The organism is Acidovorax sp. GW821-FHT10A04 (assembly GCF_059415825.1).
This window is the reverse complement of sequence record NZ_JBWKNZ010000003.1, coordinates 1-54,942: the sequence shown is the minus strand read 5'-3', so window position 1 is coordinate 54,942 and position 54,942 is coordinate 1. Positions and strand designations below refer to the sequence as shown.

The following is a 54,942-nucleotide window of genomic DNA, read 5'->3' as shown; positions in this document are numbered from 1 at the left end:
AATACCACTACCAGCAGGAACTGGCGTTTGAGGAAGTAGGTCGGCTGCTTGGCGTGTCTCGAAGCCGAATCTCCCAGTTGCATCGACAAGGCTTGTCCAAGCTGCGCATATCGCTTGGCCAAGGCCCTCCCGTCGATGTGTCCTGGTAGCGCAGAAACTGTCAGGACCGGTACTTTTTAGCCCGAGATTCCGAACTCCTTTGTTCTTTCCAATCATCTAGACCGTAGCTATGACCAATACTGAAATCCCGTTGTCTCCGCTGATTCAGCAGGCGATGGTCGCCAGCCAAAATGGGGACAGCGCTCGCGCTTTGCAACTGCTCGGCCAAGCCTCGCAGGACGAACCGGGCACGAGCTTGCCCCATTTCCTGATGGGGTCCGAGTATGCATCTCTTGGACAGATTGAGCAGGCAGAGCTTTCATTCTCCAATGCGGTGATTTTGACCCCCAGCATGCCGATTGCCCGCTATCAACTGGGATTGCTTCAATACAGCACCGGCCGGCCAGCGAATGCACTTGTGACCTGGCAACCTTTACTGGGCTTGGGCGAGCAAAGTCCGCTTATGCACTGGGTCCAGGGGTTTGCTGCTCTTACTCAAAATCAGCTGGAGGCTGCACGGATCCACTTCGTATCCGGTATTGAGCGGAACACAGATAATCCGCCGATGTCAGCTGATATCCGAAGAGTCCTTGCAGAAATCGACGCTGCGCAAGTGGCAGCACATGCACCGCTGGGTCAAGACGCGGTGCAAGGGGCGGAGGAGCTTGAAGCCTCTTCTCACTTCTTGTTATCCAACTATGGACGGCAAGGTCCCGCACATTAGGCCATCCACATGCTTCAGAGCTTTCACCACTTCCTGTTGCGATGACAAGCATCGATGCAGCTTCGGCGCTGAGAGCGCTGCTGAAATCCCAGACAGATCTGGGTGGCCGCGCAGGTGCGACTGCAACTGGCTCAGGGGCGACGGCACAAAAAGGGGCGGAGCGTGGTGTCTCGCCAAAAGGTATTGGAGTTGGCACACAGCAACTGGATTTGAAGCTAGCCCAAAGGATCCGGGGCATTTCCGAGGACGATCCTCAGCGACGTCGCAAGGTTTTTAGGTTGTTTCTCGAGTCCGTTTTGCTGAAAGAGCTTGGTCTTTCCCTGCAGGAAGATCCAGAATTTGCGCGTCTTGTAGATCGGGTCTTACTGCAGATGGAAGGGGATGCGGAGTTGCGACACAGCAGCTTCGTGGCCGCGGAAGTTCTGATCGCGCAGTGCAATAAAGAAATGTAAGCCGATACGGGCTCTCGCCTATCTGTGTTGAATTCCACAATCGACAACATGTTTAGCAGCCTCTACAATATATAGTGAAGCGCTGCCAGGCCCACCCAGAAATGGGCGCCCCAGTGTACAGAGTGTGAAGGCCTCCGCAAGGAGGCTTTCCGCTTTCTGCGGTTCGCCAATTGACTGCACGCCACCGGCGTTTCGGCACTAAGAAGCCTACGATCGTGATCAACATGGGGAAAGTTCCCACCATCCCTCGGGAGCGCTGGGAGAGCCTTGGCAAGGCGGCGCGAAACCCTGCCCTGAAGCTGCGCAGCGTGGCTACTTTATCCGATGACTGAGCAGCGCGATGGAGCGGCTATTAAATTGATACGCAGCCCCGAGAGCGCTTCTTGAACAGTCAAAGAGCTCGTAGTCGCCGCGCCAAATCATCGGCAGCTTGGGCACTCAAACCAGTCTTGCCATCGACCAGAAACAGTGAGCGATTGAAGGGCTTGTACAGCCAGGACCTGTCATCCACAGCAAGCCACGGATCGGCAACTCGTCCATTGGCACGAAGCCATGCATTGCATTCAGCCTCTCGCTCGAAGGCCACCAGCGTGTCTGGAATATCGTCGAGTGCAGAGAAATTCGGGGTCACGCCAATGATCCGCGACGACACATCCGTGGAGAACCTCCGCTTAAGCTCCTCGAGCCGATGATGAAAACGCCAAGTACTCGTTATGACGATCTCAACATCGGGAGCGCGCCGCATAGCCTCTTCGAAGTATGGCAGGCAACACAAGTGCTTGGACTCGTGACAGAACTCCGGGTGCAGCACCCCATCGAAGTCAAGGAACAGGGTTCGCATACTGCTAGATTACGGCGCGCTGGTTCGCACGCCGACGACGTTGAGCGTTGAAAGTCTGCCACTAAAGCGCGTCTAAAGGTCGATGCGAATCCCCATCGCCGCATGGACACTCGTGGTTCGTCACGGCGGTCGTTCCCTCTACCCAGGGTGGGTTGCCGAAAATATCCCAGTCCGGCACGGCGTGATTGGCAAACGCGCGCTCATAGGCGCCTCGCTCTCTTCCAAAGCGCTCAATCTCTTCAGCGGCGATCGGATGCAAGGCTCCGTTTCCAATGGGATAGATGATGGAATTCAAGGTAGTGCGAAGCAACTGCCGAAGTTCCGACAGCCGCTCCTCAAGTATTGGCGCAGCGGCCTCGATTAGTTTGTCCACCGTCCACAACATAGCAACTGCAGCCCACCGCAGTGCGCTCAGATTCCCGGCCAGTTCTGCGCGGCGCATAGCGCAGGCCAGCGCTCCCAGCGTCCAGGGGTTGATCTTTTCAGTTAATTCATAGAGGCAGTTTCTGGGCACCACACTCAACCGCATCTCTGCGGGCATGTTCAAGTTGTCCGACTCGACAAGAGCTGTTTGCATCTGGTCCGGGAGCAGTAGAACGCTGTCCCATAGCTCTGCGGCAGTGCACAGCCTCGACTGAAGCACAAACCAGAAAGGCGTTACATACCATGCCCGCGTTTCTGGAAAAACGGCCGCGGCCCAGTCCACCCACGGACCGCTGCTCCCGGGGCGATTGCTTGCGCTGGGATTGCGTGAGCCTTTTGCGTACATCTTGAGCTGGGGGTACTCATAAACATCGAGATTGAGTTGGTAGGCAATGTCACGGCCTATCTCTTCTATCTTTACTGAGTCATCCGCGGCCATGGACGAGCCTTCTCTTTTTTTGGAGCTATGCGCAGCCATGAGCGAGCTTGCCCAAACACGGGTTCTGTGGCGGTCCCAATCGTCTCGAAGTTTTCTTGTCAAGAGCGTCTTTCTTTTAAACGCGTCGTTGCGATTTTCGCGGAATGCCGGAAGATGGCGAAGAAGCACAAATCGAAGCATCTCACCGTGAACTCCCAATCTACGCCTACCAACCAATCCCTTTCGCGGAACTCGTTCGTGCAAGAAGGCACAACGGTCGCGACGTGGGCGCGAGAGCGCGGCTTTAGTGTGAGACTCGTCTACCAGGTTCTCACTGGCCAGCGCAAGTGCTTGAGAGGCGAGAGCTTCCGGATAGCGAAAGCTCTCCAACTAAAGTAACACCCGCCCCCAAACCACAAGTTGTCGAAGCAAGCCGTATGCACAAACCGGACCTTGGAGCTCTGCCCTTGCGCATGAATGTAAAGCCGCGGCCTACCGTCGATCAAGCTTCAGTTTGTGGAGTTTTGTGCACACGTTGGCTCAACCCACAACGTAGACGGCACGAGTTGAGTAGGCTGGGCTGGAGCCAGTTGGGTCCAGACTGAAAAGGTCTGCCCGCACGGGAAATCATCAATCAGACGAAGGAGTACAACCCCAGAAAACGAAAACCGACCACCCTTTCGAATGATCGGCGTCGCCGGCAGCAGAAGTAAGCCGCCTAAGGATTGAGTCCCCTTAGCGTGAATTTACTCCTGTGGCCACGACGACGTCAAGCCGCGCCCGCAAATCTCTGGTTGCGGGTGTGGCTGAGCTCAGCCTACAGGAGTATCTATGCCAAGAAAAGCCAGCACAACGCCCAGCACCGAGCCGGGTGCAAGCCCACCCGCGCGAAAGGTCGTGACGCGCTCACCCGCGCACACAGTTCGCGCGATCAACCTACCCCACCTGCAGAAAACCGCTATCGAGGCCGATAGTTCGCTCGAGCGTGACTTCGTCTATGTCTGCCTCGGGTTCCCCTATGTGCGCTCCATCGTGCACCAGCCATTCACGCTCGAACTCGCCGCTGGCCGGTACACACCAGACTTTCTGGTTGGATTCGCGGACGGTTCCAAGGCCGTGGTGGAGGTGAAGCCTGCTTCGAAGATCAAGCGATACAAAGAAAAATTCGCTCAGGCAGAAAGCAAGTTGGCATCGCAGTCCATGCCCTTCGTGGTGGCCCACGACCTCCTATTGAAAATAGGTGATCTGCATGAGCGTGCCAAGCTGATCCGCAGGTACGCCAAGGGTGTCTATCCGCCCTCCGAGAAAGCGCTTGTGATGTCTGCCTTGCAGCAGGTTCCGAATTGCCTGACTTTCAAAGACCTTATCGAACGAGGAATTCGGAAGGTCACTGTCCTTCACATGGTGGCTCACCAGCAGCTGCAAATTGGCGCTGATCTGGACATCGGCGACGCCGCCATCGTCAGTCTTCCCAATCAACATAGCCAGGAGGGTAGCCATGCGATTCGCTTTGCAAGCTGGCTTGGCGCTTAGGAAAGGCCAGCGAACTCTGGAGGTCGTGCGGGAACTCGAAGGTAATAGTTACCTGCTTGAGGATGTCATCACTCGCCGAACCATTGAATACTCAAGGCAGCGCTTGATCGAAGACATCCAAGCCAAAAGGCTTGAGATCATTACAGGAGAAGAGTCGCGTACTGATAGCAAGAACTCGGTGCGGCCTCCGGCCGTAGTGGATCTCTCGACGCTCACAAAAAAGGAGCATGCAGACCTTACATTCCGCCTCCTATACATCAAGGCCTTGCAGAAAAAGAAGGTTAGCCGTGGCCAACGAGCGAAGGTGGCATCTGTTATTGCCGAAACTGCGGCAAAAAACGGCCATACGCGTCCACCATCTGCATCTGCCGTCATGTTGTGGGCCCGCAAGTATCAAACTGCCAGCATGAATGTGCTCGCGCTCGTTGATCGGCACAGGCGACGCCGTTCTCCTCGCAGGCTCAACGAGACGGTGGAAAAAACAATTTGGAAAGTACTCAAGCGCTCTTACTTCACCACCGCCCGCCACACTCTTCAGTTCGCACATGAGGATCTCAAGCGCGAACTCAAAATGCTTCGCAAAAGCGGAGAGGTCCCGGCTGAGGAAGCTGACGTGCCTTACTCGACGCTGCAGCGTCGGGTCAAAACGGTAGACCTCTATCAGCGCGTAGCGAGCCGGGAAGGTGTCGCTCGTGCTCGACATGTGTGCCGAACGGCATTTCCTGAGGGGTTCGCCTCCTATGCGATGCAATCTGTTCAGATTGACCACACACCGCTCAATTGGGTGGTGATCTGTGACCGCACTGGTCTCCCACTCGGACGACCACTTCTTACCATAGCGATCTGCGCATACAGCGGCTACATACTGGGCTTCTACCTCAGCTTCTACGGCCCAGGGATGACCTCCGTTTCGGGTGTCTTGAGGAATGCGATCCAGGTCAAGGACGATTTTGTCTCAAATGCAGGTTTGAAGAATGCATGGCTTGCAGGAGGATTGCCTGACGAGCTGGTGGTCGACAACGGCTTGGAGTTTCACTCGTTCAGTTTCAAGACCATGGCCATGACATTGGGCGTGGATCTCACCTACTGCCGAGTCCGCACGCCTTGGTTGAAGCCACAAGTTGAACGCTTCTTTTCGACGCTCAACACCCTGACGCTCTTGAAGGGAAGGGTCACCAAAACTGTTGCGAATGTCTTGCGCATTGATCCATACAAGGACGCGGCTATCACATTCAAAGACCTGGTGAAAGGACTGCTGATGTTTGTTGTGGATGTGCATGCGCAGCAGCCCAACTGGCACAAGATGGCCACTCCCCGCGAGCTGTTTGAAGAGAGCCTGGCTCAGGTTCCTCCCGTGCAGTATCCGTCGAATCTGGATGAACTCAGGCTGGCCACCGGCATGAGCAAACATCTGACGCTAGGCAAAGGCGGAATTGGAATGCTGGGGTTGCCCTTCGGCAGCGTGGATTTCCGAGACATCATCAACAAGCATGGCTCTGGACTCAAGCTGTTGTGCAAATGGGATCCGGATGACATCTCCAAGCTCTATGTTTTGAATCCCGACGGCTTTACTTGGCACACCGCCGAGTGTCGCTGGAGGCACTACGCATCGGGCCTGAGTTTTAACCAACATCGTCTGATCCGAGAATTTCAACGCAAGGTGTTGACGAGCCCAGAGCGTGAGGAAAGCCTGCTCGAATCCAAACTGGCGCTTCACAACCATTGGATGGACGCGACGACTAACCGCGGGCGCGCGGATTCATTGCAAGCGGGTCGGTACCAGAACATGACTTCCGCAAAAGTTCTTGCGGGCGACGCTCTCGAGCCTTCCATCCCCGCTCCTTCCCTGCTGGAACTTCCACTGGAGGCGCTGCCTGCGGACGCCCCCATCCCCACTTTTGATTCCTTTTCCTACGCAAACCCATGAATGCCAAGTCTTCCTCCAATTTCTCGGATTCCATGGCTCTGGATGCTCTGGATCCAGCCGAGTCCGAGATGCATGCACGTCGTCTGACGATGTACTCAGTGAATGCATTGCGCGTGGCTGCAGGGATTGAAAAGATCTACGTCAACCACACAGCCTTCGCCGCGGGTCTACGCTCGCTAGACCGGCTATTTCAACTTGGGACGGAGCTGTCAACGCCCAATGGAATTCGGCTCATCGGCCCGCCGGGGAGTGGGAAAACCGTGTTGTTTCAGTTCTTCCGTGATTCACTGCCGCGGTCCTCCCTGTTCGCGAACAGCATGGGTGCTATCGGACTTCGTGTTCCTAAGCGACCCTCATCCGGCCTGTTTGTTCGTGAGCTGCTGCGGCAGCTGCGGTATCCGTTTGCTGGTGGCTCCTACAGGCAGCTCTACGAGCGCAGGCATTTGGTTTTCGAGGCACTTCGTTCCAATGGCACGCGCCTGGTTTGGTTGGATGAAGCGCATCACTTGCTGAACAAACATAGCACCAAGGTCCTGGAGCTCGAGGAGCACGAGTCGATTGAGTTCTTTCGCGAGCTGATGGATGAGTGCCGAGTCAGTTTGGTGCTCGCGGGGTCAAGCGAATTGGACAACCTGAAATCGGTTGCGCCTCATTTCTGCTCTCGGGTTGCAGGCCGCGAGACGCTGGATCCGTTTGCCGCGGATGTCAACTGGTTGGGATTCTTGCGAGCCTTCGCCGGCCAGTCGGTGGTTTTCAATGTAGGGCTGATTGCTGACAATGCCTTTGGCACCTTGCTGCACATGGCCACCAACGGAAATTTGCGCACCTTCAAACAGTTAATCGTCGAAGCGGTACTGGTTGCGCACGACAAGGCGGATCTTGCGCTCAAACGTGAATCGTTCCAGCAGGCGTTCGGGCTTGTGTTTGGTCAAGGTAGTCTGCGGAGCAATCCTTTTGCCTAGTCATAGTGACCGGCTACCCATAGCGGTGACCCCGTACCCGACCGAGTCTGGTATTGGGTTCATGTTGCGGGTGGCGTCCGCCAACGCTATGAGCCTGGCGAAGCTGCGGCAGTTGGTGGGCATGGGAGAGAACGAAACCTTCAATGCCCACCACGAAGTCGCGCTCATGGGGCTGGTGGGACTGACGGCGGAACTTCGGTCCAATCTCTTGCCTCATGGTGCGCGACATGGTGTCGGCAATGTCGCGTGCTATGGACATCATTTCAGAATCAGGGCCATGCTGCGGACTCGACGTCCGCAGGTGTGCTTGGCATGCGTGAGAGATGCCGCGTACTGTGAGGCCCATTGGGACCTTTCATTGTCGGTTCTCTGTCTGCGCCATCGATTCCTGCTGCAGGACAAGTGTCCATCCTGTGGCACGTCACTTCGGTGGGCCCGACCTTCGGTCGAATGGAGCCATTGCAAGCATTACCTTGGGCGCGATGCTGGCGTGCAGGAGATCCCTGCACAGATCACCATTGCGCAGCAGATTACCCATGATCTGTTTTACGAAAAAGAGCCGGACTTCAGTCTTCTGGGGATGGCTTGCCCTGGAATCTCACTCGATGCCTGGTTTAGCCTGCTATGGGCCCTGGGAGCGATGGACGCTGCATTCGTGTCGCCGCGGCGTGGCACCTTGATCGCGGCGCCAAGTGCTGCCGATGCGCGCGGGATGGTACTCCGTGCCGTGACCCGAATTCAACGTTGCCAGGAATACGGGAAAGGCCTGGATGACCTTCGGAACGAGGTCGTAGAGGCGCCTTTGCTGGGGACCATTCTCAATCCTGTCGGACGGAGCGATCGGGCGCTGGCAATGGGATGGTACGCAGCGATATTTGGCGAGCGCGAAGCCGAGGCCCTCTCGCTACGACATCGGGAAATTTCTCAGATGAGTCTCTTTTGAACAACCCATGAAGCTACTGGATGTCCCTGATCATCAGGAAATGGAGAGTCCCTCGTCGTGGTTGATGCGGGTGGCGTTTCGCCAAGTGGTCGCACCAAGAGAGCTGGCTCGATACCTGGGAGTGGGGATCGGCGTGGACTGCGAAATGGCGTTCGCCAAAGTGTCGTTTCAGTCGCTTGCAAATGCCCACACCAGTGCTGTAGGAACTTTCAGGCATGTGGATCTGCTAATGGAGCGACTGAAGAAAGTAGATCCTTATGGCGAGCGGTTTCTTTTGAGGCACAACTCAGTCGCTTACCACCGGTTCTGCGCTGCTTGCCTTGCGACGGACAGGATCAAGTACTTTCGCCTTGAGTGGCGCTTCAAGTGTTGGCGATGGTGCCCAGAACATTCGTGTCTGCTCTTGGAGTGTTGTCCGCACTGCGGCAAGCGAGCCAGTCTGCCGCTAGATATGTGCGATGCGGGCCCAGATGGTCTGGGGGTAGCAACCCTAGATCGGTGCATGCATTGCGCAGAGCTTCTCACCACGAACTGGCAGGTGTCGGTGGACACTTTGGCCCAAGAGTTGACTACGCCGTGGGAGCAGGCGCTGCTCAACAACGGTCGCGCGGCGCTGGCCGCGCTGGTCCTTGGAAAAGTGCAGGTCCAGGGGGAAGCAAAGCCCCATGGATTGAGGCGCTTAAAGACGATCGAACGGCAAGGGTTCTTGCCGCACGCCTCACAGTTTCGGCTTACACACGACGAGATGATGCGTCGTCACGAGCAGAGCTTGCTGACGATGCTTGAGTCCGCAAGTAGCCATCCGCTGCAAACCACAGCACACTCTCAGAATTGAGTTTGCTCTTCACTGGGGAGTTTCCATGGCAACCAAAAATTCAAAGCTCGAATCCGATTCCTCGGTCCGTAGCCAATTGAAGCGGGAAGGCCTCAGACGAACCGTCCAGGCACTCGAGGCCGCAGTTCAGGAAGAGCGACTCGTTGTCCTGCGCCCTGCTACGCCAAGCGGCAGACGCCCGGGTGAGGTTCGCATTTCCAGGCGATCTACTCCGAGGGCGTAGGGGACCGGTTGGCCAGCTGGGCCGGTCTCAGGCAGAAGTGCGGGCGGCACGAGTGCTCAGCCCCATGAATTTGCCTTTCGACAAGTACAACACTTAATGAATAAGGCTCGGAAAAATACAACACTGAGTGAATAAGCAGTACAAACGTTGCCCTTGGGCGTCCCTGTAACCTGTTGATTTGATTGAGACGGGAGTACAAGACTCAAGAGGAATCGACACCAGGGTTCCTTCCACCGGGCTTTGTCCAGCCAGGCCGGCCGAAAATCGCTTGTCCCCAGTCTAGGGAGGTTGCCTGGGCCCGGCTGTAGGAGCCCGGCCCAGGTCCGTGTCGTGATCGGCGACGGATGCGGGACCGGAGGCGGGTATCGCTACCATCGGCGGCCTCAGAACCGGACAAGTCCATGGATTCCACACCCGCCGCAGATACCCCTCCCGCCGCCGCCCCCTGGATCGCCCGCATCCCCCTGTCGCCCGAGCGCAACCGCCAGGCCCTGGTGATCGTGCATGCCGACAGGGCCACGCGCCCGGCCGAGGGGCTGCAGACGCTGCTGGGCTTTCATGCCGATGGGCAGGGCGGTTGGATATCCGCCGCTCAGGCGGATGATGGGCGCTGGGGCCTCATCGATGCCGAGGGCCGCTGGCGGGTGCCGCCCACCTTGGAGAAGGCGCGCGGCTATTCCGTCGATGGCCTGGCGCGTTTCCAGCAGGGCGGGCTGTGGGGCTTTGTGGACCTGGCGGGGGCGGTGGCGATGGCGCCGCGCTTTCTGGACGTGCGGCCGTTCCGGCACGGCCTGTCGGCGGCGCGGGTGGGCGAGGACGAATGGCGCATCCTCGACCGCGAAGGGCGCTTCACCTCGGAGGCGCGTTTCCACCACCTTAGCGAGTTCGGCGCCAACGGCCTGGCCTGCGCGACCCCGTGGGACCCGCAGAACGGTGAGCGTCTGCACGGCTTTGTGGACCGGAAGGGCCGCTGGGTCATCGCGCCGCGCTTCCAGGCGGCCGAGCCCTTCGACGAGCTGGAAGTGACCCCCGCCTCGGTCGATGGTGACCTCTGGGGCCTGATCGACGCGCATGGCGAGTGGGTGCTCACACCCAACTATGCGCTCATCGACGCCTTCAACGGCGACGGCCTGGCGTACTGCGAAGGGCCCGACGATGGGGGTAGGGACGATTGCGCCTACCTGGATGCCCAGGGCCGGGTCGTCGTGCAGGGCGACGCCCACCTGGCACGGTACATGGCCTGCGGCCGGGTGGCCGGCAATGCCGAGGGCAGCCGCTTCCTGTGCGCCGACGGCACGCCGCTGGCCACCCCGGCCCTGGCCTGGGGCACCCATTTCCGGCCCGCCTGCGGCTTTGCGGTGGTGCGCACCCGCAGCAGTGGCGATGGCGGCGAGGCAGTCCCCGCGGCCTGGGGCCTGTTGCACACCGATGGCCGGGTGCTGCCGGTGGATGCTGCGCTGCGGGAGCCGCTGACCGACGCCGAGGGCTGGATACCCGCCGAGGAGCGCGGCACGCCGCTGGTGCCGTTTATCACGCGCGATGGCCAGGTGGCCTGGATCGACGGGGCGGGCGCCGTGGTCTGGCGTGCCGTGGCCGAGGGGGCGCAGGTGGTGCTGCAGGCCGCCGATGGCCGCCCGCTGTGGCGCAGCGCTGCGCAGGAGGGGCCCGTCGGGCCGCTGCAGCCGTTCTTCCACCCCCAGCCCGCCGCGCACCAGGATGCTGTGGCCCTGGCCCGTGGCCTGCTGGCCGATGCCGAGGCCGGCCTGCACGGCCTGGCGGCGGGCGCGGCGCTGGAGGGCGGGCCCGCCTATGACGAGGAGGAAGAAGCGGACGAGGACGCCGCCCCGGTGCGCCATGCCGTGCGCACGCGGCGGCTGGCGCGCACCTACCTGGGCGAAGAACACAGCGGGCACTACGAGTTCCTGGGCCCGCTGCTGGCCGGTGCCGTGGACCAGGCCCACGCGGCGGTGCTGCAGGCTCTGACCGGGGACCACGGCCCGCCCGTGCGGGACCCCGAGCACAAGGTCCCCTGGTGGTTCCCCGCCGGCCACCTGCCGCCCGCCTGGGCCGTGCCGATGGACCGTGCCCTGCCGGGAGACAGCGGTGTGCTGCGCGAGTCGCGCGAGCAATGGCTGTCGCTGTACAAGGTGGATGGCACGGGCGACGGCGACGCCTGGTGGGAGCTGTGGCTGATGGCGGCGCCGAGCGTGGACGCGCTGCAGACAGCGCAGCGCGCACGCCAGCAGGCCTTGCCGGCCGGGGAGGGCGGTGGGGGCATGCCTGGCGCGGGCGTTGACGGCCAGGCCGATGCGTCCCGCGAGCCGCAGACGCGCGAGGAATGGTTGCAGACCGTGGCCAGCAGTGGCCGCTCCATCGGCCGGGTGCCGGCCCAGTGGCTGGACGACGCCATGGTGGACGCGGCCGTTGCCGACTGGACCGCGGCGTTGGAAGACGTGCCCGCCCGGTTCCAGACGCCCGAGCGCCTGGCGGCCCTGGTGCGCCAGGGGGTGGACAAGGCCACGCAGATCCCGCCCCGCTGCATGACGGCCGAAGGCCTGGCCCTGGCGCGCGCGCTGTACGCGGGCCAGCCCGACTGGGACGGGCGCGACCAGGAGCACAGCCGCGTGCCCCGGCAGTGGAACCACAACAGCCTGTACGGTGTGTGGGCTGGCCTGCTCACGCCGGCGATGGCGCTTGCGGCCGTGCGCGCGCATGCGCCCCTGCGCAGCGTGGCGCACTGGCTGCGCACCGATGCGGTGGAAGAGGCTGCCCTCAGCACCAGCCTGGACAACATCCGCGACCTCGACCCCGCCAAGATCACGCCCGCCCTGGCCGAGGCCGCCGTGCGCTACAGCGGTGACCGGATCAGTGCCATCCCGGCCCACCTGCTGACCCCTCAACTGTGCCTGATGGCGGTGCGCAACAACGGCCAGTCGCTGGCCCTGATTCCCGAGGCCCTGCGCAGCGTGGAGGTCTGTGTTGCGGCGCTCAAGGAGTCCTGGAACCAGTTCATGGAAGTGCCCGCGGCCTTGCGGGTGGAGGTGACCACGCAGCTCATCGACGAGGAGCTGGCGAAAACCGCGCGCAGGAAGAAGAAACCCGGCACGCCAGACGAGCGCAGCGAGTGGCATGCCAACCGCGCCTGGGCCAAGCTCTGGGCAGGGGACTGGCTGGGCGCCATTGCCGATGCGCAGCGCGGGGCGGGAAGGTCGGTGGACATGCACTACGTGCAGGCCAGCGCCTGGCGCGCGCTGGGCCGCCGCGACGAGGCCGCGCAAGAGGCCGCGAACGTGCTCGCGCGCGAGTCGCCCTACATCGCGATGTGGAACCGCGCCGAGGACACGCGCTGGCTGAAGGCCCTGGCGCAGGAGCACACCGCCAGGGCGCTGGCGGTCGACGATGCGGCCCTGGTGGAACTGCTGCGCGCACAGCCCGACATGCTGGGCGAGATTCCGCGCGAGCGCATCACCCACGCCATGGTGGATGCCGCGCTGCAGGCCGATGAGCGCACCGTGCGCTTCGTGCCGCGCCGCCTCCTGACGCCCGAGCGCTATGCCATCGCACTGGAGCGCAAGGCCAAGCAGTTCGGGCAGATCCCTGTCAGCATGCTCACCGAGGCGGCCTGCATCGCGCATGTGCGCAACGCGGGCTGGAACCTGGGCGCGGTGCCCCAGGCCCTGCGCACGCTCACCGTCTGCGCCTACGCGGTGCGCCACAGCGCCCGCGCCATCGAGGAGGTGCCCGAGGCCCTGCGCGAGCGGGTGCCGGCCGCGGTCCGCAAGCTGCCGAAGGACCGGTGAGCGCCGGGGCGGCCCGGCGGCGGGCGGCCCTGGCGTTACTGGTTCTTCAGGCTGAGGACGTTGCCCTCGGCATCGACCGTGGCGACCGCGGTGTTGGTGACGATGGCATTGAAGGCGTTGGTGCCACGGTATTTCGTGAACACGGTCATTCCGCCATCCGTCACCCGGTAGCGGGTTTCGACATGCTCGTAGCTCTTGGGGTTGCGCATGGCGGACTTGACCGCCGTCTCCACGTTGCGGTGCGCGCCGTTCCATGGGCTGAACTGGGACTCGTACTTGGCCTTCACGGCGGCGGAGCGCGCCACCTCTTCCTGGAACTTCTTTTCCGCTGCCTGCTGCGTCTCTATCGTCTCGAGCTTGCCCTGGTAGAGCAGGCGGCTGCCGGGCTCTTCCTTGATCAGCGTGCGGTAGATATGCACCAGCCGGTCGTTGGAGAGGGTGTTCGCATTCTCCAGCTCCAGCTTCATCATCTGCACCTCGGCGCGCGACTGCAGGCGCCCCAGGTCGGGGTCGCGCGTCACCCCCATGAACTTGGTGATGGTGGCGTGGGCTTCTCGCGCCTGGCCCGCTGCGAGCTGGCGTTCCACCTCGGCGATGATCTTCGTCTTGTTGGCGGCGTACTCGGCCTCGCGCTCTTTCTTCACCGCTGCAGTGCGCGCAGTGGCCTCCTGCTGCTTCGTGGCCTCGTCCTGCTTGCGCTTTTCCTCGGTGGCGCTGCCGAAGCTGCTCACCTGCAGGAACATCAGCACCAGCACGATGCCCACGCTCCAGCCGGGGGAGGGGAAGAGAGGGGTGCGCGCCAGGATCCGTTGGCGGATCGGTGGCAGCAACAAGACGAGCATGGGGATGAGCAGCAGCCCTGCGGCATAGCCGCCGGATGTGCCCACGCCCCCCAGGGTGCTCAAGCTCGCGAGAATGGCCATGGCATACAGCCCGGCCGCTACCAGAATCGGCTTCGACAACATCGGAAACAGTCCTCCTTGAATCATTTTGTTGCGCGCGATCATGGTGTGCTATCCCGCAAATAGGTGATAGCCATGAAGCCGATGGATTTCGCGCCACGGCAATGCGCAAACCGCCCCTGGGTAGGGCGTCCGCTAGCGGCTGTTCGGCAGCAGCCGCTCCACCAGCGGGTGCAGCACTTTCTTGTGCGCGGCGATGGCAAAGAAGTACTCCTCCACGCCCGCGCAGGCACCCACCCGCTTGACCCCGTAGTGGGCCGTCAGCTCGTCGTGCACCAGGCCCGCCATCGGGAACACGCCCATGCCCGCCGCGCCGAAGGTCTTGAGCAGGGCACTGTCCTCGAACTCACCGGCGAGGTTCGGCCGGATCGCCATGCGTTCGAACCACTGGTCGAGCCGGGTGCGCACGGCGGCATGGGTGGTGGGCAACAGCACCGGCACTTTGGCCAGGGACTGCGGAAAACCGCGCCGGGCCGCTGCGTACAGCGCAGGTGGCGCGTACCAGGCCAGGGCCGACGAGGTGAGCGGGTGGCTGTAGACCTTGAGGCTGGGGTTGGGCGGTGCGGGGCGGTCGGCCAGCACCACGTCGAGCCGGTGCAGCGCCAGGTCGCCGAGCAGGTCCTCGAATTCGTCCACCAGGCACAGCAGCTTGAGGTGTGGTGCCTGCATCACCGGCTGCATCAGGCTGCGCACCGCCAGCTTGGGCAACTGGTCGGAGATGCCCACCACCAGGCGCACCGTGGGGGCGCCGGCCGCATCGCGCACGGCGGCCGGCAGCTGCTCGCCCAGCTGGAAGATCTGCTCGGCCTGGCGCATGGCGGCCAGCCCCGCGTCGGTGAGCACCACCCCGCGCCCCGAGGGCTTGAGCAGGGCGTAGCCGAGCGCGCGCTCGAGCTCGCGCACCTGCGTGCTCACGGTCTGCACCGCCATGCCCAGGCGCTCGGCAGCGCGCGCGACACCGCCCTCCTTGGCGACGACCCAGAAGTAGTAGAGGTGCCGGTAGCTGAAGTCGGGGCCCATGCACTGTCCGGTTTTTCAGAACTGTCGCTTCCCAATTCGCTGCTTTCACAAAGCTGCCACCTGGCTATCGTGGTGCCAGGCACGCAGACCACAGGGTGGCCGTGGGGCGGGCCACCACACCGACCCGTCGGAAGGAGACAGCCATGTTGAGAGTCCTTGTTCCATCGGATGGTTCCGCCAATTCGCTGCATGGCCTGCGCCATGTGATGGGCGAGTTTGCGAAGAACCGGGATCTGGCGATCCATGTCCTCAACGTGCAGCCGCCGTTCTCCCAGCATGTCTGCGATTTCAGCAGCAAGAGCGACCGCACGGAGTTCCACCAGGAGCAGGCCGAGCGCGCTCTGGCGCCGGTGCGCCAGGCGCTGGACGGCGCCGGCATCCCCTACACCGTGCACATGGAGGTCGGCGACAAGGCCGACTGCATTGTGGCGGCCGCGCGCCGGCTCGGCTGCGATTGCATCGTCATGAGCACGGCGCGCAAGAGCTCGCTGGTGCGCATGGTCGAGAACTCGGTCACCAACCAGGTGATCGAGCGCACGAGCGTGCCCGTGGAGGTGATCGCCGGCGAGCGCGCATCGAAGCTGGAGCGCTTCGGCATCCCCGCGGGCGTGGGCGCGGGCATCCTGGTGCTGTGGATGGCCGCCAGCTGAGCGGGCGCAGGGCCTGGCGATGACCGGCAGCATCGACACCCTGGCCACCGGCCCGATGTGGGCCGGCTTCATCGCCTTCGTGCTGGCCATGCTGGCGCTGGACCTGTTCGTGCTGGGCGGCAACAAGGCGCACCGCGTTGCTGCGCGCGAGGCCGCGGGCTGGGCGTTGGCCTGGGTGGTCCTGGCCTGCGGCTTCGGGGCGCTGCTGTGGTGGTACCTGGACGGCGTGGCCGGGCGCGAGGTCGCCAACCGGAAGGCGCTGGAGTTCTTCACCGGCTACCTCATCGAGCAGGCCCTGTCGGTGGACAACATGTTCGTGTTCGTGATGGTCTTCGGCTACTTCGCGGTGCCGCCGCAGCTGCAGCGCCGCGTGCTGCTGTACGGCGTGCTGGGCGCGATCACCATGCGCGCCGCGATGGTGCTGGGCGGCGTGTGGCTGGTGTCGGAGTTCGCCTGGGTGCTCTACGTCTTCGGCCTGTTCCTCGTGGTCACCGGGATCAAGATGCTGGTGTTGGCCGAGCGCAAGCCCGACCTGGACCACAACCCCCTGCTGCGCTGGCTGCGCGGCCACCTGCGCATCACGCCGGGCTTCCACGGCCAGGCCTTCTTCGTGCGCATCGGCGGCGTGCGCCATGCGACACCGATGCTGCTGGTGCTGCTGATGATCGAGGCCAGCGACCTGGTCTTCGCGGTGGACAGCATCCCCGCCATCTTTGCGGTGACCACCGACCCGTTCATCGTGTTCACCTCCAACATCTTCGCCGTGATGGGCCTCAGGGCCCTGTACTTCCTGCTGGCCGACATGGCCGAGCGTTTTCGCCTGCTCAAGTACGGCCTGGCGCTGGTGCTGGTCTGCATCGGCACCAAGATGCTGGCCGCGCCCTGGTTCCACCTGCCCACGCATTGGTCGCTGGCGATCGTGGGCGCCATTATTTTGGTGTCCATGGTGCTGAGTCTGAAGCTCCCCGGCACCAAGCCGTCCACGCGCGCGGGGTGAGCGCCGGGATCGGGATGCACTTGTCCGATCCGAGCCTGGAACTGGCCAGCGCGATCATTCTCACGGCCCGCCCTGCGGGCGATAGTGGCAGCCCTCCCATCCACTGTCCCCCCGCGAGAACCTACCGTGCGCCTCATCAGAAACTGGCTTCCCCTTCTTCTTGTTGTTGTGTCGACCGCCCTGTGCTGCACCGCGCAGGCGCAGCAAACCTACCCAACGCGGCCCATCACCCTGCTGGTGCCGTTTCCAGCCGGCGGGCAGGCCGACGCACTGGCCCGGGCCACGGCACCGGCGCTGCAAAAGGAGCTGGGCCAGCCAGTCATCGTGGAGAACACGGCGGGCGTGGGCGGTGCGCTGGGCGCGCAGCGCGTGCTCAACGCGCCGCCCGACGGCTACACGCTGATGTTCGGCACGCCCATTGAGCTGATCCAGACGCCCATGGCCGTGGCCGGTGCCAGGTACCAGCCCGACGCCTTTCGCATGGTGGCGCCCGTGCTGTCCACCTACCTGATGATGGTGGTGCGCTCCGAGCTGCCGGTGAACAACGTGGCCGAGTTCGTGGCGCTGGCCAGGTCGCGCGCCGCCAACGAACTCAATTACGGCAGCGTGGGCCGCGGCTCGGCCTACCACCTGGTGGCCGAGCGCTTTGCCCAGGACACGGGCGTGAAGATGGTGCACGTGCCCTACCGGGGCGCGCAGCAGATGATCACCGACCTGGCGGGCGGCCAGATCGACATGGGTTTCCTCGCGATGGGTGGGCCGGTGCCCGGGCTGCTGCAGACGGGCAAGTTCAAGGCCATCGGCTACACCGGCACCACGCGCCACCCGGCCTTCCCGAACGTGGCGACCCTCAACGAGAGCAAACTCGTCAAGGACTTCAACTTCGACCTGTGGGGCGCCGTCATGGCCCACCGCAACGTGCCCGAGGCCGTGGTCGCCAAGGTGCATGCGGCCGTGAACACGGCGCTGCGCCAGCCGCAGTTCCGCAAGAACCTGGAGGCCACGGGCGTCATACCCGCCGAACCCACGAGCCTGGCCAGGGCGGCCGCCTTCTACGCGTCGGAAACCGTGCGCTACCAGCGGGTGGGCAAGTCGATCGACCTGCAGCCCGAGTAGGGCCCCCGGGGGGGCCGGGCGTCGCTAAGGGACTTTCCGGGTAGCCGCAGAGGCGCCCACAGGGCACCATCGCGGCATGTACTCCGACATTGCAGAGGGCACGCTGCGCGCGGACCCGGCCCGGGCTGCCATGGCGGCGGTCCAACTCCCCTGGAGCCAGGCGTCCTCGGCCGCGGCGGGCGAAAAGCGCTTCGCCCCCTCCAAGCTCTCGGTGCTGGTCGAGGTGGCCCAGGAGCTGGGCTGGCCCGTGGATGCCGTGCTGGCCGGCACGGGGCTCGACGCGGCGGCCATCCGCGACCCCTTCACGCTGACTTCGCCGTCCCAGTTCCTGCATGCCGCGCGCAATGCCGTGCGGCTGCCCTGCGGCTACGAGGCCGGCGTGCGCGTGGGTGCCCGGCTGCACGCCTCCTGCTACGGCATGTACGGCTATGCGCTGCTGTGCTCCGAGTCCATGCGGCAGATGTTCGACACCGGCGTCCGGTTCCATCAGCTGGCCAATGGCATGCTGCAGATCAAGTGGGTCGAGCAGCAGGGCCTGGCCACCTGGCTGCTGCCCTCGCACGACACCCTGCTCGTGCGCGACGTGGACGAAGCGCTGTACCGCCTGCTCATCGACCTGCAGTTCGCCGTGCACGTCACCCTGTTCAAGGACACCATGGGCCCCTGGTGCGTGCCCCAGGGCGCCAGCTTCACCTGCCCAGAGCCACCCCACGCGGCACTGCTGGCGCAGCTGCTGGAGTGTCCGCTGGCCTTCGGCCGGGCGCAGAACACGCTGAGCTACCCGGCCGCCTGGCTGGACCGCGCGCCGCAGCTGGCCAACCCCATCACGGCGGCCCATGTCTCCAGCCAGTGCCTGCGGCTGCTGGAGGATTTCCGCTGGCATGCGGGCATTACCCGGCGCGTGTACCAGGAGCTCACGCGCACGCCGGGCCAGTTCCCGGACATCGAGGTCGTCGCCGAGGCGCTGAGCATGACCTCGCGCACCCTGCGGCGCAAGCTGGAGGCGGAGGGCACCTCGTTCACCGACCTGATGGCCAGCGTGCGCAAGGCCCTGGCGATCGACTACCTGAGCACCACGCGCCTGGGCGCCGACGACATCGCCGCGGCCATCGGCTTCAGCGACGCGGTGAGCTTTCGCCACGCCTTCAAGCGCTGGACCGGCAAGTCCCCCAGCGAGTACCGCCGGGCGGCGGGCTTCCTGCAGGGCTGACCGATCGATCCGGCAGGGTGTCCGCAGCGGACACCCATTGGCCGATGGCGTCATTCCGGCGCGCGCCGGGCCCTTCGATACTGGGGTGGGCATCTTGCGATGCACTCATAACCAAGAAGGAGACAACGAGATGATGGCGATGAAACGCAATGCACTGTGGTGCGCGATGGCGGCCGCATCGGCCGGGCTGATGTCGGGCTGTGGCGGTGGTGACGACGGGCCGCAGCGCGGCGCGCTGCTGGAGGCACCCGCCAGCGTGGCCACGCTCTCGGCCGCGCAGATCGACGCGGCCATGGCGGCCGGCGGCCTGCAGGCGCTGACCGGCAAGGCGCGCTGCGACGTGAAGATCGTCGCGCTGAACTACCGCACGGTGGACCCGAAGAACGCCGACGCCAATGTATCGGGTGCCATGCTGGTGCCCACGGGCGCCGCCTGCAGCGGGCCGGCGCCGCTGGTGGCCTACGCGCGCGGCACCGACGTGGCCCAGGGGCGCACCATGGCCAGCGCCACCGATGCCGAGACCGGCATGGCCATGGGCTTCCTGGCCGCGCAGGGCTATGCCGTGGTGCTGACGGACTACCTGGGCTACGCCAAATCGACCTTCCCCTACCACCCCTACCTGCATGCCGATTCGGAGGCCGCGTCGGTGATCGACTCGATCCGCGCGGCGCGCAATGCGGCGGCGGGCGTGGGCGCCAACCTGTCGGGCAAGGTCATGCTGGCCGGCTACTCGCAGGGCGGGCATGCGGCCTCGGCCGCGCAGCGCAACGGCGAGCGCGACAACGCGGCCGAGCTCAACATCGTCGGCGCCGCGCTCATGGGGGCACCGTTCAACGTGTCGGACTCGGCCCGCCAGCCCATCGCCGGGGTGCAGGTCTTCGTGCCCCTGGCCATCACGGCCTGGCAAAAGACCTACGGCAACATCTACACGGATGTGAACACGGTCTTTCGCAAGCCGTATGCGGACACCATCGAGAACCTCATCCCCTCGCGCACGCTGAACGTCGCCACCATGGTCGCCAGCGGTGCGCTGCCCGGTGCCAACGGCGAATCGCCCGAGCAGGCGCGCGCCGCCATCCTGCAGCCGGCCTTCCTGGCCGACTATGTATCCAACAACCAGAACCCGGTCTACCTAGCGGCCAAACGCAACGACCTGATGGACTGGACACCGCGCGCCCGCACCCTGCTGTGCCAGGGCTCGGGCGACCCGACCATCCCCTACGCGCTCAACCAGAAGGCCTTCAAGGCCCTGCTCGACGCACGCGGCGCCACCCACGTGACGGCGGTGGACGTGGACGCCCAGGTGCAGGCCACCTTCGGCACCAACGGCGCGGCGCCCACCGACCCGGCCAACCCGGCCTTCGCCAAGTACTACGGCGGCTACCACGGCAGCTACGCGCCGCCGTTCTGCTTCGCGCAGGCGCGTGCGCTGTTCGATACGGTGAAGTAAACAGACCGCCCCCCAAGGCCATCCCGCCCCGGGTCCGGTGACCTGGTGGTGTCAGGTCGTGCGGAACTGCCTGCGGTAGGCCAGCGGCGAGACCTTGAGCGCCGCCGCGAAATGCTGGCGCATCGAGGCCGGGGTGCCGAAGCCGGCCTTGTCGGCCACCGCGTCGATGGATTCCTCGGTGGTCTCCAGCAGGCGCTGGGCCAGGGCCAGGCGCTGGTGCAGCAGCCACTGGCCCACGGTGGTGCCCATGGCCTCGCGGAAGTTGCGCGTAAAGCTGCGGCGGCTCATCAGCGCCTTGCCGGCCAGGGCATCGAGGTCGTGCGGCTGCTGCAGGTTGTGCAGCATCCAGGCGACCACAGGGCCCAGGCGGTCGCGCTCGGGCGCGGCGCGCACGGGGGTCTCGATGTACTGCGCCTGGCCGCCCTGGCGGTGCGGGGCCACCACCATGCGGCGCGCCGCGCGGTTGGCCGCATCGGCCCCGTGGCGCACGCGCAGCAGGTGCAGGCAGCAGTCGATGCCGGCGGCCGTGCCGGCCGAGGTGAGCACGTCGCCATGGTCCACGTACAGCACCTCGGGCTGCAGCAGCACCTGGGGATAGCGCTCGGAAAAGCGCTCGGCCAGGTACCAGTGGGTGGTGGCCGTGCGGCCGTCCAGCAGGCCCGCCTCGGCCAGCACGAAGGCCCCCAGGCACAGGCCGACGATGGTGGCGCCGCGGTGGTGCGCGCGGCGCAGCGCGTCCAGCAGTTCCGGTGGTGCCGCGCGCGTGTCGTCGAACCACGAGGGCACGACGATGATCTGCGCCTTGCGCAGTATCTCGAGGCCGTGCGCGACATGGATCGCAAAGCCCGCATTGGTGCGCAGCCCGCCGGGCACTACGGCGCAGACCGAGAGCGCGAAGCGGTGGCTGCGGTCCTCGTCGCGGTCCTCTCCGAAGACCAGGCACGGCACCGACAGGTGGAAGGGGCTGATGCCGTCGAAGGCGACCACGGCGACGGTCTCGGGCCGGGCGGGGGGCGGTAGGGTCAGCATGGCCCGATTCTATCGATGATTGGCATTCGGGCCGCTATCGGCCAAGAGCGGTGATGCCTAAGATTCACTCCATCGCAACCCCAATGGAAACACCGACCATGTCCACCGCACCTCGCCGCGCCCTGATCGTCATCGATGTCCAGAACGAATACTTCGACGGCGGCCTGCTGCCCATCGAATACCCGCCCGTGCAGCAAAGCCTGCCCCGGATCCTGCAGGCCATGGATGGCGCGCACGCCGCCGGCGTGAAGGTGGTGGTGGTGCAGCACCATGCGCCCAAGGGCGCGCCGGTGTTCCAGGCCGATGCCCACAACGGCCAGCTGCACCCCGAGGTGGCACGCCGCCACCGCGACCACCTGATCACCAAGGCCACGCCCAGCGCGTTCACGGGCACCGACCTGGCGCAGTGGATTGCCGAGAACGGCATCGACACGCTCAGCGTCATCGGCTACATGACGCACAACTGCGATGCCTCCACGGTCTTAGAGGCCATGCACCGCGGGCTGGCGGTGGAGTTCCTGGCCGATGCCACGGGCGCACTGCCCTACGAGAACGCGGCGGGCTATGCCAGCGCCGAGGAAATCCACCGCGTGTTCAGCGTGGTGTTCCAGAGCAACTTCGCCGCGGTGGCCAGCACCGAGGGCTGGCTGGCAGCGGTGCGCGATGGCCAGCCCCTGGCCAAGGACAACGTGGTGGTGTCCAACCAGCGCGGCCGCGCACGCGCAGCCCGCGCCTGAGTTCGCCTGGCCACCGCCACCATCAACCGGCCAGGTCGCGCAGCGCCCCGGCCAGGGTCGGGTGCTCGAAGCGGTAGCCGGCCTGCTGCGCGGCCCGGGGCTCCAGGTTCTGCCCGTCGAGCAGCAGGGTGGCCATCTCGCCCAGCAACCAGCGCAGCGGCGCCCCCGGCATGCGCAGCCAGACCCGGCGGCCGAAGGACTGCGCCAGCGCGCGGCTGAAGCCCGCCTGCGACGGGGTGTCCGGTGCCACGGCGTTGACCGCGCCCTCCAGCGCCGGGTGTGCCAGGCCAAAGCGGATCATCCCCAGCGCATCGGCCAAGTGGATCCAGGGCGCCGGCTGCCGGCCCGAGCCGAGCACCGCGCCCAGCCCCAAGCGGGCGCTCCATGCGAGCATGGGGTAGGCGCCATCGCCCTGGCCCAGCACCACGCCCAGGCGCAGCCGCACCACACGCACGCCCAGGGCCTCGGCGCGCCGGGCCTCGTGTTCTATGGCCACACACAGGTCGGACTGGAACTCGCCTGGCCGGGGCGGGCCGTCCTCGGCCAGGGCCGCGCCATCGAAGTTGTTGGCCGCACCGTAGTAGCCCACGGCCGATGCGCTGACCAGCACCTGCGGCACCTGCTGCAGCCGGCGCATCAGTTGCACCAGGGCCATGGCCACCTGCGTGCGGCTTTGGACCAGCTCCCGCCGGCGCGCGGCCGTCCAGGGCCGGCCCAGCACCCGGGCGCCTGCCAGGTGCACCACGGCGCCGATGTGGGTTTCGCTAGGGATCTGGTCCAGCTGCTCCACCACCCACACGCCGGGGCCGAACATGCCCTGCGCCTGACGCGCATCGCGCGACAGGGCGATGACGCGCCGGCCCTCGGCTTGCAACTGCCGCACCAGGGCGCTGCCCACGAAGCCGGTGGCGCCGGTGACCAGCACCGCCGGCCCAGATGGCCCAGGTGGCGGCGTGTGCGCCCCAGGGGCGGGCGTCGATGCCTGCTGCGCGGCCGCGCGCCCGAGTCGGCGCACGGCGCGCACATTGCGCACGCTCCACGCCAGCACGCCCACGCCGTACAGCGTGAACAGCCAGGAGACCCAGCCGTGGGGATGGAAGTGCAGTGCGGTGTTCATCGAAGCCCAATCTTGCAGCACCGGCACCATCAGCGCCACAAAGCCCCCATAGCTGATGGTGAGCACGGTGTGCAGCAGGCGCTCGAAGGGCGGCAGCCGGCGCGTGCGGTCCTCTTCCAGAAAGTCGGCCAGGGTGATCAGCACCTCGGCCGCCAGAATCAGCGCCAGCACGCCGGCCATGGCGCCGCGCCATTCGAACCAGGCCAGGCCCAGGAAGACCAGCCCGTACAGGGCCTCGCGCGCGGCATGCAGAGCGAGTTCGCGGCGCGCCGATACGCGCTGCGGCAGGCGCGCCTCCCACTCGTGGTGCCAGAGGTTGTCGAAGGCACCGAGCACGGACTGGAAGGACAGGAGCAGAAAGACGGTATTCATGGTGGACTCACTCACTTATTCATTCATTCAATTTGCAGGGGGTCGGTGAAGACACCCGACTGGTAAAAGGTCTCGCCCCACAGCGGGTGCGCCATGGACAGCGTGAAGCGGAAGTCGCCGCCACCCAGGTCGGTATGGGTCACGCGGCACTGGCCGGGCGACAGCCATTGCGGTACCGGGATGCGCAGCCGGCCCAGCGCCAGGAAGAAGCGGCGGCTCTGGAAGACGAGGCTGCCGTCCTCCTCGAACACGTCGAGGGCCATGGCCAGGCCGCCATCGGTGCGCTCGGTCAGTTGGCCGCCCGTGCCGGGCTCCTTGGTCGAGCGCACGGTGGCCGCGCCAGCTGCTTCTCCGAACACCCGTTCCCACACCACGCCGCCCTGGCCGTTGCTGCGCACCCGCACGGTGGCCGCCAGGCCCCAGGCCTGCAGGCCGGTAAGTGGGCTCCCGAAGGCGCGCGACAGGCCGGCGTACACACGGCCGATGCCGGAGCAGCGCATGTCCATGCGGCCGGTGTAGTCCACGTCGGGGTGGCCGGCACCGAAGCGCCGCCGCACGGCGGCCGGCAGGCGGGCCCAGCCCGCGGCACCCACGTAGTCGGCCAGGTCGAGGTGCCGCACGGCGTCGGCTGCGGGGGCGAAGGAGGGCAGGGCGGTGGAGGGCATGGCGGGTTTCCTGTGGGGGCTGTCTGCTCCTTCTTCTGCGAAAACCGGGCCAGCCCGCCGCGCTACCGCAAGTCGTTGATTCATTTGGCTTTTCGCCAGTGACCTGCATACTTCGTTTACAGTACGCGCAGGCCCTGTTGTCAACGCTGGCGACAGGTCCTCCCCCTCGGCCTCCATCCCCGCCCATGCTCATCCGCGCCGTCCTTGGCTTCTCGATCATCGAAACCCTGGCCCTGGCCGGCATGCTGCTGTGGTGGGCCGACCGGGTGGCCGGCGCCCGGCTGCTGGCCGCCTTCCTGACCGGCATCGCCATCTGGATCACGGGCAACGAGCTGCCCAACTGGATCGGGCCGGCACACCAGCCGCTGACCTTCGCGCTGCTGGCCTTTGCGCCCCTCACCTCGGCCTTCTTCTTCCACTTCTGCGTGGTGTTCTGCCGTGTGCCGCTGCCGCGCTGGGGCGTGGCGGCAGCCTATGTGCTGGGTGGCTCGGCAACGCTGGTGGCGCAGGTGCTGCTGCCGGCCGAGCTGGTCCACAAGCCCCACGTGGGCTACATCGCCATAGCCAACACGGTGGGCTGGACAGCCAGCCTGGCCTGGATTCTCCTGGGCACCGGCGGGGTCGCGGTGCTGCTCACGGCGCTCGCGCGCGCCCGGCGGCCGGCCTTCAACCAGATCGCGGCGGTGACCGCGTCCTGCCTGTGGGGCCTCTTGTGCCTGGCCGGCTACGGCATCGTGATCCTGGACCTGCCGGTCTACCCTTACCCGCTGCTGGGGCTGCCGTTCTATCCCGTGATCCTGGTCTACGGCATCCTGCGCTACGGCGTCTTCGTGTCCAACGCCTGGGCGCGCCGTGCGCTCGCCTGGGCCCTGCTGCTGGCCGCGGGCGCGGCCATGGTGGCGCTGATTCCGCTGCTGCCCATCGAATCGCGCTGGGCCGGCGGCCTGGTGGTGGCGGCCAGCTGCATTGCGCTGAACGGCCCCGTGCGCCAGTTCGCCGAGCGCCTGGTCTACCCGGGCGGCGCGGTCTCGGCGGCCGACCTGCAGTCCTGGCGCCAGGCGCTGCAGTCGGCCGACAGCATGCCGGCACTGGAGAGCGAGGCCGGCACCCTGCTCAGCCGCCGCACGGGCACCCAGGTGCGGGTGCTGCTGGGCAATGGCGCTGCCCCGCCGCCCGGCGACATGCCCTGCCTGCTGGGCACGCGCGCGGGCTCCGGCTGGGCCATCACCCTGCACGGCTGGGAGGCTGCGCCCCCCGGGCCGCGGCGCGTGGCCGAGCTGTTCGGCACGGTGGTCGCCGATGCCGCCGAGCGCGTGGCCCAGGGCGAGCAGATCGCGGCGCGCGAGCGCGAGCGCCAGCTGCAGGCGCGCCTGGCCGAGCTGGGCTCGCTGGCCGCCACGGTGGCGCACGACATCCGCAACCCGCTCAACATCATTGCCATGGCGGTGGCCACGGCCTCACCCGAGGTGCGCCGCGAGGTGGCCAGCCAGGTGGGGCGCATCGCCCACCTGAGCAATGACCTGCTCGACTATGCCAAGCCCTGGAAGCTGGTGCCCCAGCGCTACGACCTGGCGGCCCAGGTGCGCGCCGCCGCCGCCAGGCTGCCGCACTGCACGCTGGGCGCTGCCCTGCAGGAGCCGCTCATGATCGATGGCGACCCGCGGCGCGTGGACCAGGCGCTGACCAACCTGCTCGAGAACGCACGCGCCGCATCCGGCGCCGAGGCCCCGGTGGCCGTGCACATCGACGCCGAGCAGCGCGCCGATGCCGTGCTGCTGCATGTCTGCGACGACGGCCAGGGCGTGCCCGAGGAGATCCGCCACCGGCTGTTCGAACCCTTCGCATCGCGCAGCCCCGGCGGCACGGGCCTGGGCCTGGCCATCGTGGCGCGCACCCTGTCGGCCCACGGGGGCACGGTGGCGCTCACGCAGCGGCCGCCCTGGACCACCTGTTTCACCCTGAGCTTCCCCCTGAACCATGCACACCCCTCCTGACGCTGCAGACCGCGGTCGCATCCTGCTGGTCGACGACGAGCCGGCCTTCCAGCGCCTGGGCGCCAACTTCTTGCGCGGGCTGGGCCACGAGGTGCTGGTGGCGGGCGACGCCGAGCAGGCCCTGGCCGCCTTCGCCACGCAGCCGGCGCCCGACCTGGTGCTGCTGGACCTGGCCATGCCGCCATCGATGGACCCCGAAGCCGGGCTGGCGCTGGTGCCCCGCTTCGCGCGGGTGCCGGTGATCGTCTGGTCCGGCCACGGCGACCACGAGCTGGCCCTGCGCGCCGCCGAGCTCGGTGCCTGGGACTTCCTCACCAAGCCCATCGACCCGGACATGCTGCGCTTCGTCATCGGGCGGGCGCTGCGCAAGGCCAAGCTCGATGCCGAGCTGCGCGCCCTGCGCGCGGTGCAGGCCGGCGACGACATGGGCCTCATCGGCCAGGCCCAGGCCACCGTGCAGCTGCGCGCCATGGTGCGGCGCGTGGGGCCCACGCGGGTCAGCGTGCTGGTGCTGGGCCCCACCGGCAGCGGCAAGGAGCTGGTGGCGCGCGCCCTGCACGCCTGCAGCCCGCAGTCGGCCAGCGGCTTTGTCGCCATCCACTGCGGTGCGCTGTCGGCCGAGCTGCTGGAGAGCGAGCTCTTCGGCCACCTCAAGGGCAGCTTCACCGGCGCCTACCGTGACCAGCCGGGCCTGGTCGAGGTGGCCCATGGCGGCACCCTGTTCCTCGACGAGGTGGGCGAAATGCCGCCGCCCATGCAGGTCAAGCTGCTGCGCTTTCTGCAGGAGGGCACCTTCGTGCCTGTGGGGGGGCGCAGCCAGAAGAAGGCCGAGGTGCGCGTGGTAGCCGCCACGCACCGCGACCTGGAGGCCATGGTGCGCGATGGCAGCTTTCGCGAAGACCTGTACTACCGCCTCAAGGGCGTGGTGCTGCGCACCCCGGCGCTCAGCGAGCGGCCGGCCGACGTGCCGCTGCTGGCCACGCGCTTTTTGCACCGCGTGGCGCCGCGCGCCGGCTTGTCGGGCGATGCCCTGGCCTGGCTGGCCGCGCGCGAATGGCCGGGCAATGTGCGCGAGCTCAAGGCGCTGATCGAGGCCGCGGGCGCGCTGCTGCTCCAGGACCAGCCCGAGGTCGACGCACCGCTGCTGCGCCTGGCCGCAGGCGAGGCGGACGAGGGCCACCACGGCGCCGCCGAATCCGCAGCCCCGCTGGAAGGCTTGGGGCCGCTCGACGCGGCGCTGGCCGAGCTGGAGCGCCGGCTGGTGCGCGACGCCATGCAGTCGGCCGGTGGCAACCAGTCCGAAGCCGCGCGGCGCCTGGGCATTTCGCGCGTGGGGCTGATCAAGAAGCTGGCGCGGTTGGGACTTCGCTAGGGCGCTGCCTTGGCCTTGCCCGGCAACCGGCCCACGCGCTCGCTCAAAAAGTCCACCAGCACGCGCACACGCTGGGGCTGGTAGGGGCGCGCGGCGTAGAGCAGGTGCGCCTGCTGCGCCGGGCCTGTGTACCGGGGCAGCACGCGCACCAGCCGGCCATCGGCCAGCAGCTCGGCCACCATCCAGGTGGGCTGCAGCGAGATGCCGGCACCGGCCAGCACGCTTTCGAGCATGGCCACGGCATGGTTCACGCGGTAGCGGCTGTGCACCGGCACGTTCACGGGGCCGGCCGGGCCCTGCAGCACCACCCCATCGTCGCCGGCCGCGTAGCGCAGGTAATCGTGCGCCAGCAGGTCCTGCGGCTGGCGCGGTTTGCCGCGTGCGGCCAGATAGGCCGGCGCGGCCACCAGCACGCGCGGCCAAGTGCCCAGGTGGCGGGCGACCAGGTCCTGGGGCAGGGGGCCGCCCAGGCGCAGCGAGACGTCGATGCGCTCCTCCAGCGGGTGGATGAAGCGGTCGTCCAGCACCAGCTCCAGCGCGATCTCGGGGTAGGTGGCCAGGAACTCGCCGGCCATGGCGTTGAGCCGGCACTGGCCCAGCGCCACCGGCGCGCTCACGCGCAGCAGGCCGCGGGGTTGTGCGGTGCGCTGGTGCACATCGGCCACGGCCTCGTCATGGGCTTCGAGCATGCGCCGCGCGTGCTCGTGAAAGCGCTGGCCTTCTTCGGTCAGGCTCAGCCCCGCCGGGGCCCGGCGCAGCAGGCGCACGCCCAGCGACTGCTCCAGGCCCGCGACCAGCTTGCTCACCGTGGGCTGGGTGGTGTGCAGGGCGCGCGCCGCGCCCGACAGGCTGCCCAGCTCCACGCTGTGAACGAAGGCCGCGAGCGCGCGCAGGGTGTCCATGGGTATTCCGAAATCGAATGAGGAGCATGCCATTTTGCCGTCTGTTCATGGCCGGTGGAATGCCAGACAGTGGCAGCTCTTTCAGCCCACCCGAGGATGTGCACCCATGAACCCCCCTTCGAAAATCACCGCGCGCATGCGCCACGCCCTGCTGGCACTGGCCGTTGCCGCAGGCCACGCCGTCGCCGCGCCCCCGGCTGGCGGCGCAGAACACTGGAGCCCGAGCTGGATGGCCGCCCCCCAGCCCCTGTGGGGCGGCGACTTCGTGCTGCCGCTGGGCCTGCCCTTCCAGCACCACCGGCAGACCATCCGCCAGGTGGCGCGCCTGAGCATCGGCGGCACGCAGCTGCGCGTGGTGCTGAGCAACGAGGGCAGCAGCGTGCCGCTGCACATCGGCGCGGCGCGCGTGGCGCGCCATGCCCAGGGTGCTGGGGGATCGGCCACCGTGCCGGGCACGGACCGCCCGCTGCTCTTCGGCGGCCAGGCCGCCACCGTGGTGCCGCCCGGTGCGCGCTGGGTCAGCGACCCGGTGGACCTGCCCCTGCCTGCGCTGGCCGAGGTCGCCGTGTCGCTGTACCTGCCCCAGCTCAGCGCGCCCGCGGGCTTCCACTTCGATGCACGCCAGACGGCCTACGTGGCCGAGGGCGAGCACACCGCCGCCCTGCAGCTGCCGGCTACAGCCACCGCGTGGAGCACCCGCGTCTATGTGAGCGGCCTGGCGGTACAGACCCCGGCACCCGCCGCCGCCGTGGTGGTGCTCGGCGACTCCATCACCGATGGCAACGGCGCCACGCCGGGCGCCAACGCGCGCTGGCCCGATGCGCTGGCCGAGCGCCTGGCCGGGCAGGGCGTGGCCGTGCTCAATGCCGGCATCTCCGGCGGCCGCCTGCTGCGAGACGGCATGGGCCGCGCCGGCCTCACGCGGGCCGCGCAGGACGTGTTCGGCCAGCCCGGCGTGCGCGCCCTCATCGTGCTGCTGGGCACCAACGACATCGGCTGGCCCGGCGGCCCCTTCGCGCCCGGGGAGCCGGCGCTGCGCGCCGAGGAACTGGTGCAGGGCTACCGCCAGCTCATCGCCATGGCCCGCACCCACAATGTGCGTGTGGTGGGCGGCACCATCCCGCCGTTCGGCGATGCGCTGGCCGGCACGCCGCTGGCGGGCCATTACTCGCCCGAGAAGGACGCCGTGCGCCAGGCCGTGAACCGCTGGATCCGCGAGGCCGGGGCCTTCGACGCCGTGGTCGACTTCGATGCGCTGCTGCGCGACCCGGCCCGTCCCTCGCACCTGCGCGCCGAGATGGACTCCGGCGACCACCTGCACCCTGGGGATGCAGGCTACCGCGCCATGGCCGCGGCCGTCGACCTGGAGGCGCTGCTGGGGCGCTGAGGTCCGCCTACCAGGAACCTGCTACAACCGGTGGACAGCTGCGCCCTGGTGGCAGCGTTTTTCTGGAGAAGCCCGATGTCCCAGCACCCCCGCTTCAACGTCTTTGGCCGCATCGTCGAAGTGCAGCGCCACGGCGCACAGTGGCAGTCGTTCCTGATCGGCGCGGACGGCAAGCGCGCGCCGGCCGGCTGGGTGGTGCCCGATTTCATCGAGGCCGACGAGCTGGCACAGTACCTGGCCGACCTGTTCCACGAGAGCGCCATGCCGCACAACGGCGAGGTGCACCGCATCAGCTAGGGCCTTCGCGACCCCGAAATTGGTGTTGACCGGCCCTGGTGTTCTGTCCCGCCCAGGGGTTCCCATTACCCCGCATCGGCAAGGTACACATACAGCCGGTTGCGCCCCATGGTCTTGGCCTGGTACATCGCGTTGTCGGCCTGGCGCAGCACCTCGTCCACTGTCAGGGCGTGGCCGGACGCCAGGCTCACGCCGATACTGGCCTCGCAGTGGTAGGGTTGCCCGCCGAGGTCGTAGGGTTCGCGCAGGGCGGCCAGCATGTTCTCCCCCACGGCCCGTGCCTTGTCGGTGGCCTCAGGGGCGTCCTGGCCCAGGCTTTGCAGCAGCACCACGAACTCGTCTCCACCCAGGCGGGCCACGGTGTCCTGCTCGCGCACGCAGGCGCGCAGGCGCGTGGCCACCTCGCGCAGCAGCAGGTCGCCCACGGCGTGGCCGCGGCTGTCGTTGAGGGCCTTGAAATGGTCCAGGTCGATGAACAGGGCGGCCGCGATCTGGCCGCTGCGGCTGCTGGCCGCCATCACCTGCTCCAGCCGGTCGGTCAGCAGGCGCCGGTTGGGCAGCTGGGTCAGGGTGTCGTACAGGGCCAGGCGGCGCGCCTCTTCCTCGGCGGCCTTGCGCCGGGAGATGTCGATGTCGATGCAGAACATCTCCGGCTCCTGGCCTGGCACATGCACGTAGGCGTGGCTTGAGAACACGTCCACCGGCGATCCGTCCTTGCGTTCGAGGCGCAGCTCGCCTGCGGGAATGGGTTCGCCCGAGCTGAACATGTGCGCGACCTGGGCCGCCACGGCCTCGTGCATGGGCTCGGGGATGATCAGCTCCAGCAGGTTCCTGCCCAGGGCCTCCTGCTCGGTGTAGCCGTACAGCTCCTCCGAGGCCTTGTTCCAGTAAGTGGTGGTGCCATCGGCCCGGTAGCCCTGCACCGACACCGAAGGGATGCCCAGCAGCAGCGAGCGAAAGCGCAACTCCGATTCGTGCAGCGCCTGCTGCGCCTGCCAGCGCTCGGTGATGTCGCGCGCCAGGAAGAGCACGGCCGCCTGGCCATCGACTTCGGTGCCCAGGGGCTGCGCCCGCCCTTCGAAGTAGCGGATGCCCGAGGCCGTGTACACCGTGTATTCGAGCTTGCGCGGTGCGCCCGCTGCCAGCGTGTCCTGCAGCAACTGCCCCAGCCGCTGGGCCTCGCTGGAGGGCAGCATGTCGTGCATGCGCTGACCCACGCGCTGCGGTGCCCCTGCGGCATGCATGCCTTCGTGGTGCGAAAACAGCTCCATGCAGCGGCCCTGGGCGTCGAGCACCACCAGCGCATCGGGGATCGCCTGGGTGATGGCCCGCAGCCGGGCGGCGCTGCCCACCAGGGCGAAGTCGGTGGCCTGGCGCTGCTCCACGTCGCGCAGCAGCAGGCCCAGCATGGCGGTGGCCACCGGAAAGATCATCAGGTAAGGCACAGCCACGGTGTCATTGATGCGCGCCGCCACCTCGGCTGGCAGCGCCTGGAACAGCCCGACCACCGCCAGGTGCAGCAGCACGCCGAAAACCAGCAGCGGCCAGATGCCCACGCCCAGTTGCCAGCGCTGGCGCGCATGGCGGTAGGCGAGGCCGGCGGCCACGCAGGTGGCAATGCTCAGCACCCCGACGAGGGCCCCGGCACCGCCCAGCCACATGCGCCAGGCGGCCGACAGGGCCCCGGCGATCAGCGCCACCGTGGTGCCGCCGAACAGTCCCGCCATGCACAGCACCACCGAACGCGCATCGATGATGACGCCGGGCGAAATGGTCAGGGGCGAGAGCATGCCCACGATGCAGATGCCGCCGAACAACAGCCCCGAGAAGGCCTTGCCCACCCGGGGATGTCTGCGCCACAGGCGGATGTTGGCCCCGTGCAGAAAGCACAGAGCCAGCAGCAGGGCCGCGCCTTTGACCAGTTCGACGAACAAGGAACCTCCCCGCAGCCCGTGAGCGAAGTTCCATCATGTGGCAATTGCTGCCAGCGGTAAATGCTATTTTTGCCCGGGTTTTCCGCCATCCCGTCGGCCATGGCGCCCGGCTCCTCCTCAGGTCAGCAGCGCCTGGGCGAATTCGCGGGCATTGAAGGTTTCGAGGTCTTCGAGCTTTTCGCCCACGCCGATGAAGTACACGGGGATCGGGCGCTCCTGCGCGATGGCGGCCAGCACCCCGCCCTTGGCGGTGCCGTCGAGCTTGGTGACGATCAGGCCGGTGAGCTGCAGCGCATCGTCGAAGGCACGCACCTGGGCCAGAGCGTTCTGGCCAGTGTTGCCGTCGATCACCAGCAGCACCTCGTGCGGGGCCGTGGCATCGGCCTTGGTCACCACGCGGCGGATCTTCTTGAGCTCTTCCATCAGGTGCAGCTGCGTGGGCAGGCGCCCGGCCGTGTCGACCAGCACCACGTCCTTGCCCCGGGCCTTGCCGGCGGTCACCGCGTCGAAGCTCACGGCGGCAGGGTCGCCGCCCTCCTGGCTCACGATCTCCACCGTGTTGCGGTCGGCCCAGACGCCGAGCTGCTCGCGCGCCGCCGCACGAAAGGTGTCGGCCGCCGCCAGCAGCACGGCCGCGCCTTCGCCCGAGAGGTGGCGCGTGAGCTTGCCGATGGAGGTGGTCTTGCCCGCGCCGTTGACGCCCGCCACCATGATGACGGTGGGCGTGAACTGGCCGATCACCAGGGATTTCTCCAGCGGGCGCAGCAGGTCGGCCAGGGCATCGGCCAGCAGGCCCTTGACCAGGGCCGGGTCGGTGGTCTTGCTGTCTTTTACGCGGCGCTTGAGGTCGGTCAGCAGGTGCTGTGTCGCCTTGACGCCGGTATCCGCCATGAGCAGGGCTTCTTCGAGCTCTTCGTACAGGGCATCGTCGATCTGCGTGCCGGTGAACACGGTGGCGATGCTGCTGCCGGTCTTGCGCAGGCCGAGCTTGAGCCGGTCGAGCCAGCCCTTGCGCTCGGCCACCACGGGCGCAGGTGCGGGTACGACGGGTACGGGTGCGGGCAGGGGCGCCGGTGGGCGCACCACGGGGGCTGGAGCCGCCACGGAAGGGGCCACCGGGGCCGGTGCAGGGGACGGCACCCAGGGGGCCGGTGCTGCCGGCGTGGGCGCTGGCACGGGGGCGGCCACCGGCGCAATGGTGACAGGGGGTGCCCAGGGGGCTGGCGCCGCAGGCACAGGCGCTGCCGTGGGGGCAGGGGGCAGTGCAGGGCTTGGGACAGGCGTGGGTGCGGGGGCCGGTACCGGCGCGATGGGCTGCGCCGGCGCAGGCTCCGCCTTGCCGCCAAAGGGGTTGCGCAGCCAGCCCAGACCGGGGATGGCCGGTGCGGGCGCAGGGGCCGGGGCCGGCTGTGGCGCAGGCGGCTCGGGCTGGGCCGCGGGTGAGGAAGCAGGTGCCGGGGCTCCGGGCGCGGCCACCGATGGGGGCTCATCGGCAGGGGCGGGCGAGGTGGGGGGCTTTTTCTTGAAAAAACTGAACATTGGCGGGTTCTTAGAATCAGCCATTCTATGAAACGTGCTTTCACCCTACTGGGCCTGCTGGCCTGCCTCGGCGCCGGAGCCACCACCGCGGTGGTTTCTCCGGGTTCCCATCCATCATCTGCAGCGGGCGGGGCCGTTGTGGCGCCGCCCGGGCCGGGAGGCGGCGGGCCGCGTGCCACGGCCTCCGGGGCGCAGCAGTTCACGCTGGCCAACGGCATGCAACTCATCGTGCAGCCCGACCACCGCGCCCCCACGGCGGTGCACATGGTCTGGGTGCGGGTGGGCTCCATGGACGAGGTGGACGGCACCTCGGGCGTGGCCCATGTGCTCGAGCACATGATGTTCAAGGGCTCCAAGACCGTGCCGCCGGGCGACTTCTCGCGGCGCGTGGCGGCCCTGGGCGGGCGCGAGAACGCCTTCACCAGCCGCGACTACACGGGTTATTACCAGCAGATCCCGGCCAACCGGCTCGAGGACGTGATGCGCCTGGAGTCGGACCGGTTTGCCCACAACCAGTGGCCCGACGCAGAGTTCAAGAAGGAAATCGAGGTGGTCAAGGAGGAGCGCCGCATGCGCACCGAGGACCAGCCGCGGGCCATGCTGGCCGAGCAACTGTTTGCCGCCACCTTCACCGCCGCGCCCTACCGCCGCCCCATCGTGGGCTGGATGAGCGACCTCGACGCCATGACGCCGGACGACGTGCGCGCCTTCCACCGCCAGTGGTACACGCCCACCAACGCCGCCGTGGTGGTGGCCGGTGACGTGGACGTGGCCAAGGTGCGCGCGCTGGCCGAAAAGTACTACGGCAAGCTGCCCACCCATGCGCTGCCCGTGCGCAAGCCGCGCGTGGAGCCGGTGCAGCAGGGCCTGCGCCGCATTGCGGTGAAGGCACCAGCCGAGCAAGGCTATGTGGCCCTGGCCTTCCGCGTGCCGGCCCTGGAGCGCCTGCAGGACCTGCAGGAGTCCGACACCGACGCGCTGGCCCTGTTGATGTTGTCGGCCGTGTTCAGCGGCTATGACGGCGCGCGCCTGGAGCGCGCCTTGAGCCAGGGCGAGAACCGCGTGGCCGACAGCGTGGGCAGCTCGGCCATGGTCACGGGGCGCGGGCCGGCGCTGTTCATGTTCACCGGCGTGCCCACCGGTGGCAAGACCGCGCAGCAGGTCGAGGACGGCCTGCGCGCCGAGGTGGCGCGCGTGGCGCGCGATGGCGTGAGCCAGGCCGAACTGGAGCGCGTGAAGACACAGTGGATCGCCTCCACCGTCTACGAGCGCGACTCGGTCCACAGCCAGGCGCAGGGACTGGGCAGCAACTGGGTGCAGGGCTTCCCGCTCGACGCCGAGGAGCGCCTGCTGGAGCTGGCGCGCAAGGTCACGCCAGAGCAGGTGCAGGCCGTGGCCGCCAAGTACTTCGGCGACGACCAGCTCACTGTGGCCACGCTGCTGCCGCAGCCGCTCGATACCCCCCGTCCCCGCCCGGCCGCCAAGGCCGGTGCTGCCCGCCACTGAACCCCGGTCCCCCACCCATGATCAATTTCAAGAAACTGGCGGTCGGCACCGTGCTGGCCAGCAGCAGCGCGCTGTTCTACTGCGGCTCGGCCTGGGCCCTGCTGCCGATCCAGCACTGGACGGAGCCCAACGGCGCCCGCGTGTGGCTGGTGGAAAGCCCCGTCATCCCCATGGTGGACGTGCAGATCGACTTCGACGCCGGCAGCCGCCGCGACCCGGCGGCGCAGGCCGGCCTGGCCAGTGCCACGGCCTCCATGGCTTCCAAGGGCGTGAAGGCGCAGGGCGCAGAGCCCGCGCTCGACGAGAACGCCCTGGGCGAGGCCTGGGCCGACCTGGGCGCGAGCTTCGAGGCCGGCGCCGACAGCGATGCCATGCACTTCTCGCTGCGCTCGCTGACCGAGGCGCCGCTGCTGGACAAGGCCGCGCGCCTGGCGGCACGCCAGATCGCCGAGCCGAGCTGGCCGGCCGACATCTGGGCGCGTGACCGGGCGCGCTGGAGCGCGAGCATCAAGGAGTCGAACACCCGCCCCGCCACCGTGGCCGAAAAGGCCTTTGGCGCTGCGGTGTACGGCAGCCACCCCTATGGCGTGCGCACCACGGAAGAGACGCTGGCGCGCATCAACGTGGCCGACATGCAGGCCTTCCACGCCAGCGCCATCGCGGCCTGCCGCGCCAAGGTGAGCATCGTCGGTGCCGTCACGCGGGCCCAGGCCCAGACCCTGGTGGCCACGCTGCTGGCGCGCCTGCCCGCGGCATCGGCCTGCGCGCCCCTGCCCGCCGTGGGCGAGATCGCCGCGCTGACCGCGCCCGAGGAAAAGAACATCCCGTTTGCCTCGGCGCAGGCGCATGTGCTGATCGGCCAGCCCGGCTTTCCCCGCCGCGACCCCGACTTCATCGCGCTGCTGGTGGGCAACCACATCCTGGGCGGCGGCGGCTTCGTCTCGCGCCTGACCGAGGAGGTGCGCGAAAAGCGCGGCCTGAGCTACAGCGTGTACAGCTACTTCGCGGGCGGCCTGCATGCCGGGGCCTTCACCATCGGCCTGCAGACGCGCCCCGACCAGGCGGCCCAGGCCGTGAAGGTCTCGCGCGACGTGCTCGCCCGCTTCGTGGCCGAAGGCCCGACCGAGGCCGAATTGCGCGCCGCCAAGGACAACCTGATCGGCGGCTTCGCGCTGCGCATCGACAGCAACAAGAAGCTCCTGGGCAACGTGGCCAACATCGCCTGGAACGACCTGCCGCTCGACTACCTGGACCGGTGGACCCAGCGCGTGGACGCGCTCACGGTGGCCGACATCCGCGCCGCCATGCAGCGCAAGCTGCAGCCCGAGCGCATGGTGACCGTGGTGGTGGGGGGCAAGCCATGAGCCGCTCGACCCTGCGCGGCAGCGCCATCAGCGCCGAGATCCGCAAGGCCCAGGCCTCGGCCGCCGCGCCTGCCCCCAAGGCCGGTGCCAAGGCGGTTGCCAAGGACAAAAAGGCGGCCGCCGCGGCCCCCAAGGGTGCGGGCGAAATCCGCATCATCGGCGGGCAATGGAAGCGCACGCGCCTGCCCGTGGCCCAGCGCCCGGGCCTGCGGCCCACTCCCGACCGCGTGCGCGAGACCCTGTTCAACTGGCTCGGCCAGGACCTTGCGGGCTGGCGCTGCCTGGACGCCTTTGCCGGCACCGGCGCCCTGGGCCTGGAGGCCGCCTCGCGCGGTGCGGCCGCCGTGCAGCTGGTGGAGAGCGATGCGGCGCTGGTGGCGCAGCTCAACACCCTGCAGCAGCGCCTGGAGGCCAAGGCCGTGCGCGTGCAGCGCGGCGATGGCATTGCCGCGCTGCGCCAGGCCGCACCGGCCAGCCTGGACCTGGTGCTGATCGACCCACCGTTCGACGGCAACCTGTTCGATTCGGCACTGCAGGCGGCCGGCAAGGCCGTGGCGGCCGGCGGCTATGTCTACCTGGAGGCGCCCGTCGCCTGGACCGACGAGGGCCTGGCCGCCAGCGGCCTGGTGGTGTACCGCCACCTCAAGGCCGGTGCGGTGCATGCGCACCTGCTGCGGCCCGTGGGCGCCGCCAGCACGCCGGGCGACGCCAGCTGAGTTTCGTTCGCGCCCGGCCGCACCTGCAGCCGGGCCGGCCGAAAAGGGCGGCGGGAACATCCATGTTGCAGTGCACTGCATAATGCGGCCAAGCGGCCCGGCAGGCCCACAAGAGGCCGGGGCCAGTGCCCATTTCGCCGTACAGGAGACAACCCGCCATGGCCCAGAACGTGCTCGCCGTCTATCCCGGAACCTTCGACCCCATCACCCTGGGCCATGAGGACGTGGTGCGCAGGGCCACCCAGTTGTTCGAACGCGTGATCGTCGCCGTGGCTGCGGGCCACCACAAGAAGACCCTGTTCAGCCTCGACGAGCGCATCGACATGGTGCGCGAGGCGGTCAAGGCCTACCCCCAGGTGCAGGTGGAGAGCTTTTCGGGCCTGCTGCGCGATTTCGTCGTTTCGCGCGGCGGCAAGGCCATGGTGCGCGGCCTGCGTGCCGTGACCGACTTCGATTACGAATTCCAGCTCGCCGGCATGAACCGCAGCCTGATGCCCCAGGTGGAAACCGTATTCCTGACGCCCAGCGACAAGTACCAGTTCATCAGCAGCACCTTCGTGCGCGAGATCGCGGTGCTCGGCGGCGAGGTGACCAAGTTCGTCTCGCCCTCGGTGGAGGAGCGGCTGGCCGTCAAGGTCCGCAGCCTGGCGCCCCAACCATGATCTGGCCGGTTTGCGTACGGCTCTTGCGTTACCAGCCAACCTTTGAACGGCGCGCTGCCTAAGCCAGGACCGGCCGCGCAAGGGCCGCCCCGCCGCGCTGGCGGTGTCCCCCTTCCCGAATGGCGCAGCCATTCGAGAGAAGGGGTGAAGGCGCGCAGCGCCTGAGGGGGTTGTACTCTATGCAGTCCAGCCGCCGCGCTGGAGCCACTGTGTCAACAGGGTGTTGACCACCTCGGGCCGCTCCATGGTCAGCATGTGGCCGCAATCGGCCACCACCTCGAACTCGGCGCCGGGGACCAGGCCTGCGATCTCCTCGGAGCAGGCCAGGGGCGTGAGCTGGTCGGCCTCGCCGCAGACCACCAGCACCGGGCATTTAAGCTCGGGCAGGTGCAGCCGGGCATCGGGCCGCGCGATGACGGCGCGGTTCTGCCGCACCAGTTGTTCGGCGCCCGCGCGCAGCACGAAATCGAGGTAGTCCTGCACCAGGTCGGCACGCGCCGCGCTCGTGGGGTGGAAGGCGAAGGTCACGTTGGGCTCGATCACCTCGCGCACGCGCCCCTGCTCGAACAGTGCGATCGCCGCTTCGCGCAGCGCCTGCATCTCGGCCGTCTCCGGCCGGGCCGTGGTGCCCAGCAAGGCCAGCCCGAGGACGCGGCCCGGGGCCTGCCGTGCGGCTTCCATGGCGACCATGCCACCCATCGAGGCGCCGCACAGCAGCAGGGGGCCGGGGTATTGTTCCAGCAGCAGGGTCGCCATGGCCTGCACGGTCGTGGCCTCGGGCCGGGTGTGCACCTCGGTGATCTCCGGGCGCAGGGCCGCAGGCAGCACAGCGCTCTGGAAGCGCCACATCGTCGCATCGCCCGCCAGGCCCGGAATGAGCAGGAGTTGCGGTGCAGGGCTGGGCGGTGGATTGCGGGTCATCGTCATCGTCTTCGGGTCGGTCTTCAGGTCGTCAGCGTCGGGGTGGCTTGGTCCGCGGGTCACTCCAGCGCACTGGTGGCCAGGTGGGGCGCACCGCTGTCGGCAGGCTGCTGCGCCTCCTGCACCAGGTCGTGCACGAAGCGCAGCTTGACCATGGCGCCGGACGACAGGGCAAACGGGTAGGCGTCGTCCTGCCCCAGGCTGCGGTTCAGGCTGTTGAGCAGCAAGGTCAGCGGCACCCATTGGCGCACCAGGTCCTGGAAGTCCGGATGGCTGGCTGCGAACGGGTCGGTCACGTGGTGGCGCAGGGCCATGTGGGGGTCGGGCACGGTCACGGCGGTCTGGTAGCTGGCGGCGGTCTCCAGCAGGTCCACCATGTGCAGGTAGTGGGCCCAGGTCTCGGCCCAGTCTTCCCACGGGTGGGCGGCGGCGTAGGCACTGACGTGGTTCAGGAACCAGTCGTTGCCGTTGCTGCCCTTGGCATAGTGCGCGTCGAGCGCTGCGGCATAGTCCTGGCGCTCGTCGCCGAACAGGTTGCGGAAGGCGTCGAGCCGCTGCCCGTCGCGCACCAGTTGGTCCCAGTAGAAGTGGCCAGACTCGTGGCGCAGGTGGCCGATGAGGGTGCGGTAGGGCTCGCCCAGGGCGATGCGCCGGCGCGCGCGCTCGTCGTCATCGGCCTCGGCCACGTTGAGGGTGATGGTGCCGCCCTGGTGGCCGGTAAGGATGGCCGGCCCGCCCAGCAGGTCCGCCAGGAACTCGAACACCGGGCCCGAACGGCCGGGCACCGGCTCCAGCCCCAGGCGCGCAAGGGTGTAGAACAGCTGGCGCTTGGCCCCCTCGATCTGCTTCCAGCGGCGCAGGTTGGCCGGGTCCGACAGATCGGGCAGCAGGCGCGTCTGCCGGCACGAGACGCACAGCTGGGCATAGTCGTTGGACGGCACCGCGAAGTTGCAGGCGTCGTAGGTGGTGTGGTTGTGGCACATGCGGTACAGCCGGCCGCTGTACTGCGCCGTGCCACGCTCGCCCAGGCGCCGCCACAGGTCGGGGCCATCCTGGGGCGCGGGCGTGAGCGCCGCCATCGTCAGTTGGTCTGGCAGGAAGGCCAGCGCGCTGCCACAGTGCAGGCATTGCACGCTGTCGAAAAACACCAGATGACCGCAATGGTCGCAATTGAATACCCGCATGGGGTGAGCTTAAACCCAGACGCTGCGCGGCAGTGGACTCATTGGAGGGTCTTCCATGCAAATGGAGCTACAAGCCATGCCGCAATGACAAAAGCGGGCCATGCGGTGAGGCAGGGCCAGCTGATTGTTCCTGTCCTTTGCTATGGGCGCGGCCTATGCCAGTGCCCCCGCGCAAGGGCCGCCTCGCCGCGAAGGCGGCATATCCAGCGCTTGCGCTGGGGGCGTCCCCCTCTCAGATTGCGAAGCAATATGAGAGAGGGGTGAAGGCGCGCAGCGCCTCAGGGAGGGGGTGTCCCCTATTACGGACGGACTACGATGCTGTTGCGCACTTCGCGGACATGCTTGGTGTTGCGGGCGATGTTTTCGGCCTGGTTCTTTTCAGAGGCCGACTTGGCGAAGCCCGACAGCTGCACCGTGCCGTTGAGCGTTTCCACGCTGATCGAGGTGGCCGATACCGTCTTGTCTTCGGCCATCTTGGCCTTCACGGCGGTGGTGATGCCGGCGTCGTCGACATAGGCGCCGACGGTCTGCTGGTCGCGTGCGACCGAGCATCCGGTGGCGGTGACGATGGTGATGCCGGCGACGGCGGCAAAAGCGAGGGCACGTGCGTATTTCATGATTTGTCCTTCTGGGTTGGTTGTTGGCAAACGCGGGTGCTTTTTTTCAAGTGCAGCCTGTCGGTCTTTTGCACCCTCCATGACCGGTAGGCTGTGGGATGCTGGAACAGCGGGCGGGTAGGCCTATTGCTCCAGCAGGTCTTTCAGTTCATCGGCATGCTCTTCCTCGTCGGCCAGGATGCCTTCGAGCATGCGGCGCGTCGTGGGGTCCTTGTCGCCGATGAGATCGATCATCTGGCGGTAGGCCTCCACGGCCACACGCTCTGCAACCAGGTTGGCACGCACCATGGCCTTGAGGTCCGAGGAGGTGTCGTACTGCGCATGGCTGCGCGAGAGCAGGGTGTCAGGCGCAAAGTCGGGTTCGCCACCGAGCTGCACGATGCGCCGTGCAATCTGGTCAGCGTGACCGGACTCTTCGTTGGCATGGACCATGAATTCACTGGCGATGGCCGGCGATGACAGGCCGTGGGCCGTGAAGTGGTGGCGCTTGTAGCGCAACACGCACACCAATTCGGTGGCCAGGGCGTCATTGAGCAGCGAGATGATGTCCTCGCGATGCTCTGCGAACGCGGGGGTGACAGCCCCGTCGTCCAGGTTGCTCGTGGCCGCGGCCTTGAGGGCTGACTCATCGAGCACCATCTTGCGAGCGCGCTGACCGTGGGGATCGTTATTGTTTTGGTTGTTCATGGCAAAGCCTGAAAGGGGACGGTACAGCTCAGTAGGCCCGGCGACGCGAGGCCATCAAGATCAGGCTCGCCGTGAGTGCCCCAACTCCCGCTGCGATCAAGATGGACTTGCCCGGCTGCTCGGCCACGTACTTGCTGGTGGCATCGGCCACTTCCTGCACCTGGCGGCGGGCACGGGCGCTGGCGTCGGCGGCATAGTCGATGCTGCGGCTGGCCAGTTCCTGGGCGCGGGCGGCCAGGTCGTCGATGGCCGGGTCGGCCTCGCGGCGCAGGGCACGTACCTTGTTCTCGGCCTTGTCCAGCGAGTCGTTGGCGACGCTGCGCGTGGTTTGCACTGCGTCCTGGGCGCTTTGCAGCACGTCGTCGGCGAGGCTGCGGGCTCCTGCGGCAACCTTGTTGGTGGCGGTTTGGATGGTCATTGGGTCACTCCTTGGTGTAGACGATGGGATGTTTGGTCAGCTCGGTCCGGGGCACTCAGCCCCTTCGCAGCAGGCCCATGACGAAGGTGACGACAGCCATGATCACGAACACGAAGAACAGGATCTTGGCAATGCCCACGGCACCAGCGGCAATGCCGCCGAAGCCGAAGATGGCTGCGATCAGTGCGATGACCAGGAAAACGACGGCGTAGTGCAGCATGTGCTTCTCCTTGTTGGTGCCGGAAGTCCGGCGAGTGGTGGAGCGCCTTTCTTTTCTTGGCGCCTGGGTCCAATGTAGGGGGCCCCTGTCGGCTGGAATGCCGGTGGCCGGCGCGCCCATTTGTCGGTGCCCGGACGCCTGGTGTGTAGGACACGGGCTTGCGCAAGGGTGCTGGGCGCGCGCGTGCCCGGCCAGGCCAAGGAACTCCAGGGTCCAGGCCGTGTGGTCTTTTGCGAAGGGAGATGGAGCCTGCTGCAGCGGCCCCAGGCAGCGCAGCGGGTTGCCGGGTGGCTGTGCTCAGCCCTGCAGCGGCAGGATGGCCGAGACCAGCGCGCCGTTGCCTGGGCGCGAGGTGATGGTCAGGCGCCCGCCGGCGGCCTCCACGCGGTGGCGCATGCCGGCCAAGCCGTGGGACGAGGGGCTTACGCTGGCCGGATCGAAGCCCTGGCCATCGTCGCGCACCTGCACCGCCACATGCTTGGGGTGGCTGTGCACGGAGACCAGCACCTTCTGCGCCTTGGCGTACTTGCCGATGTTGGTCAGCGACTCCTGCACCAACCGGTAGACGGTGAGCTGCGTGGGCTCGGGCAGCTGCACCGGCTCCAGGCTGGTTTCCACCTCGATGCCGGCGCGCTCGCCGTATTCGCGCGCGAGGATCTCGATGGCCGCGGTGAGCCCCAGGTTGGACAGGGACGAGGGGCGCAGGTCTTCGATGATGCGGCGCTTGAGCGCGATGCCGCTGTTGAGGGTTTCGGTCAGGTGCCGCAGGCGCTCGGCGATCTCGGGCACCTGGGTGTCGATCTTGGATTTGAGGCGCGCCACGTCGAGCTTGGCGGCCGTGAGCAGGGCGCCCAGTTCGTCGTGCAGCTCGCGCGCCAGGTGGCCGCGCTCGTCCTCGCGCACCTGCTGCAGGTGGCTCGCCAGCTCGGACAGCGTGGCCGTGCGCTCGCGCACCAGGCCTTCGAGCCGGTCGCGCTCGCGCTCGAGCAGCAGCTGCTCGCGCAGGCTGAACTCCTGCAGGGCGTTGGCCTGGCGCAGGTACATGAAGAAGGCCAGCAGGCCGATGGCGGTGACCGTGGCGATGCCGATGCGCGAGAGCATCAGCGAGCGCAGCACCTGCGCCTGTCCCTGCTTGACGACGACGGCACTGCGGTCGATGAGGGCCTGGGCGTGCTTGCGGATGGCCTCCATGTTCTCCATGCCCACGTCGGTGTGCAGGATGAACTTCCAGGCATCTTCATTGCCCTGGCGGCGCAGCTTGAGGCTGAGCTCCATCTCGGCGAGCTTGCGCGAGATCTGGCGCGACAGCATGGACAGTTCCTGCATGTCGTCGGGCGAGTCGAGGAACTGGTTGCGCAGGTTGTCGAGGTCCTGCTGCACGCTGGCCAGCGCCTTGTCGTAGGGCTCCAGGTAGCGGTCGTTGCCGGTGAGCAGGTAGCCGCGCTGGCCGGTCTCGGCGTCCAGCATGCTCTGCAGCAGGCGGTTCAAGGCGCCGTGCGTCACCTGGCCGTGGGCCATCTGCGTGACGGCGCCTTGCGAGCGCATGTGTCCGACCTCGTTGATCCCCACCAGCACCAGCGCCGCGAGCAGCGCCATGGGCAGGCTCAGGGCCATCTTTCGGACTTTGGGCAGCAAGTCCCTGGCGATCTCTTGCAAATTCATATGCGTTATTCTGGATAATGGCCACAGACCGGCCCATGGCGCTGCCCTAGAGCGGGTGATCGCAACGCAGGTGCATTCAACAAAAATTGGGAGTGGGCAGTCCCCTCCCTGAAAGAACGCTCAATGATCAAGATCGGCATTGTGGATGACCATGCAATTGTTCGCTCCGGACTGCGCCAGTTCCTGTCCGAGCACGTGGACCTGCGCGTGGAAGGCGAGGCCTCCAACGGCCGCGAAGCCATCGACCTGGTCCGCACCCATGAGATCGACGTGCTGCTGATGGACCTCTCCATGCCCGGCCAGAGCGGCCTGGACGCCCTGGCCATGCTGCGCGCCAAGGCGCCGGACATGGGTATTCTGATCCTCAGCGGCTACCCCGAAGAGCATTACGCGATCAACCTCATCCGCCAGGGCGCCAGCGGCTACCTGAACAAGGAGTGCGATCCCGCCGAGATCGTCGAGGCCATCCGCATCATTGCCCTGGGCAAGCGCTACCTGACCCCGGCCGTGGCCGACCTGCTGGCCCAGCAGCTCAACCGCAAGGACGACGCCCCGCCGCACGAGCAGTTGTCGGAGCGCGAGTTCCAGGTGTTCCTCAAGCTGGCCAAGGGCGAGACGGCTGGCGACATCGCCAAGTCGCTGTCGCTGAGCGTGAAGACGGTGAGCACCTACCGCACGCGGCTGATGGAAAAGATGAGTCTGTCGTCCAACAGCGATCTGACCTACTACGCGCTGAAAAACCGCCTCATCGACTAAGCGGGCCACGGCCGCCCGGCGGCAGGCGCGCCAAGGCGTGCATGCCGCGGCGGCCCTGCGCAGGCGGGCGCGGTTCTTCATCGGGAGGGACGGGCAGGCTGGCGCAACGCCAGCGCACTCAATGGTTGCCGCGCACAGGTATGCGGGCGATGTGGGCGGGGTGTACGCTGCCATGCTCTATGCAGTAGTCCACCAGGGCATCGATTTCATTGGATTTGTCGAACACCGCATCCACGCCCAGCTGGGCGCAACGCATGCGGATGTCGGGGGTGGCATAGTTGCTCAGCACCACCATCTTCTGGTGCGGGGCACGGTCGCGGCAGGCGGCGAGCACGCCCAGGCCGCTGCCCTGGCGCAGGAACAGGTCGACGATGGCCAGGTCCCATTGTTCCTGGTGGCCGGTGAGCCAGCCCTTGCCCTCGTCCTCGGTCTCGGCCACGCCCACCGCCTCGACGGACGCCAGCTCTTCCAGGGTACCGATGAGGTTCTCCCGAATGGTGGCATTGTCTTCAACGATGTACGTGCGGAGTTTCACTACCTGATCCATAAGACGGCCGGTACTGGCAACCCGGGCCTGGTTCTGAATTTAACCGAAGCGTGCCTGCCATTCTGACAGCAGCCGCGCGCGGCCAGCGTAGGAGGGCTCCTACGGTGACGCGCACACGCCACATCCCGGTGCGCGCTGCACATGCATGGTGCTCCATTCCATCGAGCGGCCGTCCAGCATCATCAGCCGCCCGGCCAGCGTGGGGCCCACGCCGGTGACCAGTTTCAGGGCCTCTGCCGCCTGCATGGTGCCGATGATGCCCACCAGCGGCGCGAACACCCCCATGAGCGCACAGCTGACCTCCTCGAACTCGGCGTCCGGCGGGAAGATGCAGGCATAGCAGGGCGCCTGGCCGCTGCGCGGGTCGATCACCGTGATCTGCCCGTCGAAGCGGATCGCCGCCCCGGCCACCAGCGGCACGCCGTGGCGCACGCAGGCCGCGTTCACCGCGTGGCGGGTGGCGTAGTTGTCGCTGCAGTCCAGCACCACGCTGGCGCCGGGCAGCAGCTGGTCGAGCAGGGCGGCATCGGCACGGGCCTCGATCGCCCGGACCTCGACCTCGGGGTTGATCGCGGCAATCGCCTGCGCGGCCGACTGCACCTTGGGCGTGCCAACGCGCGCCGTGGTGTGCGCGATCTGGCGCTGCAGGTTGGTCAGGTCCACCGTGTCGTCGTCCACCAGGGTGATGCGCCCGATGCCGGCAGAACCCAGGTACAGCGCCGCGGGCGAGCCCAGGCCCCCGGCGCCGATGATGACGGCATGGGCGGCCAGCACGCGCTCCTGGCCCTCGATGCCAATCTCGTCGAGCAGGATGTGGCGCGAATAGCGCAGGAGCTGGTCATCGGTCATGGGGCGTCGTGCTCTGGGGGCGGGCTGCAGGTCGGGCTGCGATTGTGCGGGAGATTGCGTCCCGGTGGTGGCGGGCGTGAAAAAGGCCGGGCTCCCTGGGGAGACCGGCCTTGTGCGGGTGGGAGCTGTGCTCGGGGAAGAACTCAGTTTTCCTTCTTTTCTTCCTTGCGCTCGGTCAGCGTCTTGCTGACCAGCACGGGGCGGCCCTTGAGCTGGTTCAGGGCCTGCACGAGCTGGAAGTCCTTGTCGGTGCCGAATTCTGGCGGCTTGCGGTCGGCGGCCGGCTTCTTGGCTTCTTCTTCCAGGCGCTTGCGTGCCTCTTCGCGGGCCTTTTCACGGGCGGCATCCTTCTTTTCCTCGCCCTGGCCGCTGCCCAGGTGCTTGTCCAGGTCGGCCTCGCGCATGCGCAGGGCGGCGAACACATTGCCTTCCTCGGACTCGTCGATCATCACGTCGGGCACGATGCCCTTGGCCTGGATCGACTTGCCGCTCGGGGTGTAGTAGCGCGCCGTGGTCAGCTTGATGCCGGTGTCCGGGCCCAGGGGGCGCACAGTCTGCACCGAGCCCTTGCCGAAGGTCTGGCTGCCCATGATGGTGGCGCGCTTGTGGTCCTGCAGCGCGCCGGCCACGATCTCGCTGGCCGAGGCCGAGCCTTCGTTGACCAGCACCACCATGGGGACCGACTTGATGGCGGCCGGCAGGCGGCGCAGGGGGTCGCCCCCGCTGCGGCGCTGGTAGTACTCGGGCGCCGCCTTGTAGGTGGACTTGCTTTCGGCCAGCTGGCCGTTGGTCGTGACCACCGTGACGTTCTCGGGCAGGAAGGCGGCCGAGATGGCCACGGCCGCGTCGAGCAGGCCGCCCGGGTCGTTGCGCAGGTCGAGCACCAGGCCCTTCACGTTGGGGTCCTGCTTGTAGATCTCTTCGACCTTGCGCACGAAGTCGTCCACCGTGCGTTCCTGGAACTGCGACAGGCGGATCCAGCCATAGCCGGGCTCGATCACCTTGCCTTTGACGGACTGGGTCTTGATCTCTTCGCGCGTGATGGTCACCGGGAAGGTGCGGCTCTCGTCCTTGCGGAAGATCGTCAGCGTGACCTTGGTGTTGGGTTCGCCGCGCATGCGCTTGACGGCGTCGTTCAGGGCCAGGCCCTTGACGGCGGTCTCGTCGATCTGGGTGATCAGGTCGTTGGTCTTCAGGCCCGCGCGGAACGCGGGTGAGCCTTCGATGGGGGAGACCACCTTGATCAGCCCGTCTTCCTGGGTGATCTCGATGCCCACGCCCACGAAACGGCCGGAGGTGCCTTCGCGGAATTCTTTGAAGGACTTCTTGTCGAAATACTGGGAGTGCGGGTCCAGGCTGGCCACCATGCCGGAGATGGCATCGGTGATGAGCTTCTTGTCATCGACCGGCTCGACGTAGTCGGTCTTGACCAGGCCGAACACGGCCGACAGCTGCTGGATCTCTTCCAGCGGCAGGGGCGTCATGGCACCGCGCGCAACGGTCTGCAACGACACCGTGGTGAGCGCTCCAGCCACCACACCTACCGACACCCATCCTGCTATTTTGAGTTTGTGGCCCATAGAACACCTTTACCGCATCAATATACACCTGGGAAGCTGGCCGGATGCCTTTTTTACACGCCTGTGAAAACAAGCGTTTCAAAAAGGCCTCTGTCCACTTCTTAGAAGGGCCCAACCCGCCGCAGTTCCGCGCCGGGACTCGCTTTCGCAGGTCAGAAGGGGGCAATTGGCGGGCTTTACCCCCGCTTTACGCCGATTTCTAGGCCTTGCCTTGCGAAGCCACCGCCGCGGCGGCCTTGGCCGCTGCTTCAGCGTCACCCAGATAGTAGTGGCGGATGGGCTTGAGGCCTTCGTCCAGTTCGTATACCAGTGGAATCCCGTTGGGAATGTTCAGGCCCACGATCTCGTCGTCCGAGATGTTGTCCAGGTACTTGACCAGGGCGCGGATGGAGTTGCCGTGCGCCGCCACCACCACGCGCTTGCCGCCCTGGATGGCCGGGGCGATGGACTCGTTCCAGAACGGCAACACGCGCGCCACGGTGTCCTTGAGGCACTCGGTCAGCGGCACCTGGCCGGCGTCCAGGCGGGCATAGCGCACGTCGCTGCGCTCGCTGCGCGGGTCGGTGGCTTCCAGCGCCGGCGGCGGCGTGTCGTAGCTGCGGCGCCAGACCAGCACCTGCGCATCGCCGTACTGCTTGGCCATGTCGGCCTTGTTCAGGCCCTGCAGGGCGCCGTAGTGGCGCTCGTTCAGGCGCCAGCTGTGCACCACGGGCAACCAGGTGCGGTCCATCTCGTCCAGGGTGTGCCACAGCGTGCGCGTGGCGCGCTTGAGCACGCTGGTGTAGGCCACGTCGAACTCGTACCCCTCGGCCTTGAGCAGGCGGCCGGCGTTCTTGGCCTGGTCCACGCCCGTGGGGGTCAGGTCCACGTCGGTCCAACCGGTGAAGCGGTTTTCAAGGTTCCAGGTGGATTCGCCGTGGCGGATCAGTACGAGTTTGTGCATGGTTTCCCTTGGAGGAGCGGGTCAAAACCATACATTTTAGAATTGCACCGTTCGCCAACCCAAGGAATCTCCGTGAAATTCATTATCGACAACTGGTATCTGGTCTTCGTGGCACTGGCTTCGGGCAGCATGCTGATGTGGCCTTTGCTCAAGAACGCCAGTGGCGGTTCGCTCACCCCGGCCGGGGCCGTGCAGCTCATCAACCGCGAAAAAGCCGTCGTCATCGACGTCTGCGAGACCGAGGAGTTCGCTGCCGGCCACGTGGGGGGCGCCAAGAACATCCCGCTGAACCAGCTCGAAGAGCGCCTGGCCACCACGGTGAAGAACAAGGCCCTGCCGCTGGTGCTGGTATGCGCCACGGGCGCACGCGCCAACCGTGCCGTGGGCATTGCCAAGAAGCTCGGCTACGAGAACGTGCAGGCCATGGCCGGCGGCCTCAAGGCCTGGCGCGAGGCCAGCCTGCCCGTTGAAAAGGCCTGAAGCGCCCCGAGATGACAGGGGCGGGCGCCCGGCGCCTCCCCTCCATCGCTCCGTGGCAGCAGCGGCTGCCCCCTATGAAAGATGCCCACCATGCAACCCGTGAAGATGTACACCACCGCCGTCTGCCCCTACTGCATCCGTGCCAAGCAGATCCTCAAGTCCAAGGGCGTGGAGCAGATCGAGGAGATCCGCATCGACACCGATCCGTCGGCCCGCACCACCATGATGGAGATTACCGGGCGGCGCACCGTGCCGCAGATCTTCATCGGCGACACCCATGTCGGCGGCCACGACGACCTGGTGGCGCTGGACGGCCGCGGTGGCCTGATGCCGCTGCTCGGAGTCCAGTGATCGGCTAGGCCCGTCTTCGGGCGCTGCATAATGCAGCCCCATGTGCCCGCTGCGGGAGCCCTTCCCCGGCGGGTTTCATTTTGTCACCCGCTCGTTGTTTGAGCACAAGAGACTTATCAACCATGGCCGACCAAGAAAATCCCGTTTTCCAGATCCAGCGCGTCTACCTCAAGGACATGTCGCTCGAGCAACCGAACTCCCCCGGCATCCTGCTGGAGCAGGAACAGCCCAGCGTGGACATCCAGCTGGGCGTGGAAGCCACTCCCGTGGCCGAAGGCATCTTCGAAGTCGCCGTGACCGCCACCGTGCAGACCAAGGTCAAGGACAAGACCGTGTTCCTGGTCGAAGCCAAGCAGGCCGGCATCTTCGAGATCCGCAACATCCCTGAAGACCAGATGGGCGCCATCATGGGCATCGCCTGCCCGCAGATCGTCTACCCCTACCTGCGCGGCAACGTGGCCGATCTGATCAACCGCGCCGGCTTCCCGCCCGTGCACCTGGCCGAAATCAACTTCCAGGCCATGTTCGAGCAGCAGCAAGCCCAGGCCGCGGGCAATCCGTCGCCCATCATCACGCAGTAAGCGTGGTTCGCGGGGGCGCAGCATGCCGTCCCCGCCGCTTGATCCTCCTCCAGGCGTTCCTTCCTCCACCATGAAAATCCTTGTTCTGGGCGCAGGCGCCTGGGGCTCTGCCGTGGCCATGAGCGCCGCGCAGCACCCTGCCGGCCACGCCGTCACGCTGTGGGCGCGCGATGCGGCCCAGTGGGCTGCCATGCAGGCCGGGCGCGAGAATGCGCGCTACCTGCCGGGCATGGCCTTTCCGCCCACGCTGGCGCTGGCCACGGGGGACTTCGCTGCGCTGGCCGCGGCGGCCGACCTGGTCATCGTGGCCACGCCCATGTCGGCCCTGCGCGGCATGCTGCAGGCGCTGCACGCCTGCCCGGCCCCCGTGGCCTGGCTGTGCAAGGGTTTTGAATCGGTGGCCGGCGATGCGCCCGGCGGTTTCGGCCTGCTGGCGCACGAGGTGCGCACCGCAGTCGCGCCCCAGTTGCAGGCCGGTGCCCTGAGCGGCCCCAGCTTTGCCCAGGAAGTCGCCCGCGGCCAGCCCACGGCCCTGGTGGCGGCCAGCGGGCATGCCAGCGTGCGCGATGCCCTGGTGGCCGCCTTCCACAGCCCCAGCGTGCGCGTGTACGCCAACGAAGACATCGTCGGCGTGGAGGTGGGCGGTGCGGTGAAGAACGTGCTGTCCATCGCCACCGGCCTGTGCGACGGGCTGGAGTTGGGCCTCAATGCCCGTGCCGCGCTCATCACGCGCGGCCTGGCCGAGATGACGCGCCTGGGCCTGGCCCTGGGCGCGCGGGCTGATACCTTCATGGGCCTGTCGGGCCTGGGGGACCTGGTGCTGACCGCCACCGGCGACCTCTCGCGCAACCGCCGCGTGGGCCTGCTGCTGGCGCAGGGGCAGACCCTGGCCCAGGCCGTGGAATCGCTCGGCCACGTGGCCGAAGGCGTCTACAGCGCACGCACGGTGGCCCAGCGCGCCCGGCTGCTGGGCGTGGACATGCCCATCACCGATGCCGTGGTGGCCCTGCTCGATGGCCGGCTGCAGCCTGCCGAGGCGGTCGCCCAACTCATGGGCCGCGATCCGCGCGGCGAGGCCTAGTCAGCTGCCGGCCGACAGGCGGCGCAGCAGCCCCTCTTCGTCGTCGGGGTGGAAGAAGTAGGGGTAGAAGCTGCGCTCCTGCGCCGACAGGCCGGGCCTGCCGCCGAACTGGTCGATCAGGCGGCGCCCCTTGTTTCCATCCATGTGCAGCAGCACGGCCGGGGCGCCCACGCGCTGGCACATGCGCGCCGATCCCACCGGGTCGAAGCGCAGCATGCGCATGTAGAACGGTGCATGGCGCGGGTTCACCTCGATCACGATGTCGGTCGCCCGGCGTGCGCGGAAGGCCACGATAAAGGCGATGTGGAAGATGGCACCCAGCACCTGCTTGGAGCGCACGCCCGGGTCCATGGCAAGCTTGCCGATCTCGCAGATGCGGGCGCGGCGCTCGCGCAGGTCGCCGATGAACTCGGGGAACTGCTCCTCTGCCGCCAGGTGGCCATCGTCCAGGCGCACGGAGATGGTGCCCGCGGGTTGCCCGTCGATCTGCACCACCAGGCTGCTCAGGTCGAAGTCGTGCGTCAGCGTGGCCTGCATGCTGTAGCCCCGGCTGGCGTACATGCGCGCCAGCACGCCCTGGCCTTTGCGCGACAGGCGGATCTTGCAGCTCTTGGTCTCGGTGGTGCCCAGGCGGCTCAGGTACTCGCCCGGGTACTCCAGTTCGACGATGGTCCGTTCTTCGGCTTGCATGGCAGGCTCCTCCCGGTTCCTCCATGCCCTTGGTTCAGCCGCCCCAAGGGGGTGGGACAAGGCACGGAAATCCACCAGCCTAGCGGCGGCAGCGGCCATCGGCAAACATTAAACGGCAGGTGGCGACCAACGGCCGCGTGGCTTGCGCGAACGGCGCCGCGCAGTCAAAAAAAGCCGCATCCGCCTTGGGGGCGGATGTGGCTTTGTGCGGTTGGCACGGTGCCCCTCGGGGCACGGTATCAAAGCACCCCGAACAGCATCAACAGCAGGACGAGGGAAAGTGGGACGCCGAGCAGCCAGAGAATGATGGGCATGGTGATCTCCTTGGAAACGGGTGGAAGTGGATAAGTGACTTCACTGTATTCCCGCCCCCTGGCCTCGCCTGTCCTCCAACGCGGCGCCCGGGCGTAGGCCCGAGCCTACCGGCCTTGCAGGGGCAGGTGCCATGCCCCCGCGCGCTGTTTACAGCCCTTCTTCCAGCGCCAGCAGCTCCTGCACCGTCTGGCGGCGGCGGATCAGGCGGGCCTGGCCGCCATCCTCCACCAGCACCTCGGCGATCAGCGGGCGCGTGTTGTAGTTGGAGGACATGGAGGCCCCGTAGGCGCCTGTGTCGTGGATCACCAGCAGGTCGCCCACGCGCGCTTCGGCCAGTTCGCGCGGCAGCACCACGCCGCCATCACCCTGGGTGAACACGTCGCCCGACTCGCACAGCGGCCCGGCTACCACGGTGGGGCGCGTGGTGGCGGTGCTGCTGCCATCCCTGCGCAGCACTTCCATGGCGTGGTAGCTGCCGTACATGGAGGGGCGCATCAGCTCGTTGAAGCCTGTGTCCAGCAGCACGAAGTGGTTGCTGCCGGCGTTCTTGGTGGCACGCACCTCGCCCAGCAGCACGCCCGACTCGGCCACCAGGAAGCGACCCGGCTCGATCTCCAGGCCCAGTGGGTGGCCGACGATGGCCTCGGCCTGCTGGCGCGCCGTGTTCCACAGGCCGTGGTAGTGCTGCGTGTCGATCACCGGATCGCCGCTGCGGTAGGGGATGGACAGGCCGCCGCCGGCCGAGATGGCGTGCAGGTCGTGCCCGGCCGCGTGGGCCGTGCGCACCAGTTCCACCATGGCGCCGCAGACCTCGGCCAGGTGGGCGTAGTCCACGCCCGAGCCGATGTGCATGTGCAGGCCGGTGAGTTGCAGGCCGTGCTGCGCGATGGCGGCCAGTGCGGCCGGCAGGTCGGTGTGCCAGATGCCGTGCTTGCTGTGCTCGCCGCCGGTGTTGGTCTTGTTGCTGTGGCCGTGGCCGAAGCCGGGGTTGATGCGCAGCCACACCGCATGGCCGGGCGATGCGACGCCCAACTGGTGCAGCATGTCGATGGAGCCGGCATTCACCGGCACGCGGTGCTCGACCACGCAGGCCAGTGTGTCGGCATCGAACAGGTCGGCCGTGAACACGATCTCCGAGGGCTCGCCACCGGCCTGGTAGCCCGCGGCCAGCGCGCGCAGGATCTCGCCGCGCGAGACCGCGTCCACCTTCACGCCCTGCTCGCGCATGAGCTTCAGGATGTGGATGTTGGAGCAGGCCTTCTGGGCAAAGCGCACGGTGTCGAAGTTGGACACCTGGGCGATGCGCTGGCGGATGGTGGCGGCGTCGTACACCCACAGCGGGGTGCCGAACTGCGCGGCCAGGGACTGCAGCTGGGTGGGGGAGAAGGGATTGGACATGCGAAAAGCTCCGGGGAATGCGGGGAATGGCCCGATCATGCCGCCCTCCAATCATCCAGTCCAATGCTTGTTTTGTGGAATCTATTCATTTTGGATATGCTTTGCGGCATGATCCACCCCCCTGATGACACCGCCCCGCCGCCGCGCATCGGCCACCGCCATATCGAGGTGTTCCGCGCCGTCATGCTGGCCGGCAGCGCCACCGGGGCCGCCGAGCTGCTGCACACCTCGCAGCCAACGGTGAGCCGCGAGCTGGCGCGCCTGGAGTCGCTGCTGGGCTACTCCCTGTTCGACCGCGTGCAGGGCCGGCTGCGCCCCCATGCCCGGGCCCTGGTGCTGTGGGAGGAGGTGCAGCGCTCCTGGCAGGGCCTGGACCGCGTGGTCGATCGGGCCGTGGCGCTGGGGCGCTTGGCCGGTGCCGCGCAGTCGCTGTCGGTGCTGTGCCTGCCCGCGCTGTCCCATGCGCTGCTGCCGGGGGCCGCCGCGCGCCTGCTGACGCAGTACCCGGGCGCCCGGGTCTCCGTCACACCCCAGGAACCGCCCTTGCTGGAAGAGTGGATGACGGCGCAGCGCTTCGACATGGCACTGAGCGAGCAGGTCTCCACCCCGCCCGGTACGCGCTCGCAGCGGCTGCTGACCTTGGACGAGGTGGCCGTGCTGCCTGCAGGCCATGCGCTCGCTGCAAGGCCCGTGCTGCAGCTGGCCGACTTTGCCGATCAGCCGTTCGTGAGCCTTTCGGCCGACGATCCGTACCGCCGCCAGATCGACACCCTGTTCGCCGAGGCCGGTGTGCCGCGGCAGATGCGCATGGAGACGCACAGCGCGGTGGCGGTGTGCGCGATGGTGCAGCGCCGGCTGGGGGTGGCCATCGTCAATCCGCTCACGGCGCTGGCCGTGGCGGGGCAGGGGGTGGTGGTGCGCAGGGTGGGGTTTTCGGTGCCGTTCAGTGTGAGCCTGGTGTTGCCGTTGTACCGGGCGGCGTTGGAGGAGGTGGGGTGGATGGTGGAGGCTTTGGAGGCGGAGGCGGGTGATTTGAAGGAGCGGCTTGGGCGGTTGGTTTAGTTGTTGCGTTGTTGTCGTGGTTGCGGTGTGCCCCTGTTGAGGGCGGAGGCCGGGATGTGCGCCCGGCGGCGCAGTAACTTTCTCTTGCGTCGCCAAGAGGGTGTAGAAAAAACAAAATACAATCCTGCAGCATTGATTCAACAGGAGCAATGCGATGGCAAGGACAGGCCGACCACCCGTAATTGCGCCGGCAGAGTACGCGGCCTTGCGCGAGGTGGTGAGAGACAACGCGCAGGCGACGCTGCCCGAACTGGCGCTGGCCTGGGCCGATCACATGGGCCGCAATGCCCCCAGCACCGTGACCATGCGGGCGGCCCTGAAGGCTGCTGGCTTGCAACGGACGCAGCCCAAAGCCCAGCTCTCGCGTGCGCAAACCCAGCAGCCCGTCAAGCGCTACGGCTACAACGCCCAGCATCGGCCCA

General features: G+C 67.2%; 54 protein-coding genes (1 of these 54 only partly in view). 31 read left to right on the top strand and 23 right to left on the bottom strand.

Going from position 1 to position 54,942, the window contains the following annotated elements:
• From AC07PF_RS07955 to AC07PF_RS07945, 3 genes are all read left to right on the top strand, one after another.
• Positions 1 to 149, top strand: partial view of a sigma-70 family RNA polymerase sigma factor gene (locus AC07PF_RS07955; protein WP_494611445.1) — the 3' end only. 676 nt of this gene lie to the left of the window's left edge; 149 of the gene's 825 nt are visible here — the last part of the coding sequence; the start codon falls outside the window, past its left edge; its stop codon occupies positions 147 to 149.
• An 80-nt stretch (positions 150 to 229) separates the two neighbouring features.
• Positions 230 to 823 carry a tetratricopeptide repeat protein gene (locus AC07PF_RS07950; RefSeq protein WP_494611444.1) on the top strand — a complete coding sequence of 198 codons (594 nt, stop codon included), beginning with the start codon at positions 230 to 232 and terminating at the stop codon, positions 821 to 823.
• A gap of 41 nt (positions 824 to 864) precedes the next feature.
• Positions 865 to 1,275, top strand: a complete 411-nt coding sequence (locus AC07PF_RS07945) for a hypothetical protein (RefSeq protein WP_494611443.1) — start codon at positions 865 to 867, stop codon at positions 1,273 to 1,275.
• Positions 1,276 to 1,666: 391 nt separating this feature from the next.
• Here the strand turns inward: AC07PF_RS07945 and AC07PF_RS07940 are convergent, their stop codons facing one another.
• Together AC07PF_RS07940 and AC07PF_RS07935 are read right to left on the bottom strand one after the other, a co-directional pair.
• Positions 1,667 to 2,116 (bottom strand): HAD domain-containing protein, encoded by a 450-nt coding sequence (locus AC07PF_RS07940; protein ID WP_494611442.1) that lies wholly within the window; start codon positions 2,114 to 2,116, stop codon positions 1,667 to 1,669.
• Between the two features lie 61 nt (positions 2,117 to 2,177).
• A complete protein-coding gene (locus tag AC07PF_RS07935) occupies positions 2,178 to 3,158 on the bottom strand; it encodes a hypothetical protein (RefSeq protein ID WP_494611753.1) in 981 nt (326 codons plus the stop codon).
• Between AC07PF_RS07935 and AC07PF_RS07930 the strand changes: the two genes are divergently transcribed.
• From AC07PF_RS07930 to AC07PF_RS07900, 7 genes are all read left to right on the top strand, one after another.
• On the top strand, positions 3,132 to 3,356 hold the full coding sequence (locus tag AC07PF_RS07930; protein ID WP_494611441.1) for a helix-turn-helix domain-containing protein: 225 nt from the start codon (positions 3,132 to 3,134) through the stop codon (positions 3,354 to 3,356). The two genes, AC07PF_RS07935 and AC07PF_RS07930, sit on opposite strands and share 27 nt — an antisense overlap.
• A 432-nt stretch (positions 3,357 to 3,788) precedes the next feature.
• Positions 3,789 to 4,490, top strand: a complete 702-nt coding sequence (locus AC07PF_RS07925; protein ID WP_494611440.1) for a Tn7 transposase TnsA N-terminal domain-containing protein — start codon at positions 3,789 to 3,791, stop codon at positions 4,488 to 4,490.
• Positions 4,456 to 6,417 carry a TnsB C-terminal domain-containing protein gene (locus tag AC07PF_RS07920; RefSeq protein WP_494611439.1) on the top strand — a complete coding sequence of 654 codons (1,962 nt, stop codon included), beginning with the start codon at positions 4,456 to 4,458 and terminating at the stop codon, positions 6,415 to 6,417. The genes AC07PF_RS07925 and AC07PF_RS07920 overlap by 35 nt, the downstream gene beginning before the upstream one ends.
• Positions 6,414 to 7,379 carry a TniB family NTP-binding protein gene (locus tag AC07PF_RS07915; RefSeq protein WP_494611438.1) on the top strand — a complete coding sequence of 322 codons (966 nt, stop codon included), beginning with the start codon at positions 6,414 to 6,416 and terminating at the stop codon, positions 7,377 to 7,379. Before AC07PF_RS07920 ends, AC07PF_RS07915 begins: the two co-directional genes overlap by 4 nt.
• Entirely contained in the window at positions 7,309 to 8,322 is a 1,014-nt protein-coding gene (locus AC07PF_RS07910; protein ID WP_494611437.1) for a TniQ family protein, read from the top strand. The genes AC07PF_RS07915 and AC07PF_RS07910 overlap by 71 nt, the downstream gene beginning before the upstream one ends.
• 7 nt (positions 8,323 to 8,329) lie before the next feature.
• The gene (locus tag AC07PF_RS07905; RefSeq protein ID WP_494611436.1) at positions 8,330 to 9,157 is read left to right on the top strand and encodes a TniQ family protein; all 828 of its coding nucleotides are present in this window, start codon (positions 8,330 to 8,332) and stop codon (positions 9,155 to 9,157) included.
• A 624-nt stretch (positions 9,158 to 9,781) separates the two neighbouring features.
• The gene (locus tag AC07PF_RS07900; protein WP_494611435.1) at positions 9,782 to 13,180 is read left to right on the top strand and encodes a WG repeat-containing protein; all 3,399 of its coding nucleotides are present in this window, start codon (positions 9,782 to 9,784) and stop codon (positions 13,178 to 13,180) included.
• Between the two features lie 35 nt (positions 13,181 to 13,215).
• Here AC07PF_RS07900 and AC07PF_RS07895 read toward each other — a convergent pair whose 3' ends face one another.
• Complete coding sequence (locus AC07PF_RS07895) at positions 13,216 to 14,145, bottom strand: hypothetical protein (protein WP_494611434.1); 930 nt, start codon at positions 14,143 to 14,145, stop codon at positions 13,216 to 13,218.
• A 132-nt stretch (positions 14,146 to 14,277) separates the two neighbouring features.
• Positions 14,278 to 15,162: a LysR family transcriptional regulator gene (locus tag AC07PF_RS07890; protein WP_494611433.1), complete on the bottom strand. Its 885-nt coding sequence runs from the start codon at positions 15,160 to 15,162 to the stop codon at positions 14,278 to 14,280.
• A gap of 143 nt (positions 15,163 to 15,305) precedes the next feature.
• On the opposite strand from AC07PF_RS07890, the gene AC07PF_RS07885 reads away from it, so the two are divergent.
• The 5 genes from AC07PF_RS07885 (at position 15,306) to AC07PF_RS07865 (ending at position 20,585) form a co-directional block, all read left to right on the top strand.
• A complete protein-coding gene (locus AC07PF_RS07885) occupies positions 15,306 to 15,812 on the top strand; it encodes a universal stress protein (protein ID WP_494611432.1) in 507 nt (168 codons plus the stop codon).
• A 19-nt stretch (positions 15,813 to 15,831) separates the two neighbouring features.
• Positions 15,832 to 16,809, top strand: coding sequence for a TerC family protein (locus AC07PF_RS07880; RefSeq protein WP_494611431.1), 978 nt, complete (start codon positions 15,832 to 15,834; stop codon positions 16,807 to 16,809).
• A 168-nt stretch (positions 16,810 to 16,977) separates the two neighbouring features.
• On the top strand, positions 16,978 to 17,925 hold the full coding sequence (locus tag AC07PF_RS07875) for a Bug family tripartite tricarboxylate transporter substrate binding protein (protein WP_494611430.1): 948 nt from the start codon (positions 16,978 to 16,980) through the stop codon (positions 17,923 to 17,925).
• Positions 17,926 to 18,001: 76 nt separating this feature from the next.
• Positions 18,002 to 19,135, top strand: a complete 1,134-nt coding sequence (locus AC07PF_RS07870; RefSeq protein ID WP_494611429.1) for an AraC family transcriptional regulator — start codon at positions 18,002 to 18,004, stop codon at positions 19,133 to 19,135.
• Between the two features lie 130 nt (positions 19,136 to 19,265).
• Entirely contained in the window at positions 19,266 to 20,585 is a 1,320-nt protein-coding gene (locus AC07PF_RS07865) for a lipase family protein (protein WP_494611428.1), read from the top strand.
• 51 nt (positions 20,586 to 20,636) lie between these two features.
• Here the strand turns inward: AC07PF_RS07865 and AC07PF_RS07860 are convergent, their stop codons facing one another.
• A complete protein-coding gene (locus tag AC07PF_RS07860) occupies positions 20,637 to 21,614 on the bottom strand; it encodes a GlxA family transcriptional regulator (RefSeq protein ID WP_494611427.1) in 978 nt (325 codons plus the stop codon).
• Positions 21,615 to 21,712: 98 nt separating this feature from the next.
• On the opposite strand from AC07PF_RS07860, the gene AC07PF_RS07855 reads away from it, so the two are divergent.
• Entirely contained in the window at positions 21,713 to 22,351 is a 639-nt protein-coding gene (locus tag AC07PF_RS07855; RefSeq protein WP_494611426.1) for a cysteine hydrolase family protein, read from the top strand.
• A gap of 22 nt (positions 22,352 to 22,373) precedes the next feature.
• On the opposite strand, the gene AC07PF_RS07850 is transcribed toward AC07PF_RS07855, so the two are convergent.
• Complete coding sequence (locus AC07PF_RS07850) at positions 22,374 to 23,840, bottom strand: TIGR01777 family oxidoreductase (protein WP_494611425.1); 1,467 nt, start codon at positions 23,838 to 23,840, stop codon at positions 22,374 to 22,376.
• 23 nt (positions 23,841 to 23,863) lie between these two features.
• Positions 23,864 to 24,505 carry a DUF4166 domain-containing protein gene (locus tag AC07PF_RS07845; RefSeq protein WP_494611424.1) on the bottom strand — a complete coding sequence of 214 codons (642 nt, stop codon included), beginning with the start codon at positions 24,503 to 24,505 and terminating at the stop codon, positions 23,864 to 23,866.
• A 185-nt stretch (positions 24,506 to 24,690) separates the two neighbouring features.
• Here AC07PF_RS07845 and AC07PF_RS07840 point away from each other — a divergent pair, with 185 nt between their 5' ends.
• Together AC07PF_RS07840 and AC07PF_RS07835 are read left to right on the top strand one after the other, a co-directional pair.
• Positions 24,691 to 26,499 (top strand): sensor histidine kinase, encoded by a 1,809-nt coding sequence (locus tag AC07PF_RS07840; protein WP_494611423.1) that lies wholly within the window; start codon positions 24,691 to 24,693, stop codon positions 26,497 to 26,499.
• Positions 26,483 to 27,871, top strand: coding sequence for a sigma-54-dependent transcriptional regulator (locus tag AC07PF_RS07835; protein ID WP_494611422.1), 1,389 nt, complete (start codon positions 26,483 to 26,485; stop codon positions 27,869 to 27,871). The genes AC07PF_RS07840 and AC07PF_RS07835 overlap by 17 nt, the downstream gene beginning before the upstream one ends.
• Here AC07PF_RS07835 and AC07PF_RS07830 read toward each other — a convergent pair.
• The gene (locus AC07PF_RS07830; protein WP_494611421.1) at positions 27,868 to 28,773 is read right to left on the bottom strand and encodes a LysR family transcriptional regulator; all 906 of its coding nucleotides are present in this window, start codon (positions 28,771 to 28,773) and stop codon (positions 27,868 to 27,870) included. The genes AC07PF_RS07835 and AC07PF_RS07830 overlap by 4 nt on opposite strands.
• Before the next feature lie 106 nt (positions 28,774 to 28,879).
• Here AC07PF_RS07830 and AC07PF_RS07825 point away from each other — a divergent pair, with 106 nt between their 5' ends.
• Together AC07PF_RS07825 and AC07PF_RS07820 are read left to right on the top strand one after the other, a co-directional pair.
• Positions 28,880 to 30,160: an SGNH/GDSL hydrolase family protein gene (locus AC07PF_RS07825; RefSeq protein ID WP_494611420.1), complete on the top strand. Its 1,281-nt coding sequence runs from the start codon at positions 28,880 to 28,882 to the stop codon at positions 30,158 to 30,160.
• Between the two features lie 75 nt (positions 30,161 to 30,235).
• Complete coding sequence (locus AC07PF_RS07820) at positions 30,236 to 30,457, top strand: DUF7661 family protein (protein WP_007861526.1); 222 nt, start codon at positions 30,236 to 30,238, stop codon at positions 30,455 to 30,457.
• A gap of 65 nt (positions 30,458 to 30,522) precedes the next feature.
• Here the strand turns inward: AC07PF_RS07820 and AC07PF_RS07815 are convergent, their stop codons facing one another.
• Together AC07PF_RS07815 and ftsY are read right to left on the bottom strand one after the other, a co-directional pair.
• Complete coding sequence (locus AC07PF_RS07815) at positions 30,523 to 32,391, bottom strand: diguanylate cyclase domain-containing protein (RefSeq protein ID WP_494611419.1); 1,869 nt, start codon at positions 32,389 to 32,391, stop codon at positions 30,523 to 30,525.
• Positions 32,392 to 32,508: 117 nt separating this feature from the next.
• Entirely contained in the window at positions 32,509 to 33,930 is a 1,422-nt protein-coding gene (ftsY, locus tag AC07PF_RS07810) for a signal recognition particle-docking protein FtsY (protein ID WP_108016316.1), read from the bottom strand.
• A gap of 27 nt (positions 33,931 to 33,957) precedes the next feature.
• Between ftsY and AC07PF_RS07805 the strand changes: the two genes are divergently transcribed.
• The 4 genes from AC07PF_RS07805 to coaD all read left to right on the top strand — a co-directional run bounded on the left by AC07PF_RS07805 (position 33,958) and on the right by coaD (position 38,178).
• The gene (locus tag AC07PF_RS07805) at positions 33,958 to 35,436 is read left to right on the top strand and encodes a M16 family metallopeptidase (protein WP_494611418.1); all 1,479 of its coding nucleotides are present in this window, start codon (positions 33,958 to 33,960) and stop codon (positions 35,434 to 35,436) included.
• Between the two features lie 17 nt (positions 35,437 to 35,453).
• Positions 35,454 to 36,800 carry a M16 family metallopeptidase gene (locus AC07PF_RS07800; protein WP_007861531.1) on the top strand — a complete coding sequence of 449 codons (1,347 nt, stop codon included), beginning with the start codon at positions 35,454 to 35,456 and terminating at the stop codon, positions 36,798 to 36,800.
• Positions 36,797 to 37,516, top strand: a complete 720-nt coding sequence (rsmD, locus tag AC07PF_RS07795) for a 16S rRNA (guanine(966)-N(2))-methyltransferase RsmD (RefSeq protein ID WP_494611417.1) — start codon at positions 36,797 to 36,799, stop codon at positions 37,514 to 37,516. Before AC07PF_RS07800 ends, rsmD begins: the two co-directional genes overlap by 4 nt.
• Before the next feature lie 158 nt (positions 37,517 to 37,674).
• On the top strand, positions 37,675 to 38,178 hold the full coding sequence (coaD, locus tag AC07PF_RS07790; protein ID WP_007861533.1) for a pantetheine-phosphate adenylyltransferase: 504 nt from the start codon (positions 37,675 to 37,677) through the stop codon (positions 38,176 to 38,178).
• A gap of 177 nt (positions 38,179 to 38,355) precedes the next feature.
• On the opposite strand, the gene AC07PF_RS07785 is transcribed toward coaD, so the two are convergent.
• The 7 genes from AC07PF_RS07785 to AC07PF_RS07755 all read right to left on the bottom strand — a co-directional run bounded on the left by AC07PF_RS07785 (position 38,356) and on the right by AC07PF_RS07755 (position 43,887).
• Positions 38,356 to 39,105, bottom strand: coding sequence for an alpha/beta fold hydrolase (locus AC07PF_RS07785; RefSeq protein WP_494611416.1), 750 nt, complete (start codon positions 39,103 to 39,105; stop codon positions 38,356 to 38,358).
• A gap of 53 nt (positions 39,106 to 39,158) precedes the next feature.
• Complete coding sequence (locus AC07PF_RS07780; RefSeq protein WP_007860305.1) at positions 39,159 to 40,283, bottom strand: zinc-binding metallopeptidase family protein; 1,125 nt, start codon at positions 40,281 to 40,283, stop codon at positions 39,159 to 39,161.
• A gap of 299 nt (positions 40,284 to 40,582) precedes the next feature.
• A complete protein-coding gene (locus AC07PF_RS07775; RefSeq protein WP_007860306.1) occupies positions 40,583 to 40,900 on the bottom strand; it encodes a BON domain-containing protein in 318 nt (105 codons plus the stop codon).
• A 123-nt stretch (positions 40,901 to 41,023) separates the two neighbouring features.
• On the bottom strand, positions 41,024 to 41,587 hold the full coding sequence (locus tag AC07PF_RS07770; RefSeq protein WP_007860307.1) for a ferritin-like domain-containing protein: 564 nt from the start codon (positions 41,585 to 41,587) through the stop codon (positions 41,024 to 41,026).
• A 28-nt stretch (positions 41,588 to 41,615) separates the two neighbouring features.
• Positions 41,616 to 42,005: a DUF883 domain-containing protein gene (locus AC07PF_RS07765; protein WP_145695635.1), complete on the bottom strand. Its 390-nt coding sequence runs from the start codon at positions 42,003 to 42,005 to the stop codon at positions 41,616 to 41,618.
• 55 nt (positions 42,006 to 42,060) lie between these two features.
• Positions 42,061 to 42,225, bottom strand: a complete 165-nt coding sequence (locus AC07PF_RS07760; protein WP_007860309.1) for a DUF1328 domain-containing protein — start codon at positions 42,223 to 42,225, stop codon at positions 42,061 to 42,063.
• 297 nt (positions 42,226 to 42,522) lie between these two features.
• The gene (locus tag AC07PF_RS07755; RefSeq protein ID WP_494611415.1) at positions 42,523 to 43,887 is read right to left on the bottom strand and encodes a sensor histidine kinase; all 1,365 of its coding nucleotides are present in this window, start codon (positions 43,885 to 43,887) and stop codon (positions 42,523 to 42,525) included.
• A gap of 123 nt (positions 43,888 to 44,010) precedes the next feature.
• Here AC07PF_RS07755 and AC07PF_RS07750 point away from each other — a divergent pair, with 123 nt between their 5' ends.
• Complete coding sequence (locus tag AC07PF_RS07750; RefSeq protein WP_007860319.1) at positions 44,011 to 44,643, top strand: response regulator; 633 nt, start codon at positions 44,011 to 44,013, stop codon at positions 44,641 to 44,643.
• Positions 44,644 to 44,761: 118 nt separating this feature from the next.
• Here AC07PF_RS07750 and AC07PF_RS07745 read toward each other — a convergent pair whose 3' ends face one another.
• The 4 genes from AC07PF_RS07745 to gpmA all read right to left on the bottom strand — a co-directional run bounded on the left by AC07PF_RS07745 (position 44,762) and on the right by gpmA (position 48,562).
• Positions 44,762 to 45,178 (bottom strand): response regulator, encoded by a 417-nt coding sequence (locus AC07PF_RS07745; RefSeq protein ID WP_035206272.1) that lies wholly within the window; start codon positions 45,176 to 45,178, stop codon positions 44,762 to 44,764.
• A gap of 111 nt (positions 45,179 to 45,289) precedes the next feature.
• Positions 45,290 to 46,039, bottom strand: coding sequence for a HesA/MoeB/ThiF family protein (locus AC07PF_RS07740; RefSeq protein WP_494611414.1), 750 nt, complete (start codon positions 46,037 to 46,039; stop codon positions 45,290 to 45,292).
• A 143-nt stretch (positions 46,040 to 46,182) separates the two neighbouring features.
• Positions 46,183 to 47,619: a S41 family peptidase gene (locus AC07PF_RS07735; RefSeq protein WP_007860323.1), complete on the bottom strand. Its 1,437-nt coding sequence runs from the start codon at positions 47,617 to 47,619 to the stop codon at positions 46,183 to 46,185.
• A gap of 199 nt (positions 47,620 to 47,818) precedes the next feature.
• Positions 47,819 to 48,562, bottom strand: coding sequence for a 2,3-diphosphoglycerate-dependent phosphoglycerate mutase (gene gpmA, locus AC07PF_RS07730; protein ID WP_007860325.1), 744 nt, complete (start codon positions 48,560 to 48,562; stop codon positions 47,819 to 47,821).
• A 72-nt stretch (positions 48,563 to 48,634) separates the two neighbouring features.
• Here gpmA and AC07PF_RS07725 point away from each other — a divergent pair, with 72 nt between their 5' ends.
• The 4 genes from AC07PF_RS07725 (at position 48,635) to AC07PF_RS07710 (ending at position 51,055) form a co-directional block, all read left to right on the top strand.
• On the top strand, positions 48,635 to 49,042 hold the full coding sequence (locus AC07PF_RS07725) for a rhodanese-like domain-containing protein (protein WP_145695631.1): 408 nt from the start codon (positions 48,635 to 48,637) through the stop codon (positions 49,040 to 49,042).
• Positions 49,043 to 49,132: 90 nt separating this feature from the next.
• Positions 49,133 to 49,393 (top strand): glutaredoxin 3, encoded by a 261-nt coding sequence (gene grxC, locus AC07PF_RS07720; RefSeq protein WP_007860329.1) that lies wholly within the window; start codon positions 49,133 to 49,135, stop codon positions 49,391 to 49,393.
• 122 nt (positions 49,394 to 49,515) lie between these two features.
• A complete protein-coding gene (secB, locus tag AC07PF_RS07715; RefSeq protein WP_007860332.1) occupies positions 49,516 to 49,974 on the top strand; it encodes a protein-export chaperone SecB in 459 nt (152 codons plus the stop codon).
• A 70-nt stretch (positions 49,975 to 50,044) separates the two neighbouring features.
• A complete protein-coding gene (locus tag AC07PF_RS07710; RefSeq protein ID WP_007860334.1) occupies positions 50,045 to 51,055 on the top strand; it encodes an NAD(P)H-dependent glycerol-3-phosphate dehydrogenase in 1,011 nt (336 codons plus the stop codon).
• Here the strand turns inward: AC07PF_RS07710 and AC07PF_RS07705 are convergent, their stop codons facing one another.
• Positions 51,056 to 51,745, bottom strand: a complete 690-nt coding sequence (locus AC07PF_RS07705) for an N-acyl amino acid synthase FeeM domain-containing protein (protein WP_007860336.1) — start codon at positions 51,743 to 51,745, stop codon at positions 51,056 to 51,058. It lies immediately after the preceding gene.
• A 462-nt stretch (positions 51,746 to 52,207) separates the two neighbouring features.
• Complete coding sequence (lysA, locus tag AC07PF_RS07700) at positions 52,208 to 53,458, bottom strand: diaminopimelate decarboxylase (RefSeq protein WP_007860338.1); 1,251 nt, start codon at positions 53,456 to 53,458, stop codon at positions 52,208 to 52,210.
• 108 nt (positions 53,459 to 53,566) lie between these two features.
• On the opposite strand from lysA, the gene AC07PF_RS07695 reads away from it, so the two are divergent.
• On the top strand, positions 53,567 to 54,520 hold the full coding sequence (locus AC07PF_RS07695) for a LysR family transcriptional regulator (protein WP_494611413.1): 954 nt from the start codon (positions 53,567 to 53,569) through the stop codon (positions 54,518 to 54,520).
• Between the two features lie 154 nt (positions 54,521 to 54,674).
• On the top strand, positions 54,675 to 54,942 hold a 268-nt coding region (locus tag AC07PF_RS07690; RefSeq protein WP_494611411.1), incomplete at its 3' end, for a hypothetical protein.

Excerpts from the sequence above, each read along its gene's own strand:
- AC07PF_RS07950 (WP_494611444.1), top strand. The coding sequence starts at position 230 with ATGACCAATACTGAAATCCCGTTGTCTCCGCTGATTCAGCAGGCGATG.
- AC07PF_RS07945 (WP_494611443.1), top strand. The coding sequence starts at position 865 with ATGACAAGCATCGATGCAGCTTCGGCGCTGAGAGCGCTGCTGAAATCC.
- AC07PF_RS07940 (WP_494611442.1), bottom strand. The coding sequence starts at position 2,116 with ATGCGAACCCTGTTCCTTGACTTCGATGGGGTGCTGCACCCGGAGTTC.
- AC07PF_RS07930 (WP_494611441.1), top strand. The coding sequence starts at position 3,132 with ATGGCGAAGAAGCACAAATCGAAGCATCTCACCGTGAACTCCCAATCT.
- AC07PF_RS07935 (WP_494611753.1), bottom strand. The coding sequence starts at position 3,158 with ATGCTTCGATTTGTGCTTCTTCGCCATCTTCCGGCATTCCGCGAAAAT.
- AC07PF_RS07925 (WP_494611440.1), top strand. The coding sequence starts at position 3,789 with ATGCCAAGAAAAGCCAGCACAACGCCCAGCACCGAGCCGGGTGCAAGC.
- AC07PF_RS07920 (WP_494611439.1), top strand. The coding sequence starts at position 4,456 with ATGCGATTCGCTTTGCAAGCTGGCTTGGCGCTTAGGAAAGGCCAGCGA.
- AC07PF_RS07915 (WP_494611438.1), top strand. The coding sequence starts at position 6,414 with ATGAATGCCAAGTCTTCCTCCAATTTCTCGGATTCCATGGCTCTGGAT.
- AC07PF_RS07905 (WP_494611436.1), top strand. The coding sequence starts at position 8,330 with ATGAAGCTACTGGATGTCCCTGATCATCAGGAAATGGAGAGTCCCTCG.
- AC07PF_RS07900 (WP_494611435.1), top strand. The coding sequence starts at position 9,782 with ATGGATTCCACACCCGCCGCAGATACCCCTCCCGCCGCCGCCCCCTGG.
- AC07PF_RS07895 (WP_494611434.1), bottom strand. The coding sequence starts at position 14,145 with ATGTTGTCGAAGCCGATTCTGGTAGCGGCCGGGCTGTATGCCATGGCC.
- AC07PF_RS07890 (WP_494611433.1), bottom strand. The coding sequence starts at position 15,162 with ATGGGCCCCGACTTCAGCTACCGGCACCTCTACTACTTCTGGGTCGTC.
- AC07PF_RS07885 (WP_494611432.1), top strand. The coding sequence starts at position 15,306 with ATGTTGAGAGTCCTTGTTCCATCGGATGGTTCCGCCAATTCGCTGCAT.
- AC07PF_RS07880 (WP_494611431.1), top strand. The coding sequence starts at position 15,832 with ATGACCGGCAGCATCGACACCCTGGCCACCGGCCCGATGTGGGCCGGC.
- AC07PF_RS07870 (WP_494611429.1), top strand. The coding sequence starts at position 18,002 with ATGTACTCCGACATTGCAGAGGGCACGCTGCGCGCGGACCCGGCCCGG.
- AC07PF_RS07865 (WP_494611428.1), top strand. The coding sequence starts at position 19,266 with ATGATGGCGATGAAACGCAATGCACTGTGGTGCGCGATGGCGGCCGCA.
- AC07PF_RS07860 (WP_494611427.1), bottom strand. The coding sequence starts at position 21,614 with ATGCTGACCCTACCGCCCCCCGCCCGGCCCGAGACCGTCGCCGTGGTC.
- AC07PF_RS07855 (WP_494611426.1), top strand. The coding sequence starts at position 21,713 with ATGTCCACCGCACCTCGCCGCGCCCTGATCGTCATCGATGTCCAGAAC.
- AC07PF_RS07850 (WP_494611425.1), bottom strand. The coding sequence starts at position 23,840 with ATGAATACCGTCTTTCTGCTCCTGTCCTTCCAGTCCGTGCTCGGTGCC.
- AC07PF_RS07845 (WP_494611424.1), bottom strand. The coding sequence starts at position 24,505 with ATGCCCTCCACCGCCCTGCCCTCCTTCGCCCCCGCAGCCGACGCCGTG.
- AC07PF_RS07840 (WP_494611423.1), top strand. The coding sequence starts at position 24,691 with ATGCTCATCCGCGCCGTCCTTGGCTTCTCGATCATCGAAACCCTGGCC.
- AC07PF_RS07835 (WP_494611422.1), top strand. The coding sequence starts at position 26,483 with ATGCACACCCCTCCTGACGCTGCAGACCGCGGTCGCATCCTGCTGGTC.
- AC07PF_RS07830 (WP_494611421.1), bottom strand. The coding sequence starts at position 28,773 with ATGGACACCCTGCGCGCGCTCGCGGCCTTCGTTCACAGCGTGGAGCTG.
- AC07PF_RS07825 (WP_494611420.1), top strand. The coding sequence starts at position 28,880 with ATGAACCCCCCTTCGAAAATCACCGCGCGCATGCGCCACGCCCTGCTG.
- AC07PF_RS07820 (WP_007861526.1), top strand. The coding sequence starts at position 30,236 with ATGTCCCAGCACCCCCGCTTCAACGTCTTTGGCCGCATCGTCGAAGTG.
- ftsY (WP_108016316.1), bottom strand. The coding sequence starts at position 33,930 with ATGTTCAGTTTTTTCAAGAAAAAGCCCCCCACCTCGCCCGCCCCTGCC.
- AC07PF_RS07805 (WP_494611418.1), top strand. The coding sequence starts at position 33,958 with ATGAAACGTGCTTTCACCCTACTGGGCCTGCTGGCCTGCCTCGGCGCC.
- AC07PF_RS07800 (WP_007861531.1), top strand. The coding sequence starts at position 35,454 with ATGATCAATTTCAAGAAACTGGCGGTCGGCACCGTGCTGGCCAGCAGC.
- rsmD (WP_494611417.1), top strand. The coding sequence starts at position 36,797 with ATGAGCCGCTCGACCCTGCGCGGCAGCGCCATCAGCGCCGAGATCCGC.
- coaD (WP_007861533.1), top strand. The coding sequence starts at position 37,675 with ATGGCCCAGAACGTGCTCGCCGTCTATCCCGGAACCTTCGACCCCATC.
- AC07PF_RS07785 (WP_494611416.1), bottom strand. The coding sequence starts at position 39,105 with ATGACGATGACCCGCAATCCACCGCCCAGCCCTGCACCGCAACTCCTG.
- AC07PF_RS07780 (WP_007860305.1), bottom strand. The coding sequence starts at position 40,283 with ATGCGGGTATTCAATTGCGACCATTGCGGTCATCTGGTGTTTTTCGAC.
- AC07PF_RS07775 (WP_007860306.1), bottom strand. The coding sequence starts at position 40,900 with ATGAAATACGCACGTGCCCTCGCTTTTGCCGCCGTCGCCGGCATCACC.
- AC07PF_RS07770 (WP_007860307.1), bottom strand. The coding sequence starts at position 41,587 with ATGAACAACCAAAACAATAACGATCCCCACGGTCAGCGCGCTCGCAAG.
- AC07PF_RS07765 (WP_145695635.1), bottom strand. The coding sequence starts at position 42,005 with ATGACCATCCAAACCGCCACCAACAAGGTTGCCGCAGGAGCCCGCAGC.
- AC07PF_RS07760 (WP_007860309.1), bottom strand. The coding sequence starts at position 42,225 with ATGCTGCACTACGCCGTCGTTTTCCTGGTCATCGCACTGATCGCAGCC.
- AC07PF_RS07755 (WP_494611415.1), bottom strand. The coding sequence starts at position 43,887 with ATGAATTTGCAAGAGATCGCCAGGGACTTGCTGCCCAAAGTCCGAAAG.
- AC07PF_RS07750 (WP_007860319.1), top strand. The coding sequence starts at position 44,011 with ATGATCAAGATCGGCATTGTGGATGACCATGCAATTGTTCGCTCCGGA.
- AC07PF_RS07740 (WP_494611414.1), bottom strand. The coding sequence starts at position 46,039 with ATGACCGATGACCAGCTCCTGCGCTATTCGCGCCACATCCTGCTCGAC.
- AC07PF_RS07735 (WP_007860323.1), bottom strand. The coding sequence starts at position 47,619 with ATGGGCCACAAACTCAAAATAGCAGGATGGGTGTCGGTAGGTGTGGTG.
- gpmA (WP_007860325.1), bottom strand. The coding sequence starts at position 48,562 with ATGCACAAACTCGTACTGATCCGCCACGGCGAATCCACCTGGAACCTT.
- grxC (WP_007860329.1), top strand. The coding sequence starts at position 49,133 with ATGCAACCCGTGAAGATGTACACCACCGCCGTCTGCCCCTACTGCATC.
- secB (WP_007860332.1), top strand. The coding sequence starts at position 49,516 with ATGGCCGACCAAGAAAATCCCGTTTTCCAGATCCAGCGCGTCTACCTC.
- AC07PF_RS07710 (WP_007860334.1), top strand. The coding sequence starts at position 50,045 with ATGAAAATCCTTGTTCTGGGCGCAGGCGCCTGGGGCTCTGCCGTGGCC.
- AC07PF_RS07705 (WP_007860336.1), bottom strand. The coding sequence starts at position 51,745 with ATGCAAGCCGAAGAACGGACCATCGTCGAACTGGAGTACCCGGGCGAG.
- lysA (WP_007860338.1), bottom strand. The coding sequence starts at position 53,458 with ATGTCCAATCCCTTCTCCCCCACCCAGCTGCAGTCCCTGGCCGCGCAG.
- AC07PF_RS07695 (WP_494611413.1), top strand. The coding sequence starts at position 53,567 with ATGATCCACCCCCCTGATGACACCGCCCCGCCGCCGCGCATCGGCCAC.